Consider the following 50,495-nt stretch of genomic DNA (forward strand, 5'->3'; position numbering starts at 1 on the left):
ATTGCCCTTTCTATCGTAAAGTCTGGTGCGGAATACATTAGTCGTTTAGCGAAGCGTTTACTTGAACTAAACCCGCCTAGACTCTCTATGATCGGCGGATTATCAGAGCCGCTACAACCTTGGCTCGACCCAGAAGTTGCAAAGCAAGTCCAATTACCGAAACAACCTCCTGAAATGGGGGCAATTTACTTTGCAATTCAAAGTGCAGGTCAAGAATTAAAAAAGGCGAACTAATGACGACTCAATGTTATTTTGCTCCAGAATTTTTTGATGGTGAAAGTTTTAGAAAAGACGTTTACTTCGAAGTAAACAACGGCCAAATTGGTTATATCTACGAGTCGCAAGCGACCAATGTATCTAAGTTATCGGGACTAGTTGCACCAGGTTTTATTGACGTACAAGTTAATGGTGGTGGCGGTGCATTTTTTAACGCCGATCAATCGACGGCATGCTTGGCGACTATGGTTAAAGCACATGGCCAATTTGGTTCAACGGGATTAATGCCAACCCTTATCACTGACAAAATTGAAGTAATGCAACAAGCGGCAGATGCAACAGCAGAAGCGATTGCTACTAATCAGCCCGGAGTGCTTGGGATCCATTTTGAGGGCCCACACTTATCTCATCCTAAAAAGGGTACGCATAGCGAAAAGTTCATCAGGCCAATCTCAGAGCAAGAGTTTGCGGTATACGCGCGTCAAGATTTAGGCATCAAAATGGTGACTTTAGCACCTGAAACTGTGCCGCTTAGCGATATAGAGCGCTTGATTTCATTGGGTGTGAAAGTGTGTATCGGTCATTCAAACGCGGACTATGACACCGCCAGCGCCGCACTAAACGTTGGCGTGGATGGCTTTACGCACCTATTTAATGCAATGTCTGCGTTTACTTCCCGTGAGCCGGGCGTTGTCGGCGCGGCGCTTTGGAATGACAATAGTTGGTGTGGTTTGATTGTTGATGGCCATCACGTTCATCCATTGTCGGCGCAGCTTGCGATTCGTACTAAGCAGCGCGGCAAAATGATGCTAGTGACGGATGCCATGCCTCCGGTTGGGACTGATGATACGGAGTTTGACTTTTTTGATGGCAGAAAAGTTATTCGTACCGGTGATCGGTTAAATTCAACGACTGGTGAGCTTGCTGGCAGTGTATTGGATATGGCAAGTGCGGTGCGGAACACCGTTAATACGCTTAACGTGAGTCTAGCGGAGAGTTTACGCATGGCTTCTTTGTACCCTGCGCAATATCTTGGCCTGTCTCAAAAGGGGCATCTAAGATCGGGGGCTGATGCTGATTTCGTGGTGCTCGATAGCGATTTGATTGTGAAGCAAACCTATATTGGTGGTCAGTTGTTATAACTGATTTGCAATTGAATAGTGGACGGAAACGGCCGCTTAAGTTTCCCTGATAAAACCCCGCAGCAGTACCGCGGGGCTTTGTTTTTTAAGCTTAGCCGGTATTTGGTTAAGCATGGGTGGATCGACAACTCAGGAAGTTATTGTCGTGTGCGTAATGATAGAGTCATGATTGCAACGCGCATCAAAACTAACCTTGAGGCAAATGGATTTGCTTGATTGAGCGATCCATAGTTAATGTTTTCACGCGGATAAATAACAATGACAACGAATAATAAGCCAAAGCGACTTGCGTCTTTAGATGCCTTACGCGGCATGGATATGTTCTGGATCTTAGGTGGCCAGTCTATTTTTGCGGCACTGTTTGTATTGACCGGATGGCAAGGGTGGAAGGCTTTTGAAGCGCACACGCTGCACAGTCCTTGGCATGGTTTTACTTTTTACGATCTTATTTTTCCACTGTTTATCTTTTTATCGGGTGTGGCGATGGGCTTGTCGCCTAAACGTATCGACCATCTGCCCTTTAATGAACGTAAACCGTTTTATCTCAAAGCACTGAAGCGCCTTTTGTTACTGTGTGCTTTTGGCGTGTTATACAACCATGGTTGGGGAACTGGGATCCCAATGGATCCTGACGGTATTCGCTACGCCAGTGTATTAGGTCGCATCGCGTTTGCTTGGTTCTTTTGTGCTTTACTGGTTTGGCATACGAGTTTGCGAACCTTGGCCCATGTGGGTGTAGGCATATTGTTATTTTATTGGTTACTGCTTTGCTTTATCCCGGTTCCTGGTGGGCAAGCGGGGGACTTAAGTGCAAATGGTGTTGGTAGTTGGAATGCGTTCATTGATACGTATTTACTACCTGGGATCAGTTATCAAAACCGTCCGGTTGACCCAGAAGGTGTGCTGTCAAGCTTACCTGCCATTGTAAATGCTATCGCAGGTGTATTTGCTGGTCGTGCGATTGCCAATGCCCAAACGCAAGGAGAGTGGAAAACCGTTGGTATTTTGGCAGGCTCTGGTGTACTTGTCCTAGCACTAGGTTGGCTTTGGGACATGCAATTTCCAGTTAATAAAGAATTGTGGACAAGCTCATTTGTGCTAGTAACCGTCGGCTGGAGCGCAATTCTACTTGCGGTATTTTACGCGATAGTAGATGTACTCAGCTTTCAACGTTGGGCGTATTCATTTGTTATTATAGGAGCCAATTCCATTATCATTTATTTGGCGTCAAGCTTAGTGAATTGGACCTTTATTAGTAAAAGCGTATTCGGTGGCGTGATTGCCGCTGTGCCAACTGCGTGGCAACCATTAATTGCTGTTTTTGCGCTACTGGCGGTACAGCTTTTAGTGCTGCATTGGATGTATAAACGCCGTATTTTTGTAAGTGTATAATATTCGCAAGCCTCCTTTCAAAAAGCCCACCGTTGTGGGCTTTTTAACACCTTTCGATTGCATAGAGTAAAAAATATCCATATTTTTTTTCACTTTTGCTTTACAAGCGAATTATTTCTGATAATAATGACAGCGTTGTCATAATGGTAATAACCTAATGTTGTGTATCCCAATTAGGTTCGATCTGACCTTGCTTTGATTGCACGCGAGGCAAGGCTCAGATCCCATTTTATTCTAATCATCTCAACATTTGGTTAATCGTATGCAAGTAGTCATTTTAAAAGACGCTGCCGAAGTGGCAGCATATGGTGCAGACATTTTTACAACGCAATTAAAGCGTAAAGCTAACTCTGTGTTGGGATTAGCGACGGGTTCAACACCGGTTGCTTTGTATCAAGAATTAATTAAGCGTAACCAAGCGAACGATATCAGTTTTGCTGAAGTTACCAGCTTTAACCTAGATGAATATTTAGGTTTAGATGGCTCGCACCCACAAAGTTATCGTTACTTTATGCAGCAGCAGCTGTTTGACCATATCAACATTGATAAAAGTAACACGCACGTACCGCCGGGTGATGCAAAAAATCCAATTACGGCGTGCGGCGAGTATGAAGCGCGTATTAAATCTGCTGGTGGTATAGATGTACAACTGTTAGGCATTGGCAGAAATGGCCATATTGGCTTTAACGAGCCATCTTCTGGCTTAACGTCACGTACTCGGGTTAAAACCCTAACGAAGGCGACGATTGATGATAATGCTCGTTTTTTTAAAGCTGATGAGTACCAACCTCACTTGTCTATTACTATGGGTATTGGCACGATTTTAGATGCTAAAAAAGTTGTGTTATTAGCGACTGGTGAAAATAAAGCTGATGCCGTTGTTGCTATGGTAGAAGGCCCTTTAACTGCGGCGTGTCCGGCTTCGGCACTACAAATGCATCGTGATGCTGTAATCGTCATCGATGAAGCTGCGGCATCTAAGCTAAAAGATATTGAATTCTATAAGCATATTGAAAACGAAAATCAAAAGCTGTTGGACTATCTTGCCTCTCTGTAGTGTGAAATCACACTGTAGTTTTCAAAAGCCCATTTATGGGCTTTTTTTTTGCCTGTACCTTTGTGCTATGGTAGTTTTAAGGTCTCGCCGAGGTGGATAAAATGTTCCAGAACACGAAGGAATAGGGGCTTGCTGTATTACACTCAAATGACGTTAGACAGAGCGTCTAACGAAAGAAAAGATCAAAACTGGTTATTATCTCAAATGGGTGACAATAGTCGCTGGTTATTAATTCAAGACGACGCTAATCTAGTGCGTGCCCGAGATAATGAATTACATTATCTTTCTCGCACAGAAGTCGCTGATTTAGCGCTCCAAGACGCGATATTCTTAGGTCGTGACGAAGCGCACAGCTATTTTGCGCTTGATGTCTCCAAACAACGAGACAAGCTTTCTTTTATTGACTCTGAGTCAGAATTCATCGATATGCGCCAAGTGGGTCGTAACTTACCAAAGCAACAGGGCTCAATTGGTGTGCTTGCACGAGGATTATGTTACTGGCATAAAACCCATTGTTTTTGCGGACGTTGTGGGCAACCCAATAAAATGGTTGAAGCAGGCCATGCAAGACGTTGTGTAAACCCAGAATGCCGCCATATGACGTTTCCACGTACAGATCCAGCCGTTATCATGCTTGTCACTCATGTTTTCCCTGATGGCGTTGAACGCTGTTTGTTGGGCCGTCAGGCTGTTTGGCCAGAAGGTGTATTTTCGACGCTGGCTGGATTTGTTGACCCCGGCGAGTCGCTAGAGCAAGCCGTGATAAGGGAAGTGATGGAAGAGGCGGGTGTTGAAGCATACGACGCCACTTATATTGCCTCACAGCCTTGGCCGTTCCCGTCTTCACTTATGCTTGGATTTATCGCGAAGGCAAAAACCACAGAGATTTTTGTTGAGCAAGATGAGCTTGAGCAAGCTAAATGGTTTTCACGGGCGGAGCTTAATACATTTTCAGAGTGGGGTGATACAAAGCCCGGCTATAAACTCACCAGAGAAGACTCTATTTCCAGGTATTTAGTTGAATACTGGCGTGCACAATCAGAAGAGTAATTATGAAAAAGCATACTAAAATCGTTGCTGCTGGAAGAAAAGCAGAATATACCAAAGGGGTAGTAAACCCAGTTGTTCAGCGCGCCTCTACTGTAGTTTTTGAGAGCGTTGCCGAAATGCAAGAAGCGATAAAAGGCCGTGGACATCGCACACTGTTTTACGGCCGCCGTGGTACCAATACCCATTTCGCCTTGCAAGATGCCATTACTGAGCTTGAAAATGGTGCGGGTTGTGCCTTATATCCGTCTGGTGCAGCTGCTATCGCACAGTCACTACTGTCATTTTTAAAAGCAGGTGATCACTTGCTGATGGTGGATACTGCGTATGAACCAACCAGAGATTTGTGCGATAAGCTGTTAAAAGGCTACGGTATCGAAACCACTTATTATGACCCTATGGTCGGCGCCGGGATTGACGCGTTAATTCAAGACAATACCAAGGTGTTGTTCTTAGAGTCTCCAGGTTCAATCACCATGGAAGTTCAAGATGTGCCAGCGATGGTTGAAGTTGCAAAGCGCCGTGGCGTTATCACTATGCTTGATAATACGTGGGGCAATGGCTGGCAGTTTCGTCCGCTCGATCATGGTGTTGATATCAGCATTCAAGCGGCAACCAAGTATATTGTTGGGCATTCGGATGTCATGATGGGGGTTGCCGTTGCAAATGAGCGTTATTGGCCTGAGCTTAGAGAGCACTCGTATTTACTTGGTCAATGTACCTCTGCAGATGATGCTTATTTAGCACTACGTGGGTTACGTACTATGCCTGCGAGGTTAAAACAGCACGAGCAGTCGGCAATGACGGTGGCGAAATGGCTCGAAGCGCATCCACTCGTAGATCACGTTAGACATCCCGCTTTTGAGACTTGTCCTGGTCATGAATTCTTCAAGCGCGACTTTGATGGCTGTAATGGTTTGTTTTCAATCGTAATGAAAGAAGGTAGCCAAAAGGCGATTAACCGTTTCTTAGATGCCTTATCCCATTTTAAAATGGGTTTCTCATGGGGCGGCTATGAAAGTTTAGTTACAGCCAATAAAACCATGGAGCATTTGCGATCAACCACAGGTTGGGCACTTGGCCCCGTGATCCGCCTTCACATCGGTCTTGAAGACGTAGAAGACTTGATAGAAGATTTAGAACACGCACTTAAGGTCTACGAACAAAACCTCGGCAAATCTTAAAATTTCGGTTCGACTTATTGGTATGGGGTGCTTCATTTTTAATGAGGTACCTCGGACTTGTTTATACCATTATGAAGGTCGCATGTTTTTCATCACCTTAACCCAAGTAGTGCCATTACCTAATACTTCCATTTCATAATTCTCCAAAATCTGTAGACACAGATCATATAAAGCTAGTTTTATGGCGTTGAAAGGAGTAACTTTATTTACGTATTTTTGCCAGCTTTACATAAAATAATACATAGGAAGTTTCAAGGAGAATTATATGATGGAAGTAATGTGGAGTAGTATCAGCGTCATAAGTGCGCTTGTTTACATCGGTTTTATTTTTTTGTGTATACCAATTCCCCTCTTTATTTACCTTATTTCAAAACGAGTCAAAGAAATGAGAGATTTAGCGGTGGAATCAAGAATGGAAATTAAAGAGATCAATGCCAGTTTGAAGTACTTTAAACGTAAGTACAGGGAATCTATTGAGGAAGGTAATATTTAAGACTTACGTCACAAGAATATTACAACCCAAATTCAAGGAAAAGTGATGAAATTAAGTTTATTGATTATGTTACCGATAGTCTCACTCAGCGCTTGTGTGGTAATGCCCGTTAAGGATACTGCCCACATCAACAAGTGTGAGATTTCATCGGATAGAAAAACCCTAAAAATAGTCGATGTTGCAGACGAAACCAATACGTATTATTCCGTGAGTGGAATTATATTAACGCCGATACTCGTTCCTACTACTGCTATTATTTCGGGAACTTATGTGTTGGCAAATAATGCCTATCGTCTTGGGGAAGAGACGGTAAAATGCGAAAACAAATCTTAAAACCAACTACAAACTTGTTTAATTGTTGCGTCGTGTTTTGGTTTAAGCACAGCGCAACGCTCCAAAACCACTTGTGCTAGCTCCTGGAGGGATTCGGCACATCAGTTTTAAACAACAAGATGGCAGTTGGGGACGTGCTATCAACATGGGGGACAAGGTAAATTCAGACAAATGGGATGCTTACGCTACGGTTACTTCGGATGGTAAATACATATTGTTTAATCGGGGGATGGATAACGAGAATTCCAATGTGGATATCTACTTGGTGGAAGCAAAGATAATTAATGAGTTAAAAACGAAAAATGGCTATTCTAAACCAAAAAGCCAAGGTGACTTGCCAAGAGAGCAAGTGCACGGTATTTCGCTTTCCGCACCATTTGTAGAGTTCTTTCGGCCTATGACGAACGGTATGTTAGCATGCTCTGCGCGACCATAGTCTATCTTTAGATGTCTGTCATCTAGGTAGCGAACGAGTTTTGACCATTATCTGAGTGTGTTGTAGACGGCTTTGCCCTCGCTTCGATTTTGGTAGCATCGTTTGCGCTAATTTATCTAACCGGTAAGTACTTGTTATTTATTAATTTTAATTAGGCAACTTCGTGATCTAAAAACCTTGTTATAACCATAACTGAATGGCTTAAGAGTAATGACGGACTAGCCAGACAATAACGACTGCTATTGTTCAGTGCTTAGGGTAGTGAAGTCATCGCCTTCTTTGTCGGGCCATTTAGACTTAACTTTTTTCAAGCCTCTTTTACCACAAAGCGAAGCCGGTGTTATCCCAATACAACACCTTCAGCTTGTTCTTATTTTTATTATAAAACGCAAACATTAGGCCGCTCATTGCAGACTCAGTCAGTATTCTATGGCCTTGTGTTTAGGTGAAGTTTACTCTGCTCCTAGCCTTTTTAGCGGAAATTTCGTCAGGTGCTATTGCAAGTCAGTTAAAATTTTTATCCAGCGACTCCTCGTTCAGCATCGTGTACAGAGAGCCCACACCATCAAGTAATAATCAACACATTTTAAATTTGAGTAAATATTTAAACGCGAGTGTTGATTTTAGGTAATGTTATTGTTAATTTTGATTGGTGTTTAGCATTATAAAAGCAGTAATAACATTAAATTAAAGGAATAACGATTATGACAGCCGTCATTAGAGGGATCGGTGTATGTGTCCCACCAAATATTGTTACTAACGATGATATTTCAAAAACACTTGATACCAGCGACCTGTGGATTCGTGAACGGACGGGAATAGAGCGCCGGTACATGGTAGATGGCGAGATATCCACTATGGATCTCGCGATTAAAGCCGGGCTTAGGGCAATCGAATCGGCACAAACCAATAAAATAGACATGGTTATCGTTGCAACAACCTCTCCCGAAAGACTTTGCCCGGCAGTTGCTCCAGAAGTGGCTGACAAACTGGGGCTTAAAGGAGTCGCGGCCTACGATATCACGTCTGCTTGCGCCGGATTTGTTTATGGCATGGCAACCGCAAAGGGCTTTGTGGAAAGCGGCATTGCCGATACTGTTTTGCTTATTGGCGCGGAAGCATTTACAAAATTTGTTAATAAAGATGATAGAACCACTTGGCCAATTTTTGGCGATGGCGCAGGTGCTATGGTTATCGGCAAAGGAGAGCCAGATGAACTAGGTGCGATTGGTCAATTTGATCTTGGTGCTGATGGTTCTCTCAGCGATGCATTATGCACACATGCAGGGGGGGCAAGGCAAAGGGTTAAGGACTCCTTAGGGCAACACGCGCAAAGCCAAGCCTACTATCTCAGTATGAATGGCCGGGTCGTATATGAAAATGCAGTTTCACAAATGACCCAGTCTTCGCTCAAAGCGGTCAGACAGAACGATTTGACCATCGAAGAGTTAGACTGGATGATCGGGCATCAAGCCAATATCAGAATTCTTCAAACAGTAGCGTATGAGTTAGACCTACCGGAATGTAAAGTAGCCAGCAACATTGCTGATCATGGCAATACGCTTACGGCTTCAATTCCATTGCTACTAAACGATTATGCACATAGCAACCAGCTAAAACCAGGTCAGAAACTTCTCATCACAGCATTTGGCGCAGGTTTCTCCTGGGGGTCAACGGTTGTGACCTGGCCAGATCTCAGAACCTATCCAAAAGAATGGAATTAATTTTCCAATCATTTTTTCATCAACAAAAAAACAAGCGAGGCAATTATGTTTTCACTAAACGAACTTAAAACGATCATTGAAACTAGATTCAAAATGGATGTATCTAAAACTTCCGGAGATACTTCTCTCGAAGACATCGGTTTTGATTCTCTTTCTCAGCTGGATCTTGCTCAGGCAATCCATAAACAACACGGCATTAAAATTAGCGATGATGATATGGAGTCAATTTCAACGCTAGATGATGTTGTTAATTATGTCAGCGGGAAACTGTCATGAGCAATCAACCTGTGGTGATTACCGGTATGGGGATGATCACCCCTGCAGGTAACTCTGTTTCAGAAAACTGGGACAATATCATCAAAGGCGAAACCAAAGCGGCTTTAGACCCAAGTCTCGAAGATTGTCCGGTTAAATTAAGTTGCAGAGTCAACAATATCGATGAACTGGATATGGAAGTAGCCAAACCTTGGTTTTGGGACGACTATGCAAAGTTCGCCCAACTTGCCACTCTTGAAGCTCTGAGATCGGCGGGATTGGATCACAAAAATTGGGAAGACCCGACACGCGTAGCTGTTTTAATCGGCTCTGGCGCCGGCGGTACACAGACATTGGAGGCGCAACATCGCGCTATGTTAGAAGGTGATTATGAAGATTTATCTCCTCTGACATTGCCAATGGGGTTATTAAATATGGCTGCCGGGCAAGTTGCTATTGAGGTAAATGCGCTCGGACCGTGCTTTTCTCCCTGCAGTGCCTGCGCGTCAGGTGCTATGGCAATTGGACTAGCTAAATATCTAATTAACAACGACATTGCCGATGTGGTCATTGCGGGAGGAGCGGAAGCCGCCATTACTCCTTTCTATGTCTCGTCGTTTGCAAAAATGCGGACGTTGAGTTTAAACCCCGATCCTGCTACGGCTTCGCGCCCCTTTGACAAAGAGCGAAACGGGTTTGTTATTGGAGAGGGAGCCGGTGTTCTAATCTTAGAATCTCAGGCACATGCGAGCAAAAGAAATGCCCCTGTAGCTGGTCATTTATTAGGATATGGCTTTTCGGCCGATGCTCATCACGTAACAACGCCTCACCCTGAAGGCGAAGGCGCATTTTTGGCGATGCAAGCGGCACTAAAAGATGGGCAATGTCACCCCTCTGATGTTGGTTACGTTAATGCGCACGGGACATCAACTAAAGGCAATGATGTTATTGAAAGTGAAGCGATAAAAAGGCTATTTGGCTCACAAGTACCAGTTAGCTCAACAAAAGGAGTCACTGGTCACTTACTAGGCGCAGGTGGTGCTATTGAGGCTATTTATTGTCTCAAAGGGCTTCAAAGCGGCGTTATCCCCGCCAGTGCGAACTTGAAAGAGTTGGACCCAAATATCAATGTAAATGTAATTGCAGGTAACTCCATTGAGCGACAGTATCGCATAGCGCTATCAAATTCATTTGGTTTCGGAGGCCAAAACGCGGCGCTGTTGTTATCAAATTAATAAGGAAAATTATATGGAACTACAGACAAAAAAGGACTTGCTAGGCTTTATCTACAACCGAGCTTATGACTTGGATCATAAAGATCTGCAGGTTTTATTACGAGACAATATTTTCAAATACCAAAGTGGTCTTAATATGGCCGAGTTGGGTAAGCTATCTTATAAAAGAAGTGAATTTATACACTCTAAGATTGAATCTCCTCTAGAGGTACTGGCAAATCCCTCTAGGCTATTTGCCCTTGCTGAGTGGGCAGGTTTGCTTGATGTATCTTGTTTCTCAATCATCATGGTTCACTATAACCTAACTATGGGCACATTTTATGACCATGCATTACATAACCAAGCGACCGCTGCAGAATTAGAAGAATTAAATAACCTAAAATCTTTCGGGCCTTATATGGCCACTGAACTAGGGTATGGAAATAATGTTGCCGCATTAAAAACGGAAGCAATCTATGACCATGATGAAAAGTGCTTCTTTCTGAATACACCTGACTGCCTGGCACAAAAATACATGTCTTACAGCGGCTTTTCAGACATACCTAAAATAGCCGTTGTAATGGCAAGACTAAAAATTAAAGAGAAAGACCATGGTGTGTTTCCCTTTGTTGTTCGTCTTTGCGATGAAAACGGGTTACGTGACGGTATTCAGGCGATACCTTGCCCAGAAAAACCAGTGCAGGGTCTGGACAATGGCCTCACTTCGTTCCACAACCTGAGAGTTGAGCGAGATCACGCTTTAATGGGTGAGATCGCAGCTATCTCAGAAGATGGAGAATTTGTAGCCAATATTAAGAATGTACGAGCAAGATTTTTAAAATCTATGTCGCGCATCATGCCCGGTCGCCTTTGTGTTTCGAGTGCTGCGCTTGGAGCTGGCAAAGCGAGCTGTTACATTGCCTTGAAATTTGCTCAATATCGTTTATCTAATGCGCCAGGTGCTAGCGATACTGCAATTATACATTTCCGACCATTCCAGCGAGCGTTGTTTGTTAACTTGAGTAAAGTGTATGCGATGTCTGCATTAACAAACGATGGCAAGACTAAATTCCTCGATGGCGATGGCAAAGTAGATAACGACTTAACAACTCAAATTAATATCACTAAAGCCATTGTAACCTGGGAAATGGCTGATGTTGTCTCAAACTGCCGAGAACGAGTTGGCGCTCAGGGGATATTCTCTATAAATAAAATCACTGAATATATTTCCTTGCTGCAAGGCCTAGTAACGGCTGAAGGTGATAACCAAGTCCTAATTGCCACTGCGGCTGGGCAACTTGTCAATCAGTCTCCTGCGGCTCTTATCCATACAGGTGATGAGTGCCTGAGTGAACTGTCTGTAGAGAATATCATTACACTGTTAAACGCGAGAGAAAGCCACTTACATAAGAGCATCTCAGAGAATAAGATAAACTCAGCAGGTAGTTTCTTTGATGAGTGGAATGACAACGCAAATGATTCTATTAAGTTAGCCCGTCTGAGAGGCCATCGATTAGCGCTGCAAGCTCAGGCGAAATGGCAATGTGAGTCTTCTGTAGCCCAATCACATTTGGAAACTTTAGGTCGCTTGTTTGGGTTATCACTTCTAAAAGAAGATTCAGCCTGGTATTGCAGTTGTGATCTAGTCGAGCGCGATCTGATTCATGGCTTGGACAGGGAAATCGACAGGCTTTGCCTGCTCCTCGAGCCTCATATCAACACACTCATTGACGCGTTTGGCTATGACGAAGCACTTTTTGATGCTCCCATTTGCTTCCCTGATTATGGCGAACAGTTTACGGCTAGATCCGAATGCATGAATAGCGAAGGAAAGCGTTATGAATAAGCACTTATATAAATGCCCCGTGAGATGGTCTGATATGGATGTCTATGGTGTAGTAAATAATGTATCAATCATGCGTTTGCTCGAAGAGGCTAGAGTTGATTTTATTTGGGGGATTTCAAAAAAAAATGGCGATGCATTTTTCGATCAAGGCTCGGTAGTTGTGTCCCATTCTGTTAGATATCATGCTCCATTGGTTCACAAGCATGAGCCCGTGAACATTACAATGTGGGTAAGTGACATATCCGCAGCAACAGTAACCATTGCATATACCGTGCATGATGGCGATCGGCTTTGCACTTCAGCTGAAACAACTATGGCACCTTATTGCTATAAAAAGTCACGGCCCCGGTCTTTAAGTGCAGCAGAAAGTGCATTTTTCGAGACCTACCTTCATCAGGAAAGTGGTGTTACTTTATGAAATTAGCAACCATTTTAAGCAAGGGTAGTCGCTACCCTTGCTTAGTTGACTGCAATGGTGATTTAAGAGATGTGTCGAGCATTATCGGTTCTTGGTATGATACAGCGCTGTCACTTAGCGCACTCAACACCTTAATTTCCGATGTTAACTTAACCTTATTACCTAAGTTTAATAACCAGGAAGTTCAGTTTCTAGCGCCAATACAGCCAAAACAGATCATTTCTATAGGGCTAAATTATAGAAAGCATGCTCAGGTAGCGGGCCTTTCTTTACCAAAGGAGCCCATTATTTCTTGCAAATCAATTGGCTCTGTATGTGGGCCGACAGACCCAGTGTTAATCCCTACGCACGCCAACCACGTCGACTGGGAAGTTGAACTCGGCGTTGTCATCGGCGAAACCTGCCAATTATTGGAGTCAGAGCAACAAGCACACAACTCGATATTAGGGTACTGTGTCGCCAATGACTTCTCAGATAGACATTGGCTACTTGAACGTGAAGGTGAATGGGTAAAAGGCAAATCTTTTCAAAGTTTTTGTCCTCTAGGACCATACGTTGTGACTGCTGATTCCTTCTCTTACCCTCTGGACCTAACGTTAACTTGTTACGTTAATGGGGTCTTGAGACAAAATGGAAGTACGACAGACATGGTCTTTACACCTGCCTTTTTAGTGCATTATGTCAGCCAGTTTATGACCTTGTACCCAGGTGATGTAATACTGACGGGAAGCCCTGATGGTATATCCCTCGGAAATGACAACATACCCTACCTCAAGCCCGGAGACCGCGTTACAACACACATCAGTCAGCTAGGTTATCAAGAGCAACTTTGTCAACGTTACCCACAAAGTGAGGACATTCTAAATGAAGAATACACCATCTGACTTTGGTCTGACGATGACGCCCCATATGGTCACAATAGATTGGCATGAAGCTAACGGCTGGGGCGATATTCATCTTCAGAAATATCATGACCTGTCTCTGGCGCCACATTCTCAGTGCTTTCATTATGCTCAAGGTGTATTTGAAGGGTTAAAAGCATTTAGGCAAGCAAACAACGATGCGGCATTGTTTAGAGCTTATGATCATGCTCGTCGCTTTCAATCTTCATGTGAGCGCTTAGCCATCCCTGTGTTAGGTGAAGATGTGTTTGTTGATGCGTTGCTTACGCTGCTTAAAGCAGATCTTCAATACCTTCCTGATATAAGGGAGGGTACGCTCTATTTCAGGCCTTTCATAATCGCAACTGAGCCTTCATTAGGCTTCTATGGTCGAGCTAAAAGCTTCAAGTTTATTGTTATCGCGTGTCCTATGAGCAACTATTTTAGCTCAACCAACGCCATTAACATTATGGTTGAGTCCAATTACAGTCGTTCAGCTAAAGGTGGAACTGGTGCTGTTAAAGCGATTGGTAATTATGCCGGAACCATCCTCTCTCAGCAGCAGGCCAAAGAACAGAACTATCACCAAGTTCTGTGGTTAGATGCCAACCACAACAAGTATATAGAGGAGTTAAGCTCCTCAAATATTTTCTTTGTTTATAAAGACAAAGTTATAACACCTCGCCTAAGTGGCTCGATTCTACCGGGGATTACCAGAGATACCACCATCAGTCTTATACAGCAAAATAACTTTACCGTTGAAGAGTCAAGCATTGAGCTGCAACAACTTATTAATGATTGGTATAACGGCGATCTGTTAGAGGTATTTGTTACAGGTACCACCGCGGGTATCACCTCAGTTAAAAAAATTGATTATTTACAGCACAGCCTTAATTTTGAACAGTATTTGACCGCGCAAACACTCGCTCAGAAGTTATCAGATATTCAAATATCAAAAACACAAAATAATCAATCATGGCTAACCAATCTGAATTGTCATAAAAAATAAAACAATTAATTTCAAGGAATTAGATATGCATAACAACATTGAAAAAAAAGCGGCTTTCGTATCGGGAGGCGCCAGAGGTATAGGACGAGAAATCGTTCGTCACCTTATCGCACATAATTATAATGTCACATTCACCTATCGAAATAACCGCGAAGCCGCAGAGTCACTAATTCAAGAATGTGATGGTTCTGTGCTCGGTGTACTTAGTAATGCAGCAGATAAAGATAGCATTTGTCTGGCAATTGAGAAGCACATTACGCAATTTGGAAGATTAGATTATTTGATAAACAATGCGGGGATAAACAGAGATAAGGCTTTTAAATCCCTATCTTACGAAGACTGGCAACAAGTTATAGATACTAACCTATCAGGTACCTTTTTACACTGCCAGCAGGCAATCAAATACCTTATAGAAACACAAGGAAGCATTATTAACATTGCGTCTGTATCTGGCTTAATAGGCGTAGCAGGCCAGGCAAATTATGCTGCTAGTAAAGCTGGTATATTGGGTCTCACTCGTTCACTTGCCAAAGAGTATGCAAGCAGAGGTGTTAATGTTAATGCTCTAGCCCCTGGTTTTATCGTAACGGATATGACAGATAAACTGCACGAGCGAGTAAAGGAGCAAGTACTGGACTCGATCCCGATGAAGCGATTTGGCAGTGCAAAAGATATTGCAGAAATTGTCACTTTCTTAGGCTCAAACTCTTGTAACTATATGACAGGGCAAGTTATTCCTGTTGACGGTGGACTTTCAGTTTAAAAAGGAAAGATGATGGTAAGTCAAAATGCATTAACGGTATTTGAAGCACTAAAAAATCTTGGTGTCGACTGTTCAATGGACGAGGATCAATGCGTCAAGCATGGACAAGATCAGTCACCTATTTCTACCGTGATTTCTCCTGATATAGTCGTGTACCCGAAGCATACTCAGCATGTGATGGATATTGTATCTATCGCTAATCAAATGAAAATGCCGATTGTACCTTTCGGAGCTGGTACCTCTGTTGAGGGTCATGTGCTACCAATTCATGGGGGGATTGCCATGAATATGACACATATGAACCAGATTCTCGAAATTTCTCCTGAGTCTCTTACAGCAAAAGTGCAACCAGGCGTTACCAGAAAGCAGCTTGATCAGGCACTTGCTGCATATAATTTATGTTTTCCAATTGGTCCAGGAGTGAATGCGACGCTAGGTGGGATGTGCTCAACTGGTGCCAGTGGTACCAATGCTGTTAAGTATGGAACTATGAAAGAAAACGTACTCGGGCTTGAAGTTATTACAAGCGAAGGAAAGCTTGCTAAAACAGGCACCAAAGCGAGAAAAACAAGTGCAGGTTATGACTTGACTAGATTGATGATCGGCAGTGAGGGAACATTGGGTGTATTCACCGAAATTACTTTGAAGCTTTACCCGGTACCAGAGCAAATATCAGTGGCCATTTGTTCTTTTGAAAGTATCTCTGACGCAGTCAACTCTGTTATTAGTATAATTCAGAATAGTATTCCTATTGCGCGAGTAGAGCTGATGGATGGCCATACTGTTTCTTTAGTGAATGACTATAGCCAACTTGAACTATCTGAAATTCCAAAGTTAATCTTGGAGTTTCATGGATCGTCGCAGTATATCAGTGAACAAGTTGAGAGAGTAAATTCAATCGTATCTCAGTTTGGTGGTTCCGAGTTTAATTGGGCAACAGAAAAAGAAGAAAGAAACAAACTATGGCAGGCAAGACACGATACCTATTATGCCGCTATCGCCTCAAAAGAGAACGCTCGTTCGATTAGCACTGATACATGTGTTCCAATAGATAAATTGGCCGATTGCTTACTTGAATCGATTAATGAGGTTAACGACTCAGGTCTCCCTTATTTCCTTGTGGGGCATGTTGGAGATGGTAACTTTCATTTCGGATACTTGATTGACCCAGATATTGAAGCAGAGAGGCAAACTGCTGAAGCATTAAATTCCAGACTCATCGAACGTGCGATTAAGTTTGAAGGGACTTGTACAGGTGAGCATGGTGTTGGAATGAGAAAAATGCACTATCTGGAACAGGAATTGGGGTCCGAGTCCATTAGCCTTATGCAAAAAATTAAACAAGCGCTAGACCCTAATAATATCCTCAACCCGGGAAAAGTGGTGCTGCTGAATTCAGTACAGGAAGACATAGAAGGTTAAGTATGCACACATTAATAAGTACACCATTTGATGAATTACACCTAGGTAAAAAGGTCACTTTATATAAAAAAGTTACTGAATCTGATGTCGAACTGTTTGCACAAGTATCTGGCGATTGTAACCCGCTTCATCTTGATGAAGTGTTCGCTCAACAAAGCGTTTTTAAAACTAGAGTTGCTCATGGCATGCTAAGTGGCGCGTTGATAAGTGCCGCGCTAGCGATGGCAATGCCCGGACCTGGGAGTATTTATCTTGGTCAGGATCTAGCATTTTTGGGCGCGGTAAAGATTGATGAAGTTATACGTATAGAGCTTACAGTGCGAGAGAAAATAGGGATCAACAAAGTTCGTATCGAAACTAACATTTTCAATAGTGACAACAGGAAAGTGGTTGCAGGAAATGCTCAGTCTTATGTCAGTTCAGATCAACACTCTATTGAAGTGAAAGCCTTTCCATTTTCTTATATTGGTATAGTCTAATAGAAATGTCTTAAACGCAGGTTCAATAACACTGAAAAAGGAGTGAATTAGAATGCAAAAACAGGAAGGTTTTAGAGGAAACCTCGAAATGATTGCTTCAATGACCATTGCAGGGACCATAGGCTGGTTCGTTGTGATGTCAGAACAATCACCGGAAACGGCAGTTTTCTGGCGTTGTTTATTTGGGGCCACTTTCATGCTTTTAGTTTGTTTGTATAAGGGCATTTTTAAACAAGTTAAACTCAATAAACCGTCACTCATATTACTAACAGTTGGCGGTGTGGCTTTATCACTCAACTGGCTGTTTTTATTCAAATCCTTTTCGCTATCATCCATTGCAATTGCTACGATTACTTATCATATTGAACCGTTTATACTTGTCTTGCTTGGCGCTATCTTTTTTAAAGAGCATATTTCTACGGACAAAGTGTTGTGGCTAATATGTGCTTTCTTAGGAACCATATTTATTATTGTGGGAAAACAAGAAGGAGGGGCGGCGTTCACTGATAAAGACACTTACTTACAAGGTGTATTTTATGCGGTAATAGCCGCGTCCTTCTATGCAATTGCGGCTATCACGGCCAAAAAGCTGAAGCATATCCCACCTCATATTATTGTGGCATTTCAACTTTTTATTGGTATTTTTGTGCTTCTTCCATTTACTCCTTTGGGAGATATTTCTGCCATTTCAGCTGTATCTTGGTCTTTTTTAGTTACGATAGGGATTATTCATACCGGGCTGATGTGTTTACTATTATATAGTGCCATTCAGAAAATACCGACCGCTTTGGTGGGAGCGTTGTCTTTCATCTATCCGGTCGTTGCGGTTATCGTTGACTGGGCGGCATTCGATACACGCTTGACGTTACTACAATTCGCTGGTGCCAGTGCAATTTTGATAGGGGCGGCTGGTGTCAATCTAAACTGGCGGATCACAAAGAAAAAGTTAAAAGAAAATCGGAATGAGCTTGTAACTCCCCCAAAAAATGAAACAGTTCATAAGTAGAATTTTCCATTAACTAAAATAGGAAAATTTACGATGAGAAAAAGCAAGTTCACCGAAACCCAAATTGTCAGCATGATCAAAGAAGCTGAGGCGGGTATTCCTGTGCCTGAAATCTGCCGTAAACATAGTATCGGCCAAAGTACATTTTACAAATGGCGCTCAAAGTATGGTGGTATGGAAGCGTCTGATGTTAAACGCCTCAAAGAGCTTGAAGAAGAAAACCGTAAGCTAAAAGATATGTTTGCAACGCTTAGCCTAAAGCACTCGATGCTTGAGGATATCATCGCAAAAAAGCTGTAAAAACAAGCAGGCGCAGAGCTTGGGTAGAGCATTTAAGAGCTCAATTTAACGTCAGCGTCGCATTTGTTTGTGAAGTGGCAGGGCTAAGCCGCTCAGTTTTTTATTACAAACATAAACGGCCGTTAGATGATGAAGTTATCGACGCATTACTTGCGCTGGTAGAGCGCCATCCTAGGTGGGAGTTGCCTAAGCTATTCAAAAGGCTTCGTAATAAAGGTAAGCCGTGGAATAAAAAGCGTGTTGAACGCGTTTACAGCATGCTAAAACTAAACTTGAGACGTAAAGGAAAGCGCCGTGTTCCAACAAGAACACCTGAACCATTAAGTGCACCGACACAACATAATGAATCGTGGTCAATGGACTTTATGAGTGACGCATTAAGCTATGGACATCGTTTTAGAACACTGAATGTGCTGGATGATTTCAACCGACAAGCACTGGCGATTGAGGTCGATACAAGCTTAACTTCTGAACGAGTTATTAGAACGCTACAACAAATTATTGCTTGGCGAGGAAAACCAAAGCAGATTAGAGTGGATAATGGTCCAGAATTTACTTCAACGGTACTCGAAGATTGGGCAATGAAAAAGGACATCAAGTTGGAACTTATAGAGCCTGGCAGTCCTTACCAAAATGGTTTTGTGGAAAGGTTTAACCGAAGTTATCGTGAAGAAGTGCTCGATTTATACTTGTTTGAGTCACTGCAAGAAGTACGTGAAGTCACTGATGAGTGGTTAGATATTTATAATTATGAGCGACCTCATGATTCACTTGGCGATATGACACCAATTGGTTATCTTGAGGCTGCATAAAATTCTACGAAATAGCTGTACTAAATTGGGTGGAGTTACAAGAGCTTGTCTTGATTTTTGCACCGAAGCGAGATGTATCTATCATCGTGGATGATATTGGGATAACTAGTTCTATATAGCCCATCAGCTTTCTTTTAAAGAAGCTAGTCATTATAGCGCATTAGGAAAGTTAGTTTGCCTTAAGGTGAGGCATAAAATCGTTCTTAGCGGCGGCTATTGGCAATGGGTCGACATTCGGTTCTAGATTGTTTTTGTCCCAATACAAGTTGAGTGAGCATCTGTTATCGCAATTGGGTTTAAGATATGGAGTTGTTGTTGGACGGCTGAGTTTGGCACTTACATTTGCTTAAGCCCTAACAATCAAGCTTGACAGATAAAGTTAAGGCTTATGCATCTTAAGACTGTTCACCTTCAAAAGAAAGATGAAGAATTCGGATCAAGCCAAGGCTTGATCCGGTTTTTGCTTAGTGTTGTGGCTGTGGTGGGAAGTTAGCCAGCAACTCTGAAATGGTTTTGTTAATTGACGCTGTTCTTTGGTCTGGTGATTGGTTGCTACGTAAGCGACCTTCTTTTGCACCGCGCCAAACTAGCTGGTTAGACGCTTTGTCTATCATATCGAGTACAAGCGTGCCTACTTCATATTCACGTGTTGTGGTCTGTGTTTGCCAACCAATACCCCAGTAGTTCCAACGCGCACCATACGTGGTGTGAAGCGAGTCAGATTCAATTTTTGTATCAACTGAAGCGTGATAGTTAACCAGTAAGTCAGCCGATTGCGGATCGGTGAGGGTGAAACCTTGTTTGCTCATTTCGTTTTGAATTGCACTGCGGATCCGCTTTTCCATTAAGTCATTGACTTGGTATTCACGACCATTATTTTTTAGGTCCGCTTCAGGTGACCAAGCATAGGTTTTGTAGTTAGCGAATTGTACAGACTTATCATAATCCCAATCAGGGGTTTTGGCGCAGGCCGCTAACATCAGCACCAAAGTGGCGATAACAATATTCTTAAACATGTGTCTTTACTCCTTAGTCGGATGTTTGCTCTACCTTAACGTGTTAAGGCGTTAAATGGTAGAGACAAGCATCCTTTAATAATTGTGTCTAAGACATTAACTTGGGATTAATGTTCCACTTCTATCCAGTCTTTTTCATCCACCCAGTTTTGGCTACCTTGTGCAACACTACGGATCGGCACCAAGTAGTCACAGCTGATCTGTGGTTTCACCGATGCAAAAATTGGCACAAACCCAAAGCTTAGTGCGGTTTCGATAATAGCCTTTTGGTTTTGTGGGTCGATATCCGCGGCTTCATCGATGTAAATTGGGATACGATACATTGCTTGCTCTTGATCAGATAGCAGATAGCGAATAAATAGCATGCCACATAAAAGCTTGATGGTGATCCGCGTACCGTTTGAACCGGCCGAGTCAATTTTATCAAAGTGCTCAGTGTCACCTGCGCGGTTGACCACTTCAAAGCGAATATCAAAGAGATCGGTTAACGTCAATCCCGCTTTGTCACTTGCTAGTTTGATGATGTGATCTTTCGCCTCATTAACAGATTTCTCTGAGCTAGGCTGCTCGCTGAGTAGGTCTAAACTTTCGCCTTTTTCATATAAATCTGAAGTGCTAATAATGGTATCTATGCTGTCAACTAGCATCTTACGAGGGATGACATTGATTTTGAATGCCTGCAAGTTAGAGATACGATGCTGGCTTATGCCTTTGTTAAAGCTGTTCATCTCTCGGCGTAAGCGGTCTAAGTCTTGACGCAGTCCTTTAATGGTTGCGGCCACTTCAGTGAGCGCCACTCGTGCTTGTTTATCGACGGCATCTCGTTCGTTATCTAAGTTATGATACGCGCTGATCAGCTTTTGGTACTTAATAGTAACGTCTGACTCGTTTTCAAACTTAGTGATCCCAGCATTATAGATATGCAAGTAGGTATTACGCACATTAACGTCTAAGTTTCTTAGCTCATTACAATCTTTATTAAACTGGTGGATCACTTCCGAGAGGTTATCAAAATCTAGGTTAATTTCGATTTCGTACGGTGCCAGCTTACCTGAGTATAGTTCTAGTGTGTGGTCTATACGTTCTGACTTCACTTGCTTTAGGCGGTCGGCTTGGCGCACCAACAAGTCTTGCTTGCTTTTAATGATAGAGCGGCGGTCTGAAATCGAACCAGCATTACGTTGAATATCATGTAAATATTCATCAACTTGCTCTCGTTCCATCTCTAGTTGCTCTTTTAGTGCTTGTTGAGCATCAACAGATTGCAACATAGTTTGATATTGCTCAAAGCGTTTCATGGCCGCTTCTGTTGCCATTAGTTCATCATAAAGCGCATCACGCTTTTTTTGCTTTTCAGCGACGTTAGCTGCTACTTCACGCTGCTGCTTTAAGTCGCTAAGTGATTGTTGTAGTGACTCCAGCTGTGCTTGCAGTTGGGCTTTGTTCTCACCGCTTTGCATTTGCACGGGACTTAGTTTTTTCAACTTAACGGTAGCGCCTGGTACTTTAAGCTCACCACCTTGAACTGACTTAGATAACGACTCCAAAAATGCGCCAAAGGTATCTTCGTCGGTGATATCAATTTCACCTTGAGAAGTGGTTGAAAACGATAACAAATCTGGATTCAAGATCCGTGAGATCTCTTCCACTTCTTTTAAAGAAAGATCTTCACGCATACGAGTAAACAGGTTGAACTCAAGGTTCTTGAGTTGCAGTTTTAAACTCTTAATCTGCTTTTGTGTTTCGTTGATGCGAAAATCAAGGGTATGGAGACTTTGCCCCTGTGCACTATTAATAGAGAAGGAAAGTTGCTCATATTCCTTTTTCAATAGCGTTAAATTGGTTTTTAGCGTTGCATGATTAGTCAGTTCAAATTCACGTTTTAACGCGTGGAAATCAGTAAACCATTGCTCGATTTGGGTTTGCTTACGCTCGATATCGCGAGACTGTTGGACGTACAGCTGCTGCTTAGACTCAAATTCGCGCTTTTCGGCTTCTATGTCTTCTAGCTGTGTTGCTAATTCCGCAATTTGCTCGTTGTGATAGTTATCATATTCAACCAAAGCTAAATCGAGTTTCGGGGCGTAAGCCGCTAATTTACCTTTTAATACTGCCTCATTTTCAAGCATTTTCTCAAGGGCTGAAATTGGCTCTTGCATCGATTCCAGCGCATTCAGCTCACGGCGCGCACGGTTTACCTTATCAAAAGCGCGACGCCAGACTTCATAAAAGTCGACTTTCGAGTTCGACATATGGCGTTCGAACACCTTGAGCATAAAGCGCTTTACGTCTTGCGCGCCGAGTTTATGCAGATTCAGAATACGGCGGAATATTTCTTTGTATACAGGCGCATCTTGGACATTATTCAGTGGGATCATCTTCAGGTTGATATCACCATCAAATGGTGTTGCGCCGCCTGTGAGTAGGGCATTAAGCTCTTGTGCTTTTAGCTCTACAGGTTTGAGTTGCTTTTCCTGTAAGTGATTAAATAGCTTAGTGTACTTGATGATACTTTTACCTTGGGTGTAATCATCAAGATTCAGTTTGCCTTGATAGCAAAAAAACTGGTGTGCGTAACCGGCGATTTTACCCAGTCCTGCAACGCCAATGACCACATCGCCGTGGGGGAGGTTGGCTTCAAGCAAAATATAGGATTGATCAGAAGAGAAGTAGAACTTACGCGTTTCTTCTAAATCGTGACCATCCCATTCAGTCAGTCTTAAATCGTTGATAAGTGGAAATTGCAGCGCATTGATCACCGAGCTTTTACCAGTGTTATTTGGAGCGCAGATAGACGCGCTTTTATCCAGAGGAATGACACACTTAGCGTATCCGGCGGTGTTTAATAATGCTAGTTTACTTAAGCCGTACAACTGCTCGCTCATAGCTCGTCCTCAATATCATATTGTTCTTCGTTTACTTCCATTAGCGCGTCAATGTAGCGATAAATCGGTGCAAGTAGCATAAAGCCTTGCTCAACCTCTCGGGCTAGACCCAGTCTCACCATACGTAAAAACACGTCTTTTCTGAGATCTGAGCCCGAAAAAATCTCTAGCTGGTCAAAAAGATGCTTATTGAGCTGCACTATGGTTTGCATTAGCTCTAGATCGCAGCTTTCATCAAATAGTACGCGAAGCGGATCTTTACCTTGGTTGGCATAGTGTTCAATCAAAATATAAATGGTTAGGGCAATCGCACGGGAAATTTTCCCCATATTTGGCGTGCTTTCATCGCTTGCCAAATAATAAAAGCCACGGGCATCGTGCTGTAAATCATGGCCTAAGGCTGAAAATAGTGCTTGATAGCTATCAATTTGCTGATCTAATTCTTGCCAAAGGGTAGTGTCTTGCTCACTGATATGATACCCGCTCACCAATTTTTTATTAATGGCTTGGAGTTCATTGAGCATGTCTAAGTTAATTGTCGTCATAATGCTAATCTTGTTTTGCTTTGGCACTAAATGGATATAAAGAGAAGGTATGCGATGCGATAGTGATCTTACTCTTTTGTTGTTCTTGGCTAAGTGCCAAGTCAGATTCGTTGATCAGCTTTTGATAAAGAAACAGCATTTCGTCTGCTTCAAGATCTGGGTAGCTATCGCTTAAAAAGCCCAATAGTGCCTGGCGCTTTTTACCGGTTTGTTGAAATCTCGTTTTTACCGAGTTGTAATCTGGAATGTTAGGACTTTGATAAGCTGGCACATCGTCGTGATCGGGCAGCTGATATTCTTCATGCTCAAACTCAACAAGACTTGCCATATAAGCGACCATGTGACGCTTTTGTCCGAGGTTAAAACGTTGAATGTCTGACACAAATTCTGGTTGAACTGGTGAGAGTAAGCGGTCAACGCCGCGCTTTCTAATTTGTCCAAGGACTTTGGAGGCTTGGCGTGTAATGAGTGTATTACGGCGTAGCTCTTCTCTTAACGGCATTAGGAGATCGGCACTGCGGCTTAAACTTTCTCTACCAATGAGGTGCATATCTAAAATGCGTGTTCTGAGTTGCTCCAACATGCGTTTGTCTGCAGCGCCACGACCTAATTGTTCAATCTCGTCAATTTGTTCACTGACCTGAAGCTCTATTTGATCAAAGCAGCGTTGGAAAGGGCCATGAATATCGACCATTTCCAGCATCGGTTCGATATATTCGTCAAAAGCTTCCAATACGGCTTTATATCTCATGCCAAGAGAAAGCGTTGAGGTGTCAGATTTGGCTTGTTCAACCAAGTTCATGATAGCGCTTTCGTTATGTTCGAACAGCTTAACAATTTTACGAACGCGTTCGTCCATAATGCGGCTAAAACGGCGTAGCTCAGAGTAGTCAGCCTCTTCACCAGCTTGTGCGATGCGATTACCTAATCTTTCTAAGTCTTTTACCAGCACCGTGATCTCTGCTGCTAAACCAAGGCTCTCTTCTTGTAAAAGAAAGCTGGCGAAGTCAGCGATTGCACGGTTGATTTCTAACTGTGAAGATTTAGCTAAAGGGATAATAATTTCTTGTTGGAGTAATCGATTGGTTTCTTTATAAATTCGTTCACTCGACCAGCTAGGGTTTTTCTGTTTTAGGATGTTTTGTACATCTTTTAGACTGAAATCTGCGAGCTTAAATCGTTTAAAAAGTAGCTCGAGTACGCTCCAGTGTTCATTTATCGTATTTAATAATTTTTTTGCTGGGATCATAACTTTCCAGTGTGTAGTAGTTAAGTTACATCACTACTTCATCAATTTGTCACAAAATGTTTATCGTACGTAGCATGGGGACTGTGATGGTGCTAGAATCCGCCGCGAAAACGAACCCACCCCTTGTTACATTTAATTACAGGTTGTTTACGCATTATGGTCACGCCCATTATTCTAACCCTGATCGCCATCGCTTTTATACTCATCGTTATAGAAGATATTATTCACGTAAACAAGGCCAAAACAACGCTTTTTTTTGGTACTTTATGTTGGATTATCGCCTTTATCTCTCCAATTCATGGTCAAAGCCCAGAAATTGTACAAATTGAGCTAGACCATAACATTTTGGAAATCGCGACACTTTGGCTGTTCTTAATGGCTGCAATGACATTTGTTGCCTACTTGAACTCAAAAGGGTTTATCCAAAATATTGTTCACCGGATCATGCCAACCCATATTAGCGAACGCAAGCTAATGTTTTTGGTCGGTGCGTTTGCATTCGTATTTTCGTCAATATCGGATAACATCACTGCGACGCTTATTTCATTAGCTGTAGTCATGTCTTTGAAATTAGACCCGAAAAAGCTAATTAGATATGCGACGTTAATCATCTTTAGTGTTAACTCCGGTGGGGTATCATTGATCACCGGTGATGTAACCACCTTGATGATATTTCTAGCCGATAAAGTGACTATCCCTGATCTGCTTTTACTAATCGCTCCCTCTATTTTTAGCGTATTTATCTTAGCTGCGATGCTGTCAATCGGCATGAATGATAAGATCACCTTTGAAAAGGCTGAATTACGCAGAATTGAAAAGACCGATATCACGATTGCGCTCATCTTCTTATCAACCATTTTTGCCACGTTATTCTTAAGCGTGCAATACCATGTACCGCCGATGTTAACCTTCTTATTTGGCTTGTCTTTGATGTTCTTAATGGCGCAATTCTTGATGCGCAAGAAGGACGTAAATAAGAAAATCATCGACTATATCCGTGAAATTGAATACGACACTTTATTGTTCTTTGTGGGTGTGCTGTTATTAGTTGGTGCGTTGAAAGAAGTCGGTGTATTGTCTAAGTTTACCGATTTATATCTGCATCTTGCGCCGGAATACGCAAACTACTTGGTCGGTTTAATGAGTGCGGCGGTAGATAACGTGCCTTTGACGGCTGCGCTATTAAAAGCAGACATTACGATGACTCCAGCGCAATGGCTAACCTTTACTTATGCGACTGGCGTTGGTGGCTCTATGCTCATTATTGGCTCTGCAGCGGGGATCATTGCAATGAGTAAGGTTAAAGCTTTAACCTTCTCAAGCTATCTTAAAATGAGTATCTACCTGCTTATCGCATATACCATTGGATATAGTGGCGCGTATTTCGCGGGTCAGCTTATTTAAGACCAATGGATTTAATTTTTTACCGCTTTGGGATAAGTTTTTCATAAATAACTTGACACCTAGACGGCTAAAAGATAATTTTCTCACATCGCCCGCATTTATTGCGGGCTTTTATTTTGCTTTTATTCAGATTAACAAAGGCAAAATAAACAGAAGAGGCGCGATGCTTAGGTAGTTAGTGTGAGGTGACGAGACCAATGACCACTAGTGAGGGAAGTATTCGCCGAGGAGAAAAGTTGCTCGTCGCAACGATTCTTCGGTTTACGAGGCTGAATCCTCGGAACTGTCACCGTATTGGTGGAGAGCTTCTGGCAAAGGTCATTTCAAGCGTTCGTCTTTCTAGAAATCCCATGCCGAGTTCTCCTTATAAAATTTGACTGTGCCAACAGTCGAGAGGAGAGAAAATGAATTCGCAGTATGTTGTAGCCAAATTTGGCGGTACCAGTGTCGCTGACTTTGAAGCTATGTCTCGTTGTGCTCACATTGTTCGTGACAACCCAAATGTTCGAGTGGTCGTTGTTAGTGCATGTGCTGGCGTAACCAATCACCTTGTAACGCTAACCCAACAAAAGGAAGATGAAGCCGGGCGCAAAGCAGTTGTTGCAGCGGTTGAAAACATACAGCAAGCGATTATCGATCAAGTGTCTTTGGATGCTGACCTTGCTGAGGGTTACAAGCAAACTTTCAGTGAATTTGAAAGCCTTGCGAGTTTACCTGCACTTAGCAGACAGCAATGCGATGAAATGCTGAGCTTTGGCGAACGTTTTTCTTCTTATTTGTTTACCCAAATACTACGTAATAACCAGGTTCAGGCGTCGCGCTTTGATGTACGTAAAGTGCTTAAAACAGATAATCAATTTGGTAAAGCGAATCCAAATGTCGCAGCTACGCGTGAAGCTGCGCAAACTAATTTGGTCGCGCTACTTGGCGACACAGTACAGGTGACACAAGGGTTTATTGGTAGTGACCAATACGGCCAGACGACTACGCTTGGTCGTGGTGGTTCTGACTATAGTGCTGCATTGTTAGCTGAGGCAATTGACGCGTCAAGTGTGCATATTTGGACCGATGTCGTTGGTATTTTCAGTACCGATCCGCGTTTGTGTGTAAAGGCTAGACCAATTCCTCGTTTGAGTTTTGATGAAGCGGCAGAAATGGCGACATTTGGTGCTAAGGTGCTACATCCCGCAACTATATTGCCAGCGAGTCGTAAAGGTATTTCAGTATTTGTTGGTTCAAGTCGTGATCCGCAAGCGGGTGGCACTTGGATTGAAAAAGAGAAAACGGCGCAAGCAGGCATTCGTGCAGTGACACAACGCAAAAACCAAATACTATTGACGCTAAAGAGCCCTGAAATGCTCCTTGCTAGCGGCTTTTTGGCTCGTATCTTCACCATTTTAAGTAATTACAATATATCGGTTGACTTGGTAACGACTTCGGAAATTAGTGTCGCGCTCACACTAGACAATGCGCCGAATGCTTCTCGACCAGAGTTAGAACAAGCTTGTTTGGATGAACTTGGCGAGTTTTGTCATGTGACCGTTGAAAATAATCTTACTTTGGTGGCCATGATAGGTTCTGAGATCCAGTTGAAGAAGTGCCAACTTAACCTGATGGATGTGTTGTCAGAGTTTAATATTCGACTAATTTGCCATGGTGCGAGCAAGCACAATCTGTGCTTTTTAGTTGAGCAACAGGAGTCAGATCAGGTGGTGCAGTCAATTCATGCCAAATTACTAGAGGTTGCTTAAGTAAATTTATTGTAATTAGTCAACTAATAAAAAAGTTGCATTATTGAATAATGGGTGGCACTTTGTTTATAACGGTTAGGGTCTGCTGACCTTCAAGTTTGTTTTTCCCTAGGAGTGCCATCATGAATTATAAAGACGTCTACGAATTCTGGTTTGTTGAATGCACTGAATCAGACTGGTGGAAGAAGTCTGCGGACTTTGATCGCATTATAAAAAATCGCTTCGGTATTTTGCACCAAATGGCGTACCAAGGTGAGCTTTCGAGTTGGAGAGCAACACCACTTGGCGCGCTGTGCGAAATCATTATATTAGATCAGTTTTCACGCAATATATTCAGAGACACTCCAGAGGCGTTTGCCTGTGATCCTTTGGCGCTAAGCCTCACCCAACACGCTATCGAAAAAGGCTATCACCGCCAGCTCAATGATACTGAATTGATGTTTTTATACCTACCCATGATGCATAGCGAAAGTCGCATCATCCACCGTGCCGCTGACCATTATTTTCGCGACCTGCCTAATTATGATTTTGAAGTCGCGCATAAAAAAATTATCGATAGATTTGGCCGTTATCCCCATCGAAACGAAATACTCAATCGCGATTCAACAGAAGAGGAAATGGACTTTCTAGAGACGCCCAACTCGAGTTTCTGAGGCGCGGCTAGAACCTCTCGCATTTTCAGCGGAAGTACGTATAATCGGCCGTCTACAAAAATAATGATTGATTACAGACATGGCTCATACGCGCGATGGATTTCAAAGCCGACTTGGCTTTGTGTTAGCAGCAGCTGGTGCGGCTGTTGGACTTGGTAACATTTGGGGATTTCCCACACAAGCCGCAAACCACGGTGGCGGTGCATTTTTACTGGTTTATTTTGCGGTGATTTTTTTACTCGCATTACCTGCACTTTACACAGAATTGTATTTAGGCCATCAGGCACAAGCAAACCCAGTTAAAGCACTCAAGACAGCTTGGCGTGAAGGTAATCCGAAAATAGGAGCCGCGGCGGGGTATATCGGCCTTGCTGGTGCTATCGTGATGCTCAGCTTTTACTCCATTGTGGCTGGGTGGATGCTGTCTCATGCACTTGATCCTCTTGCGCAAATGGCTGAATTAGATACCGCACACCAGTTTCTTAGCGGTGACTCGATGCTGAGAAACTTTATCTTTACGCCACTGATGTTAATTTTGACTGCGAGCATTATTCTCAAAGGCGTAAAATCAGGCATAGAAGCTTGGTCGCGCAGACTTATGCCTTTGTTACTGGTATTGCTGCTTTGCCTTATTGGTTATATGGCGACATTAGATGGCGCAGCAGAAGGATTTAGAACGTATTTAGTTCCAGACTTTTCAAAAATTAGCGATCCTGATTTGATCATCGCGGCGATGGGGCAGGCGTTCTTTTCGTTGTCGTTGGGTGTGGGCTGCATGATGATTTATGGCTCGTACTTAAAACCGAACGAAAACCTACCTAAGCTTACGTTTAGTGTTGCAATGTTAGACACCAGTGTCGCATTTTTGGCCGGTTTACTTATTATCCCTGCAATATTCGTTGCGCAGCAAAATGGTGTTCAAGTATTTCAAGACGGCAAATTAATCGGTGAAGGCCGTTTGATTTTTGCCATTTTACCCGAGCTATTTGCCAATATGGGGGAAATGGGGTTATTAGTTAGCCTGACTTTCTTTGTGCTTATGTCTATTGCGTCGGTAACTTCTACCATTTCTTCAACAGAAATTCCGGTATCGTTCTTGGTGGAAAACCATGGCTTTAAACGTAAACAAGCGACTTGGTTGGTTACGCTAGTTATCTTTTTAGCATCGAGCACGATTATTCTAAACTTTGATTGGCTGTTCGAATTGGTGATCAGTCTATTCACGCAATATCAGCTACCATTGATGGGGCTGTTCTACTTTATTACTGTTGGTTGGGTTTGGAAGCGCGGTAATCAGCTCCACTTAGAATCCCGTGGTGCACATTACTGGTTTGCTCAGTACGTTAGATTTGTTTGCCCAATCTTAATGACCGCGGTATTTATTAACGTTGCACTGGCAAAATAGTGATCATTTATTTTCAAAAACGGGAAGCATAGGCTTCCCGTTTTTATTTTGATAACAAGGCTCAGAAATCACGAGGGGAAACGAACTCCCCAGCTTGAATGCTCTCATAAGTTCGTTGCGCCAATGAATCTAGGTTGGCTAAATCTTTTCCCATTGCAGCCAGTTGGTTTGTCACTGGCATAATATCGATATCTTCAACCCCAGAAAGTTGAGCCACTCGGGCAAACGTATATGCGTGCTTATATTTTTCGTGTTTGTAGAAAATACTGACTAAAGATGAATAGACTTCTGGGTTAGGGGTATGGCCGCTTTTATTCAGCTCTAATACGCGGTAGAGAATATCAACGGTTTTATCATCATCTACTTTGGCGTAAAACTCTGCAAGGAAAAGCTGAATTTCGGGATCGTTTTGAACTCTAGGGTCATCCTGCATGTTCAAAAGCTTGTTCATTGCTGTGCGATCATTGTTACGAGACCAATGATAATAAAGTAGGCCTGGGTGGTTACTGCCTTTTGTTTCATTATAAATACGTGTCATTTCTTTTAGTGCAGTGAGATGACCTTCCACTCGTGAAGTGGTTTTTTCTTTTAACTTGATGTGCTCAATTTTGGCAGCGCGAGAAACACATAGGTTGTAGCTTTCTAAATTTTGCAACAAGTCATATTTGTTTTCGTCCGTCGGTGACTTGTATTCGTGATAGCGCGCGTAGATTAGCGACGCGCGTTCGTCTTTACAGTGACTGTCTTTATTTAAGTCTTCACAAAAACCAGGCGTTTCGCTACACACTTGGTTCAAGGTTAGAGTGTCGTCGCAACCAGCAAGTAGTAACGCTGCAAAAACTAGCGACTTTTTAAACGCCATAGTTTGACCTCAATGATTTTTTATAATTATAGGGGGTTACGCCCGAATAAACAGGGTAGAGCTAATAGTTTACTAGTTTAACGCAATGAATTGTTCGGTAACAGTGGAGAATCACGGCAGTTTAAATTAGAATAGCCGTGCCCATTCGGGCTATCCGTTCAAAGAAAATTGTTTATTAGGCAGAAAAAATGACCTTATCTCACGAGCAAGAATATCAAAACAGCTGGCAAGAGCGTCAAGATTATGCAGAAAGCATGCAACCCCTAATCGGTCGTCTATACCGTAACAAAGGCGTTGAAATCTCTGTATACGGTCGTCCTCTTGTGAGCGCAAGCACCATTGATGTTATCAAAGCACACAAAACAGTAGCACGTTTTGAAGAGCGTAAACTACGTCTTCGTGAAAGCTTTCCATTCTTAGAAGTGATCAGCAAAATGGAATTAGCACCAGGTCGTGTTGACCTTGGTAAGCTAGCTTATGCCTACATTTATAAAAATGCAGGTGAAGGCCGCTCAATCGAAGAGTTTTTAAATGCAGAACTTGCAGAATTACTAAACCAAGGCGCACGTCCAGAACCACGTGACGTTGTTCTTTATGGCTTTGGTCGCATTGGCCGTTTATTAGCACGCCTACTTATCGAACGTGGCGGCTCTCACGCTGATTTACGCCTACGTGCAATCGTTGTTCGCGGTGGCCGCGATGGTGATCTTGAGAAACGTGCAAGTTTATTGCGCCGTGACTCAATTCATGGTCCTTTCAACGGTTCAATCACAGTAGACCATGAAAAAGGTGCTATTAAAGCAAACGGTAACTACATTCAAGTTATCTACGCAAACTCACCTGAAGAAGTGGATTACACAAAATACGGTATTGAAAACGCACTTATCGTAGATAATACAGGTGTTTGGAAAGACGAAGATGGCTTAGGTAAACACCTTAAGTCAATTGGTGCGTCTAAAGTGCTACTTACAGCACCTGCTAAAGGCGACATCAAAAACATCGTTTATGGTGTTAACAACTCAGACATTCAATCTGAAGACAAGATTGTTTCTGCAGCAAGCTGTACAACTAACGCAATCACCCCAGTATTAAAAGCACTTAACGACAAGTTTGGTATTAAAAACGGTCACGTTGAAACGGTTCACTCTTACACCAATGACCAAAACTTGATCGACAACTACCACAAAGCTGAGCGTCGTGGTCGTAGTGCAGCATTGAACATGGTTATTACTTCAACAGGTGCTGCGAAAGCGGTTGCTAAAGCACTGCCAGAGCTTGCTGGTAAACTAACTGGTAACGCAATCCGTGTACCAACACCAAACGTATCAATGGCAATTCTTAACCTAAATCTAGGTAAAGAAACAACTGCTGAAGAGCTAAATGAATTCCTTCGTGAGTCTTCACTTTACTCTGAACTGCGTGACCAGATTGACTACACCGCATCAACAGAAATCGTGTCTACTGACCTTGTTGGTAGCCGTTATGCAGGTGTGGTTGACTCAAAAGCAACCATCGTTGATGGCGACCGCGTAGTACTTTACGTATGGTACGATAACGAGTTTGGTTACAGCTGTCAGGTTGTACGTGTGATGCAAGACATGGCGGAAGTAAAATTCCCGAGCCTACCTCGCTAACACGAAATTTACGATAAAAAGCCAGCGCCAGCTGGCTTTTTTAGTTTTTGAAACAAGTTCGTTGTGGTAGGCTTGCTAAGATAGGTCAGCTACAATTAGCTAACAAAAAGTTACACCTCAACTTTGTGCAAAGGCAGGCACAGTATTACCTCTCTTTGAGGTTTAATATAATTCTTGACTGAAGCATAGTTGAGTATGGTAACAGTGTATTTACACAGCAGTTTTTAACTTATTTAGGGAAACCTATGCGCATTACGAGTAATTTCGATAGTGGTAATATCAAGGTGGTAAAAGCAGAATCACCTGCAGATATTCAACTAGAAATCAATAAAGACAATGAGTCTGACTTTTTTCAATGGTTTCACTTTAGACTTGAGTCTACGCCTTTTTTAGAGCACAAAATTCATATCAATCAACTATTAAACTCGGCCTACCCAGAAGGTTGGGATGATTATCATGCGGTTGCATCTTATGATCGTCAAACTTGGTTCCGTGTGCCAACCCGTTATGAGAATGGCACATTAACCATCGATTTTGAGCCTGAATGTGCGCACACTTACTTTGCTTATTTTGCGCCTTATAGTTATGAGCGCCATTTAGACCTAGTCTATTGGGCTCAAGCCCACGACGCGTGTGTTGTAGAGACGCTAGGTCAAACGCTTGACGGCCGTGATATGAGCTTACTTACTATTGGTGAGCCGTCAGATGAGAAGAAAAAGATTTGGATCACGGCGCGTCAGCACCCGGGTGAAACGATGGCTGAATGGTTTGTTGAAGGTCTACTTCACAAACTATTGGATGACGAAGATCCACATGCCGCAGCACTGTTATCGAAAGCGGTATTTTATGTCGTGCCAAATATGAATCCGGACGGCAGCGTGCGTGGTCATCTGCGTACAAATGCAAAAGGCGTAAACCTTAATCGAGAATGGCAAACGCCAACACTAGAGAACTCGCCTGAAGTTTATTATGTATTAAACAAAATGCATGAAACTGGGCTGGATATGTACCTCGATATTCATGGTGACGAAGCACTACCTTATAACTTCGTTGCGGGCAGTGAAGGTATTCCGAGTTATGATGAGCGGCTACAGCGTTTGGAAGAATCTTTCAAGGCGGCATTGTTAACTATCACACCTGAGTTCCAAGATGAATTTGGTTACGATAAAGATGCACCGGGTGAAGCAAATCTTACTGTAGCATCATGTGCTGTTGGTGAAGCGTTCAAAGCGTTGGCCTATACCGTTGAAATGCCGTTTAAAGATAATGCAAATCTACCGGATCCTTACTTCGGCTGGTCAGACCGACGTTCATATCAGTTTGGTCAAGACACCTTAGCTGCAATCTTAAATGTGGTTGACGACTTAAGATAAGCTTAAAGACGGGTAATCACCATGTTGATTACCCGTTTATTTTTGTGCGTTTAAAAGAACAACAAAATAATATTTAAAGCAAATTAATATTAAAAAATAAGGTAGAACACCTCAACAGGGTGTAATAACAACAATAAAGGGGAATATTCGTGGATGCGTTAGGCAGCTTATTAGATAGCTTAGATGGAATGTTAGGTGGTTCACCTTGGTTCCCGTATGTTCTGTTAGGGGTAGGTTTGTTTTTTACAATCTACTTGAAATTTCCACAGATCAGATATTTCAAACATGCGTGTAAAGTCGTTACTGGTAAATATGATAAAAAAGGCCTAGAAGGCGATACCACACACTTCCAAGCACTCGCAACGGCACTCTCTGGTACAGTTGGTACTGGTAATATTGGTGGGGTGGCGCTGGCAATTTCAATCGGTGGGCCAGCAGCATTATTTTGGATGTGGATGACGGCATTTTTTGGTATGACAACCAAATTTGTGGAAGTCACGCTATCGCATAAATACCGTGTACAAACAGATGATGGCACCATGGCCGGTGGTCCTATGTATTATATGGATCGCCGTCTAAACATGAAATGGTTAGCGGTATTATTTGCAATTGCTACTGTGATTAGCTCATTTGGTACAGGTAGCTTGCCGCAGATCAACAACATTGCTCAAGGCATGGAAGCGACCTTTGGTTTTGCTCCGATGGCGACTGGCGCTGTGCTTTCTGTTTTACTTGCACTCGTTATACTTGGTGGTATCAAGCGCATTGCTGCTATCACTTCTCGCGTTGTGCCATTAATGGCTGCGATTTATATTCTTGGCTCTTTTGCCGTTATTTTCTACAACGTTGAGAATATCGTTCCTTCTTTCCTTTCTGTATTTACAGATGCTTTCACGGGTTCTGCGGCAGCGGGTGGTTTCCTAGGGGCGTCTTTTGCGTATGCGTTTAACCGTGGGGTCAACCGAGGTCTGTTTTCTAACGAAGCGGGTCAAGGTTCAGCACCAATCGCACACGCTTCGGCAAAAGCTGATGAGCCAGTGTCTGAAGGTATGGTTTCCATTCTTGAACCGTTTATTGATACAATCATTATCTGTACCTTGACGGGATTGGTTATTTTGTCATCGGGTGTGTGGACCGAAAAGTTCGAAACCCATTTTGAGCGCTCGTCTATGGTTATCTTAGACGGTAAATATGACGAATCAAATCAACAAGACCGAGATGCACTGTACGCCTACTTGAATGGTAAAAAAGAGCATACTGTCAAACCTTTCAATGGTGAGATTGAAGTCGTACAGGGTAAAGCGGTAACGGAAAACTTTACCGTGATCCACTCGCGTTCTATTGGTGAGCAAGTACGTTTTGGTATTACAGAGCGTCACAAGTACACGGGTACCGTCGAAGTGAAAGACGGCTTGCCAACAGACAATAGCATCAGCGTGATTGGTTACTCTTTAGTGCATTCGGCAGAGCTAACAACCAAAGCATTTACCCGAGGTTATTTGGGCGAAAATGGTAAATACATCGTTTCGATTGGTTTGTTGTTATTCGCGTTTTCTACGGCAATTGCATGGTCATACTATGGCGACCGCGCGATGATTTATCTTCTGGGTAGTCGTTCGGTCATGCCGTATCGCGTATTCTATGTTGCAGGCTTCTTCTGGGCGTCGTTCGCTGATACGACACTGGTGTGGAAGTTGGCTGCAGTGGCCATCGTGGTGATGACGTTACCTAACTTATTTGGTATTTTACTACTCAGAAAAGAAATGAAATCTTCGGTTAAAGAATACTGGGAAGATTTCAACAAAGAACACAAACAGTGAGCGAATTTTAATTAAAATTATCTTGTCATGTAAGGACAAGAGTTCGCAAAGGTAGTAGAATAGGGCGCCTCACAGGTGCCCTTTTTTGTATTATGGAGAAGTAACACGATGGCAATAGCACAGTGCCCAAGCTGCGGTAAATCTATTTCCTCCAAACATAAGTCCTGCCCGCATTGTGAAACCAATTTAGCAGACTTTTCTCAAGAAGACAGAGAGAGAGCGGCCTCTAGAAATCGTGTAAAACGTCAGCAATCTGTAATGAATTACTCGTTTATTGCACTGATCCTAGTACTAGGTGGATTCTTATATATCTATTGGCAGCAGCCTGATCCTAACTCGTTTGAAATGATCGCAAGCAAAAGCGCTATAGGCATTGGTGCGGTTTGGTACTTAATTAATCGAGTCATCCTCGTTATTTTGAAAAAGAAAAAGTAGTAATGAATGTAGATAGCTTAGTTCAAAATATTACCCCTGAAGTATTCGAGCGTTTGCAATACGGTGCGTCAACCGGAAAGTGGCCTGATGGTACGCCACTAAGTGATGCGCAAAAAGAGCAAACCGTGCAGTTGGTTATGCTATATCAAGCAAAGGTAGCTAAGTCCAATGAGCAGTTCACCATCAACGAAAAAGGTGAAATGGTGCAAAAATCCAAACGCGAATTACAACAAGAATTCAAAGCCGACAATGAAATAGCTAGGTTCAGTGAAAATGATCTTTAAACACCTTTTTACACCGAAATGGAAACACCCAAAGGTTGACGTTCGCTCACAAGCAGTGGACAAGTTAGACTTAAGCAAAGACGCAACTTTACTACATACGCTAGCACTTGAGGACGAGTCTGCGCAGATCAGAAAAAAGGTACTTACTAAGGTAAATGACCTTGGCCTTTGGTGGAAAGTTTATAAGCAAGATAACGAGTTAAAAGAGCTTGCTGAGCAGAAAATTTCGAGTGCGGTCATTAATCAAGACACCACACTGCAGAGCAACATTCGTGAAGAATACATTGAACGCTATGCGCCAGCTAAAACGCTTGAGAAAGTTGCGTTAATTGAAACCGATTTAACGAACAAAGTTAAACTGCTTAAGCGCCTTGCGAATGCCACGTTGATCGAAAAATCCTTCAAAGAAGGTGATGAAGCACTTCAGATCGCTATGTTGGAACTGATTGCACAGCATTCACTTGAAAAAAGTGTCCTAAAAGCAGCTAAAGGTGAAGCGCTGACTTCTCTTAGTGGATCACTGGAGCAGCAGCGATTAGCAAAAGAAATGCCTACTCAAGTTGCTGAGCAAACGCGAGTTGTGCTTGCCAAGTTAAACGCGCTAAGAGATAAGCAAAACTATGAAACTGTGAACGCGCAAGCACAGCAGTTATTTGCACAGTGGCAAAGCATTGAGCTTAAGTGGTTAGATACTGAAACGGTAACTGCACTAGATGCAAAGTATCAACAAGTAGCAGATAAATTAAGCCGTCATCTCAATGAGTTACAAGTTAAACATCAAGCGCAGCAAGCTGAGTTAATGCAAAAGCAAAATGAAGCCTTAGAGGTTGCTGAGTTAACTGCTGAACTTGAGGCCATTGAAAAATCGGTCGAAGTTGCATGTAAAACACTAGACTTAGCCCCACACGATGCATTGGTTCAGCGTTGTGAAGTATTAAAAGGCAAAGTGTCTGCACCGCAATATGTTACTGTTGAAGCGCTTGGCGAGTTCACTAGAAAACTGCAAAATATTGAGCGTGATCTTGCCGATTTACCGGCACTTATTGCTGCAAGTGAAACCTTCAATAATGCCTTAGCAGAGTTGAAGGCAGTTGAAGTACCAACTTCATTAGAAGCGCTTGATACCCAAGTGCAAGCACAAAAAGACCGCTATGTTACAGCGCGTAAAGCGTTAGATTCACTGCCTAAGGTATTGCATAAATCAGCAAAAGCTGAGCTATCAGATGCAAGCCAAGCGTTTATGACAGCTATCGAGCCGCTGAAAAATGAGCAAGAAAAAGCACTCAAAATCGCGAAGAAGAAAGCACGCGATGTTCAACGATTAATTGATCAGGGTCGATTTAACGTGGCATTTGGTGTTTTTAATGGCTTTATTGAGCAGTTTGAGTTGCTTACGCCAAGCTACAAAAAGCAGCTTGAAAACCAGCATGAAAGCTTGTCTCAAGCATTAAAAGATCTTAAAGATTGGCAAAAGTATGCAGCTACACCTAAACGTGAAGAATTGCTTACGGAGCTTGATATCAAACTGGCTGAGGAGTCGGTTGACCCAGTTAAGCGTGCTGAGGAAGTAAAATTGCTTAGAACACGTTGGAACGAACTTGGTCATGTTGAAACGGAACAGGAAAAGGCACAAGCAGCTCAATTTGATGAAAAAATTGAATTATTGTTTGTACCTTGTCGCGCTTACTTTGCGGAGCAAGAAGTACAGCGTGAGCAGGCAAAAATAGCGCGTGAAGCGGTGATTGAAGAAGTGAAAGCACTTGTTAGTACTTTGGATAACGATGGTATTGATTGGCGAGAAGTGGAAGCACAATTTAATCGCCTAGCCAAAGTGTGGAAAAACGCAGGCAATGTGGATGCCAAAGTCTATCAAAAGCTGAATTCGATTTACCGTGAGCACCATCAAGCGGTTTACGAGAAACTTAAAGCCTTCCATCAAGCCAACGCTGTTGAAAAGGCTAAGCTAGTTGAAACTGCACAGCAGCAGTTAGAGGCTGAAGATTTAGCAGCAGCTTGTGACTTGCTGAAATCATTGCAAAAACATTGGCAGCAAATTGGTTTTGCTGGTGCCAAGCAAGAGCATACTTTGTGGAAAGCATTTCGTGCCCATAATGACGCAGTGTTTGAAAAACGCAGTGCACAATATGCCGAGCAAAAAGCACAGGAAAAGTCGCAGGAAGCCGAACAGCGTCAGTTGCTAGCAGAGTTCGACAACAAGGTCATTGAAGCGGTCACTCAAAATGAACTGGTTGCCATTCGTGACGAACTCAATACGTTTATTGTAGTGCCAGGACTGAAGCAAGAAAAGAATCGTTTACTGTCACAAGTGAAGTCGAAATTAGATGATCTATTTTCTTCACAACGTCGTGAAAAGTTCAATGAACTTGTGGAAGCGGTAGACACTGACGGTGATATTCCTAGCTCTTGGCAAGGTAATAATAAAACCTCGCTAAACGCCGCCCAGTTGCTATTGAGACTTGAGATTTTGACGAATCAGTCATCACCGGAAGCATTGCAAAGCGAGAGAATGTCTGAGCAAGTTGCGATGCTAGATGCAAAACTGCAAGGTGAAGAAAGTAGTCTTGAGACTTACCTTATCAGTTATCTAGCTGAGGCTGACAAAGCCGATTTAGCGACGTCAAAAGGCAGGTTACTTGCGGTTTTGAACGCTTAGCCATGCACTTTGAGCCTACTCAGGATACTCTGAGTAGGCTTCTATCGATGTAAACTCTATCCGCCTCTAACATCTTGAGCTCGGTTTGAATGCTAAAGTTAAGTGAAATCTGCTTAGTGGCTCTAGGTAGTTACACCACTTTGTCTTAATACTTTGCTCTAGTAACCAATAATAAGAAGAAAAAATAATGACCAACAAACGTTATCAGTACCCACTCGCGCTTGCGTTTACTTTAAACTTAGTCGGATGCTCTGTGGGTAACCTCAACGCCACTCATGGTGAAGACTTAAGCCATTTTGCTGGAAATATTAATGTGGCAAGTGGTCAAAGAGCCGGGAACTTATCCCTACAAAATGGCAATATTACGCTAGCTGAAGGGGCCAAAGTTAAATCTGCAGAAGTGACTAACGGTAATGTTCAGCTTGATAGGCATAGTGAAGCGCAGTCGATTAATATTGATAATGGTAATATTATGCTGATGGAAAAAGCGCACGTATATGGGAGCATTCAAGTTACCAATGGTAATATTGAGGTTGGTGAGTCGGTGCTAATTGAAGGAAATGTCATCAACGCGAGCGGAGATATTACAGTTGCCAGCGGCGCTACCATTTTAGGTGATGTGATTTATCGTCAGGCAGGATATATTGCTTCTAAGCTTGAGAATGACATACCAACGCTTACAATTAGTGATGGTGCAAAGATTGTCGGCACTATCCAGCTTTATCGTCCTATTCATATTGAACCTAAACATCTACAAAGTCAGATCACTTATCACTATAAACAGTAAGCTGCATGAGAGTAGGGTGAGCGCAATACGCTCACTTATGCTCTTACTTAGCACTAAGAATTTGTGCTAGTTTGTGCACATCATCAATAGCATGTTGTTTTGAGTGCTTATGCCTGTCGTCGCTAAACTCTTGATACTCAGATGCGATTTCATAAAATGCTTCAGCACCTAAATATGGAGCCAACTGCTCGATATGGCTACTTAGGTGATTCAAATGATATTGTGACTCACCTTTTTTAAATGCAAATTCCCCCCAAGATGCCAGTAATACGAGAGTTTTACCCGATAAAATTGGCTCAAGTGGTTTATCACCTCGTGCCAAATCAAAGCTGAAGGTTTTGTTTACTCGGATCGCCAGATCAAACCAAGCCTTTAGCACAGCAGGCATACCGTAGTTATACATAGGGCTTGCGATCACGATAATATCCGCATTAGTCACTTCCTTGATAATGTCGTCAGACTCAGCGAGTACTAAGCGTTGCTCTTCGCTCAACACGCCTTTTGCAAATGCAGCCGCTATAAATGCTTCATCGATGAATGCAGGTTGTTTCACAGAGAGGTCGCGATGAGTGATTTCCACTTCATGTGTGCAGCTGCTAAATTTTGTCAAAAATTGCTCACCTAACATCCGGCTAATTGACTGATGTTGCGAACTCGTCTCACTATACTTTCTCGCACTGCTAGTTATATATAGAATGTTTTTCATGGCTTTTCTCCGGTTGTGTTCTGTGTTTTATTTTGTGCTTACGTAAGCAATGTGACAACTGAGAAGAATCCATTAATAGATGAGATAAACTAATTTATAGGTTTGCTATGTTCACACATTTACCGTCTTTGAATAACATAAAAACCTTTGCAGTTGCTGCGCACTACTTGAGCTTTAAAGATGCGGCGCGGGTACTTAATGTTACGCCTACGGCAGTGTCGCATCAGATAAAGTCGCTGGAATCACAGCTAAGGGTTCAGCTTTTTGAGCGCAAAACGCGAGCAGTGCAATTAACATTACAAGGACAGGCACTCGCAAAGGTGTGTATCGACTCCCTCAATATGCTCGATAATGCGTTTATTGAGTTTACTGAGCAAAAGAATGATTTGCTTATTTCATGTTGTAATTCATTTGCTGCACTTTGGCTTGCTCCAAATATGACTGCCATTAATCGCGCTTTTCCAAATCAAACCGTCACAATATGCGCGAGCGATCAACTCATTGATTTAAATAAAGAGAAGCATATTGATATCGCCCTGCGTTATGGCAAAGCGGATCCGAACTCTAATGAAACTCATCTTATTACCGAGAAAATTGGGCTTTATGCTAGCCCAAATTATCGGGTGCCAGACCAAGGTAAACCTGTACTATTTCTCACCCATTGGCAAGACGAAACGGGACTTGAAAATATTCCTTGGCGAGCACACATTGACGAAAGTTATTATGATTTGCGTTATTTTGAGCAAGAACATTTTGTCATGCAGGCGGCTGTGGCCGGGCAAGGGCTGGCACTACTGAGCGATGTATTGGCAGAGTCAGCAGTAATACAGGGGTGGTTAAGTAAAAGCACAACAATGGATGAATTTTCAGGCTATGGCTATTGGCTCAGGCAAACGACTTATCGCAAGAGTTCGGCGATTGTTCACCAGTTTACCATTTGGCTGGCAAGCGCGTTACAAAATATCAAGGCCAACAATAAGATAAAGGACAGGCACGTTTATCAATGAGCAAATAAGCCGTTTTTCAATATTGATCTATACTTTTGTGGAACTTAAGTCCTTATTCGAAAAGTGTTTAATGCTAGGTGGTGATGTGATGATAAAAGTCCTGCTGATGAGTCTCATTTTATTTCCCGCTTTATGTTTGAGTGGTGATTATACCTTCGCCTTTGTGCCGCAGCAGTCTGCAAATAAGTTAGCCAAAAATTGGCAGCCTATTCTCGATTATCTCAGTGATAAAACCGGAGATAACTACACGTTTAAAACCGCTAAAGATATACCGACCTTTGAAGCCCGCGTGCTGCAGCAAGAGTATGATGTGGCATACATGAATCCCTATCACTTTGTTGTATTTAATGAGCGGGCAGGTTATCAAGCTATCGCCAAGCAAAGAGATAAAATGATAAAAGGGATCATCGTGGTTAAAAAGGGAGCGGGTATTACTGACTTATTGCAGTTGCGAGGAGAGACACTTGCTTTTCCGGCTCCTGCTGCATTCGCTGCGAGCATTTTGCCCCGAGGTGAATTGGCGAAGCAAGGTATTGAATTTACGCCAAGATATGTATCTTCCCATGACTCCGTTTATCTCAACGTGTCGAGAGGATTTGTCAAAGCGGGGGGCGGTGTCATGCGTACTTTCAACAACGCCGATCCTAAAATTAAATCACAACTCGACATTCTCTGGACGACAAAAGGTTATACACCACATGCATTTGCTGTAAAAAGAGCAATGCCAGAAGATGCAAGGCAAAGATTAGTAGCGGCGTTGACCTCTCTTGAACTGAGTGAAGAGGGAATCAGGCTACTCGAAGCGGTGAATTTCAAAGGCATTATGGCAGCGTCGAACGAGGACTGGCAAGACGTAAAAGCATTAGAATTAGAAACCTTGGTTGGCAAATAGTACTCGGATGATTAAGAAGCGCCACGACTGAATGAAAAGGTTATCGATAAGACTCAAAACCATGATTGGCACCGCTATTATTGAAGCGGTGCTGTTGAGTGCACTCATATTTGTGGTGATTGATTTTATGATGGAGTCTGCAAATGACGCAATGAATAAACGCGCAACCACGACAGCTCGTTTGTTTGCTAGCGCGACCAAAGATGCTGTGCTGTCGTACGATTTAGCCACGCTAGATGCTTTTACCAATGAGTTATTAAGTAACCCAGATATCCTTTACGTTAAAGTGATCGATGGAGAAAACCAAACTCTTTCCTTTGCGGGAAACGAGCGCTTTAAGTCGCACATATTTGAAGATGATACGTTAGTTGCGAAAGTCACCGACGGAATTTTTGATATTCATGCTGATATTGTTGAGGGAGGGACACTGTTTGGCACCATTCAGATAGGCATTGATATTGGTACGATAAATCGAACGATGTCTGAAGTAAAACGCTGGACGGTTTCTATCGCGCTGTTTGAAATGGCGTTAGTTGCTATTTTCTCTTATTTTTTGGGGATATATCTCACAACCAACCTGTATATATTGAAAAGCCAAGCTAAATTTATCGCTCGTAATGTCAAAAACGGCGTGTTTGATTTCAAATGGAAACCAATACAAAGTAAAGATGAGTTACAAGAACTCTCCTTAGCGTTTGATGAACTATCACAAACTTTAGCTGAAGAACATGAGCGTCGAGAGCGATATAAGTATGATTTGATTGAGCTAAATAAACATCTAGAAGAACTGGTGGCGCAAAGAACTGAAAAGCTGAATCAGAAAAATCAGCAGCTTGAGGCCACTAACAAAGAGCTTGAAGCCGCGCAGCAACAACTTGTTCACTCAGAAAAAATGGCCTCTGTGGGTCAATTGGCCGCCGGTGTTGCCCATGAAATAAATAATCCGCTCGGTTTTGTGATGAGTAACCTCGATGTGATGCGTCACTATCATGGCGATTATGCCGAACTTGCAAAGCGTGCGGTTCAGCTTGGGCTTGAACCCAGTACACTCGCAGTGTTTAATGAGTTTGTTCAAGACAAAGACTTTGCTTTTATTAATAGCGATTGTACTGAACTGATTGATGAGTCGATGACAGGGCTACAAAGAGTTTCTGCGATTGTGAACGATCTCAAGCAGTTTTCAAGAGCTGATACTATTCAATTGCAACCTTGCGATATTAATGCCTGTATAAAGACAACGTTAAACCTGGTTGAGAGTAAGCTCAAATATCATGCTAACGTGATCACACAGTTAAGTGAAGTCCCTCAAGTGCTGGGGAACCAAGGCAAGCTAATTCAAGTAATGACAAACTTACTCATCAATGCAGCGCAGGCGTTGGAGAGTGAAGGAGAGATTAAGGTAACAACGTATTTGGAAAATGGCAGTGTTGCGATCAGTGTACAAGACAGTGGCGTAGGGATCCCCAAGGAGATTATTGATAAGATATTTGACCCCTTTTTTACTACTAAGCCTGTCGGTAAAGGCACAGGACTTGGGCTCTCCATTAGCTACGATATAATCAAAGAGCATGGTGGAGAGTTATTGGTTGAGAGTGACGAGGGCATTGGGACATGTTTTACTATTTTATTGCCGCCATGCAAGTAATTACGACCCTGATACGAAAAGTTTTAATCCACGGTTAATAAGTCCTTTGTGGTTAAAAGCAATCAATGGACACCAAGCTTTACGGAATAACGGTCGCTGTGAACGACCGTTTTGCAAATTGTTTTTTACTGTAACTCAACCGTCAAGGTGCGACCGTAACTGGGGGTGCCGATATGCAGACGAGAAGGTTCGTCAACTTGAAAGTCCATTGTACTGATGTCAAATCTTAGTTGTACATCGATGAGCGCTTTACATGGATCATATTCACTCATATCTACTAAGTTAAACATATATTGAGGAGGAAAGCTTTCTAATGAAGTGCCATCCCACTCTAGTGCAAATATGTGTTGAAAACAACCACCACCATACCTTGCATCAATGACTAACTGGCTTGCAGAACGGTCATAGTGAGCGCCTTTCAGCCAAAGCATATTTGCCTGTTTTTGCGTTAGTGTCTTGACCGTTTTACCTTTAAGATGAACGGTCTCTTTATCCTGTGTGTTAGGGTCATTGCTTGGCTGAATGATTCTCGCACCATTTGCTTCTGAATTACCTATCCAAGGGGCATCAACTACAAATGGGACGAGCATATCTGCGCCAATCATAGAGGTAGGTGTAACAGTCAATTCGTAGTTCCAAATCCCGTCTGCGGGAGGAACTACAGGGATCATTTCATTCAGTGAAACATTTAAGTTCGTACTAGAGAGTTGTCCGCTAACTTGAACTCTTCCGTTCTCAGTGATGTCGATCGATTGAATATATGCAACAGCCATTGTTATCTCCTATTTCAGCTATTCCCTGAAACTTCTAAACTGGGCTGGGAGGTCCCGGTTCAACTACATAACAATAGAGAGCGACAGAACGATTCTATCGCAATTTTCGCTGATGTTAATTCTTCAAGTGATGGTGTTGCTATAGCCTCACACTAAATGAAGAATTCACAAATGAGTAAACAAGTATAGACAAAATTACAAATCTGGTGGCGAAACAACTCATGCTTAAGATGATGAGCTAATATGGAACATGTTTTTTGGTTGCTTTCTTTAATTGGTTTACTCGTTATTTTTATTAATAAAGACGCGAATACGATGTTTATCTGGGTCTAATATGACAAAACTAGCGCCATATACCTCAGCTTGCGGGACCTGAGCAAACTTAATATCTAGTAACTTCCATGTATCGTATAAAGCAAAAAACGCCTCTTGGCTTGGTTGCACAATAGAGATTTCAGTACCGCCCCCGGTAATGCGACTTGGTGGTGTAAGGGCTGTGTTTTGTTTAAGTGCAATGGAGATGTTGTTTGCACACTTCATAGAAACAAAAGTTGGAGAAAGCTTTACAGTCTCACATTGGAATAGCTGTCTATAGAACGCTTCGCTAAGCTTGATATCGCTTACATATAACACCAAAGAATCAACGGTGACCATCATGGAATTCCATCATTTTTAAAAAGTTGCAGCTACGATACTCTCTCAGTGTGTCAGTTACTGTCAGTAGCTTTAGCCTAGAGGAAGAGGCTCTAGTTATGGTGAGTAGATAGCTTGTTTAAAAATAACCGGTGATCGTGTGAAAACGGATCACTCAGTTGTTGGTATCTGCGATCCGAAAGTTGCTCGGATGCCATTGCGAATTGACACTGACACCCTCAGGATTTGGTATTTATTTGTTGTTTGTAGTAAAGCTCATCAGCCAATTAATATCCCATGTTTCACCGTCATCTACCGAGAAAGCTTGTTCCCACTGTGGCTTGTCTGGGGTGGTAGCATCCCATCTAAACCTGACTTTTGTCGGTCTGCCACCAAGTAGCTCTTCTGCGTAAAAGAGACCGATGTTATTTTGAAAGAACCCCACGACTGGAACACTGATTTGATCCGCAAAGCGGCCATCAAGCCACCAAATAGACCATAGCTTACTGTTGGGATTGAATGAGCGGATAGCCGCTGCTCGAAATGAGGCGTCAGGAAAGTGCAGCAGGTTATCTTCTATATTCCCATGTCCGCCGAGGATTTTGCGAGTTGTTGACTCCGCTGGAAATTCGACCCAAGGTGAGTTGCTATCCAGTAGATTGTGACGTCGTCGATGGACGACTTTCCAGCAACCAATTGCAAAATCAAAATCATTTATTCCCGCAGAGCCGGACTTAATGAGGTCGTTACTTTGTTTCGTCGTTATGGTCATTATGTATCTCCTATTTGTGGAAAATTTGATCTGAAAGTTTCGTTCACTTAATTGCTAGTCATGTTAGTCTACTTATATAGCTGCCATTTTGTGTCACATTTAGAATATGAAAAGAACCACCTCATCAGGTCATTTAGCAAGGCTTGATAAACTCGAGAGCATGTTAAAGTCGGAAGATTTTTTAACGGTGCGTGCCCTGTCTCATGCATTGCACGTATCAACACGAACTTTATATCGAGATATTAATATCTTGAGAGACAGAGGGCTTCCCATCGATGCTGATAAGGGTAAGGGAGGTGGTGTTAGATTACATCGTAGTTGGGGAGTGGGGAAACTCAGCTTAACAGAAGAAGAGTCGGTGGATTTATTACTGAGCCTTGCAATGTCAGATAGACTAAATTCGCCGCTGTTTTTGGAGAGTTTGCAATCTATAAAATATAAATTGTTGGCGCTGTTAAGTACTGATCAAAAGCGAAAGATAGAGAGTCTGCGTAGTCGGATACTCATAGGCAGCTCTGCATCGCCCTCGGTACATGCGTCCTATGAGCAATCAGACGTGCTAATTTGCAGCGCACTGAAGCAGGCCTTCATCTCTAAGTTATGTTTGGAAGTAAGCTATGAAGATGAAAATAAAAGACAGACCCATAGAGTCATAGAACCCCATTATTTGTATTTTAATACGCCTGTTTGGTACATATTTGCTTGGGATCATTTACGAATGGACTTTCGCGTATTTCGTGTGGATAGAATTAAGCGGTCATTCGCGTTGTCAGCGCGTTTTGAGCTCAGACCAAAACAGGTGTTTGAGCATTTAATCGAGACCGATAGTCCCATATCACTGTAACTTCATGCTATTAACGCTTAAAGTAATCTCACACACAGTCTATCGCTGTGTAGAGCAATGTGAAACTGGTGTTTTTAACAAAAAGGAAAGGTTGTATGGTTACTTGCTACTTAAAATATGTTGTTGATCCGGCAAAAATTGCTGACTTTGAGGAGTATGCCAAAATGTGGATCCCACTCGTCAATCGCTTTGGTGGGCAGCATAATGGCTACTTTTTACCATCGGAAGGTGCAAGTAATATTGCCTTGGCATTATTCACCTTTCCCAGTTTGGCGGCCTATGAAACGTATCGTAATGAGTCGTTTCAAGATACACAGTGTCAGGCTGCAATTAAATTTGCAGAAGATACCGGTTGCATAATCAGCTATGAACGCAGCTTCTTTAGACCTGTATTTGAATAGAGGTGAGTAAATGGAGCTGAACATCTCGTGGAACTAGATATTTCTGCCAATCTCAAACTACAAAACCTTGCTTTGACGCATGCAAAACCATTATTTGATTGCGTACAAAGCAGTCGTGCAAGTTTACAAAATGTGCTGCCGTGGGTTGCGACATTACATACCGAGGCTGATGCAGAGCGATATATCGACACACGTATAAACAACCAAGTCGGCGGACTTTGGTCTGCTATTGAATTTAATTGCGAGTTTTGTGGTGTGTTTGGGATCAAATATATGGACGCGCAAACGCAAACCGCTGAAATCGGCTATTGGCTTGGCGAAAAGGCAAGAGGTCACGGCTTAATCGGTCTAGTGCTTGAACAAGTTATTGCCAAGCTTCGAGAGGTAAGTGATATTAAAACTGTGGAGTTTCAATGTTTACAGTCAAATATTGCGAGCCAGCGGATCATTGAAAAAATAGGCGGTCAGTTTGTTGAGTCCTGTGTCAATGATTTGGGCGTAGCAAGTGACGAGTCGCTATATATCTATCGACTCACACTTTAATTTCGCCTATTTGAGGAAATGAGCGCATAGTTGCTATGCGCTCAACTGATTAGTTTACCTCACACTTAGCAGGCACAGCTCGGCTTCGTAGGGTAGTGACGATAATTTGCGGTAATAGCGGCATTACAATCATGCCAACCATCAAACTATATTGAAGCGGCGTGAACGTCTCGCCCAGTAGCACCAACCCCGTCAAAATACCCGCTATCGGATTTGCAATACCACCAAAGGTAAAGTCCACCACAGACATACGCTGTAGTAACCACACGTACAAGCTATAACCCAGCGCGGTATTCAGGAGCACAACCCATAATATGCCGCTGAGATTGGTTGTCGAGAAATTGTAAAAAGCCGCAATATACTTAGCTGGTGCGATTACACCGTGAACGCTTGATGCGAGGGTGAGAATAACGCCACCAATAATGAGCTGCCAAGTTAACACCGTCCACCAATGCATGCGATCACCAAGAGACTTAGTGATTGAGCTGCCGATCACGATACAGGTTATTGCCGCAAGTATTGCCGCTAAACCAAGAGGGTTTAAATTCAGTGAACTCGGATCAAATAGCAACCAGGCCAACGCAATAAGCGCTGCGCCGCAGAACGCTTGCACCAATCCCGGGCGTTGCTTATTGACTAACCAATGATAAAGCATGGCGAACACTGGCACAGACACCATGCCCACGCTAGATATGGCAGATGGTAGCGTTAACGACATCACGAAGATCATGCTAAAAAACGCCGCGATATTAATCGTCCCTAGGGCGCATAGTATTTTCCATTCTGCTTTTTTTGGCAAACTCGGCTTAACTGCCAGCAAAATAAGCCCAGCCGGCAGCGCTCTAATAGCGCCAAGTAAAAGAGGCGGCCAGTCCGCAAGGGTGTATTGTGTCACCGCATATGTGGTACCCCATAAAAATGCAGGGATCATCGCGAGGAGTATATTCACATTAACTATCTTTATGTTGAGATACTTTGCGCTAAGGTATTACTAAAAACACTTTTTGTAAAGTATCTTTATGTTAAGATATTTCTTTACAAAGTTTGTTGTCGGGGCAAATATTGATGGATGCGATTGATAGAGTACAAGAGCAGTGGGCTCGCGAAAAACCACAGTTAGAAACAACGCCCATGGCGATAATGGGTCGCTTAGTGCGCATAGCTAAACACATGGAAGCCGAAGTTGAAAAGCTGCACAAGCAATACGGATTAAATTTGGGCGAATTTGATGTGTTAGCTACCTTGCGCCGCAGCGGCAAGCCGTTTCGTTTAACTCCATCAGAACTGTTTAAAACCATGCTACTCACTTCTGGCGCGATGACCAACCGTTTAGACAAGCTAGCGGCAAAAGGCCTTATTAAGCGTGAACATTGTAAAGAAGACCGCCGCAGTGTAACGGTGGAGTTGACAGCCGAAGGCCTCGCCTTAATTGAAAAGTTGATAGAACCACATATAGCTATTCAAGCCCAATTGGTTGAAGGAATGAGTAGAGAGCAGCAAACCTTGTTAAATGGTGTGTTAAAAGAGTGGTTAACGCAATTTGAGTGAGGGTGTAAACAGTTTTGTAGGCGGTTCACCTGCCGAGAAGTTATTTTTTCGAGCTATTGTTGATGATGAGTTTGCGGGTGACCACTTCGAGTTGACTGATGAGTAGAGCCCTCCTTGGCTAATATCAAAGCGCATCCATGCGCTTCTCGTTCATTCTTTTGAAACGACGCAAAAGAACGAACCAAGAAAACGTCGCCCCGACATCACACTTAATCCTCAAATCCTAAGCCGATATAGTGCAACCGTCTTGTAAGGCACGTCCCTGTACCAGACAAGACTTGGCCGACATCCTGTCGGCACATTGCATATCAGCTTATACTTTTCGGGTGTGATGGAGGGGGAATAAGTCGCCTGTTAGCTGTTCACAAAGCCATTAGCAACATAGTTGTTTGCAAGCACCACAAGAATCTATCAGCACCTTGTATCTCCCTCATCACACCCGAAAGTAAATTGCCAATGAGTCATTTCAGCGCATGGATGCGTGAAAAGCTGTGACAGGGCCAAGGATGGCCCTTACACAGCGGT

General features: G+C 42.7%; 50 protein-coding genes and 1 riboswitch (1 of these 51 only partly in view). Of the genes, 38 read left to right on the top strand and 12 right to left on the bottom strand.

Annotated elements, in window-relative coordinates:
* The 8 genes from nagK to A587_RS0121655 form a co-directional block, all read left to right on the top strand.
* Positions 1–234: the 3' portion of an N-acetylglucosamine kinase gene (gene nagK / locus A587_RS0121615; protein ID WP_010378041.1), read on the top strand. It extends 678 nt beyond the left edge of the window; 234 of the gene's 912 nt are visible here — the last part of the coding sequence; the start codon falls outside the window, past its left edge; the stop codon is at positions 232–234.
* Positions 234–1,358: an N-acetylglucosamine-6-phosphate deacetylase gene (gene nagA, locus A587_RS0121620; RefSeq protein WP_017219252.1), complete on the top strand. Its 1,125-nt coding sequence runs from the start codon at positions 234–236 to the stop codon at positions 1,356–1,358. The genes nagK and nagA overlap by 1 nt, the downstream gene beginning before the upstream one ends.
* A gap of 258 nt (positions 1,359–1,616) precedes the next feature.
* Positions 1,617–2,750 carry a transmembrane glucosamine N-acetyltransferase NagX gene (gene nagX / locus A587_RS0121630; protein WP_010378044.1) on the top strand — a complete coding sequence of 378 codons (1,134 nt, stop codon included), beginning with the start codon at positions 1,617–1,619 and terminating at the stop codon, positions 2,748–2,750.
* 262 nt (positions 2,751–3,012) lie between these two features.
* The gene (nagB, locus tag A587_RS0121635; protein ID WP_010378045.1) at positions 3,013–3,807 is read left to right on the top strand and encodes a glucosamine-6-phosphate deaminase; all 795 of its coding nucleotides are present in this window, start codon (positions 3,013–3,015) and stop codon (positions 3,805–3,807) included.
* Positions 3,808–3,954: 147 nt separating this feature from the next.
* A complete protein-coding gene (nudC, locus tag A587_RS0121640; protein ID WP_017219254.1) occupies positions 3,955–4,857 on the top strand; it encodes an NAD(+) diphosphatase in 903 nt (300 codons plus the stop codon).
* Between the two features lie 2 nt (positions 4,858–4,859).
* Positions 4,860–6,038, top strand: a complete 1,179-nt coding sequence (locus A587_RS0121645; protein ID WP_017219255.1) for a cystathionine beta-lyase — start codon at positions 4,860–4,862, stop codon at positions 6,036–6,038.
* Between the two features lie 265 nt (positions 6,039–6,303).
* Complete coding sequence (locus tag A587_RS0121650; protein WP_010378049.1) at positions 6,304–6,531, top strand: hypothetical protein; 228 nt, start codon at positions 6,304–6,306, stop codon at positions 6,529–6,531.
* A gap of 45 nt (positions 6,532–6,576) precedes the next feature.
* Positions 6,577–6,864 (top strand): hypothetical protein, encoded by a 288-nt coding sequence (locus tag A587_RS0121655; RefSeq protein WP_017219256.1) that lies wholly within the window; start codon positions 6,577–6,579, stop codon positions 6,862–6,864.
* Positions 6,865–7,170: 306 nt separating this feature from the next.
* Here A587_RS0121655 and A587_RS25460 read toward each other — a convergent pair whose 3' ends face one another.
* Together A587_RS25460 and tnpB are read right to left on the bottom strand one after the other, a co-directional pair.
* A complete protein-coding gene (locus A587_RS25460; RefSeq protein WP_370626406.1) occupies positions 7,171–7,305 on the bottom strand; it encodes a hypothetical protein in 135 nt (44 codons plus the stop codon).
* 313 nt (positions 7,306–7,618) lie between these two features.
* Positions 7,619–7,726, bottom strand: a complete 108-nt coding sequence (tnpB, locus tag A587_RS25465; protein ID WP_369605588.1) for an IS66 family insertion sequence element accessory protein TnpB — start codon at positions 7,724–7,726, stop codon at positions 7,619–7,621.
* Between the two features lie 278 nt (positions 7,727–8,004).
* On the opposite strand from tnpB, the gene A587_RS0121665 reads away from it, so the two are divergent.
* The 12 genes from A587_RS0121665 to A587_RS0121725 all read left to right on the top strand — a co-directional run bounded on the left by A587_RS0121665 (position 8,005) and on the right by A587_RS0121725 (position 19,429).
* Positions 8,005–9,024, top strand: a complete 1,020-nt coding sequence (locus tag A587_RS0121665; protein ID WP_017219258.1) for a beta-ketoacyl-ACP synthase III — start codon at positions 8,005–8,007, stop codon at positions 9,022–9,024.
* 45 nt (positions 9,025–9,069) lie between these two features.
* Positions 9,070–9,300, top strand: coding sequence for an acyl carrier protein (locus A587_RS0121670; protein ID WP_017219259.1), 231 nt, complete (start codon positions 9,070–9,072; stop codon positions 9,298–9,300).
* On the top strand, positions 9,297–10,514 hold the full coding sequence (locus tag A587_RS0121675; protein WP_017219260.1) for a beta-ketoacyl-[acyl-carrier-protein] synthase family protein: 1,218 nt from the start codon (positions 9,297–9,299) through the stop codon (positions 10,512–10,514). The genes A587_RS0121670 and A587_RS0121675 overlap by 4 nt, the downstream gene beginning before the upstream one ends.
* A gap of 13 nt (positions 10,515–10,527) precedes the next feature.
* The gene (locus A587_RS24260; RefSeq protein ID WP_017219261.1) at positions 10,528–12,339 is read left to right on the top strand and encodes an acyl-CoA dehydrogenase family protein; all 1,812 of its coding nucleotides are present in this window, start codon (positions 10,528–10,530) and stop codon (positions 12,337–12,339) included.
* Complete coding sequence (locus A587_RS0121685) at positions 12,332–12,757, top strand: acyl-CoA thioesterase (protein ID WP_017219262.1); 426 nt, start codon at positions 12,332–12,334, stop codon at positions 12,755–12,757. The genes A587_RS24260 and A587_RS0121685 overlap by 8 nt, the downstream gene beginning before the upstream one ends.
* Positions 12,754–13,641, top strand: a complete 888-nt coding sequence (locus A587_RS24265) for a fumarylacetoacetate hydrolase family protein (protein WP_017219263.1) — start codon at positions 12,754–12,756, stop codon at positions 13,639–13,641. The genes A587_RS0121685 and A587_RS24265 overlap by 4 nt, the downstream gene beginning before the upstream one ends.
* The gene (locus tag A587_RS24270) at positions 13,622–14,647 is read left to right on the top strand and encodes a branched-chain amino acid aminotransferase (protein ID WP_017219264.1); all 1,026 of its coding nucleotides are present in this window, start codon (positions 13,622–13,624) and stop codon (positions 14,645–14,647) included. Before A587_RS24265 ends, A587_RS24270 begins: the two co-directional genes overlap by 20 nt.
* Positions 14,648–14,672: 25 nt before the next feature.
* Positions 14,673–15,410: a 3-oxoacyl-ACP reductase FabG gene (gene fabG, locus A587_RS0121700; RefSeq protein ID WP_017219265.1), complete on the top strand. Its 738-nt coding sequence runs from the start codon at positions 14,673–14,675 to the stop codon at positions 15,408–15,410.
* A 9-nt stretch (positions 15,411–15,419) separates the two neighbouring features.
* Positions 15,420–16,832, top strand: coding sequence for an FAD-binding oxidoreductase (locus A587_RS0121705; protein WP_026001087.1), 1,413 nt, complete (start codon positions 15,420–15,422; stop codon positions 16,830–16,832).
* Positions 16,833–16,834: 2 nt separating this feature from the next.
* Positions 16,835–17,311: a MaoC family dehydratase gene (locus tag A587_RS0121710; RefSeq protein ID WP_017219267.1), complete on the top strand. Its 477-nt coding sequence runs from the start codon at positions 16,835–16,837 to the stop codon at positions 17,309–17,311.
* A gap of 52 nt (positions 17,312–17,363) precedes the next feature.
* Positions 17,364–18,317: a DMT family transporter gene (locus tag A587_RS0121715; RefSeq protein ID WP_017219268.1), complete on the top strand. Its 954-nt coding sequence runs from the start codon at positions 17,364–17,366 to the stop codon at positions 18,315–18,317.
* Positions 18,318–18,350: 33 nt separating this feature from the next.
* A protein-coding gene (locus A587_RS0121725; protein ID WP_086009257.1) for an IS3 family transposase occupies positions 18,351–19,429 on the top strand; the annotation gives its coding sequence in 2 pieces (ribosomal slippage) (positions 18,351–18,603 and positions 18,603–19,429; 1,080 coding nt in all).
* A gap of 464 nt (positions 19,430–19,893) precedes the next feature.
* On the opposite strand, the gene A587_RS0121730 is transcribed toward A587_RS0121725, so the two are convergent.
* From A587_RS0121730 to A587_RS0121745, 4 genes are all read right to left on the bottom strand, one after another.
* Positions 19,894–20,445, bottom strand: coding sequence for a DUF4136 domain-containing protein (locus A587_RS0121730; RefSeq protein ID WP_010371911.1), 552 nt, complete (start codon positions 20,443–20,445; stop codon positions 19,894–19,896).
* A 107-nt stretch (positions 20,446–20,552) separates the two neighbouring features.
* A complete protein-coding gene (locus A587_RS0121735; protein WP_017219271.1) occupies positions 20,553–23,330 on the bottom strand; it encodes an ATPase in 2,778 nt (925 codons plus the stop codon).
* Positions 23,327–23,875, bottom strand: coding sequence for a condensin complex protein MksE (locus A587_RS0121740; protein WP_010371906.1), 549 nt, complete (start codon positions 23,873–23,875; stop codon positions 23,327–23,329). Before A587_RS0121740 ends, A587_RS0121735 begins: the two co-directional genes overlap by 4 nt.
* 4 nt (positions 23,876–23,879) lie before the next feature.
* Complete coding sequence (locus A587_RS0121745) at positions 23,880–25,124, bottom strand: hypothetical protein (protein ID WP_017219272.1); 1,245 nt, start codon at positions 25,122–25,124, stop codon at positions 23,880–23,882.
* A gap of 156 nt (positions 25,125–25,280) precedes the next feature.
* Here A587_RS0121745 and nhaD point away from each other — a divergent pair, with 156 nt between their 5' ends.
* The 4 genes from nhaD (at position 25,281) to A587_RS0121765 (ending at position 30,337) form a co-directional block, all read left to right on the top strand.
* Positions 25,281–26,528, top strand: a complete 1,248-nt coding sequence (nhaD, locus tag A587_RS0121750; RefSeq protein WP_010371900.1) for a sodium:proton antiporter NhaD — start codon at positions 25,281–25,283, stop codon at positions 26,526–26,528.
* 145 nt (positions 26,529–26,673) lie between these two features.
* A riboswitch (Lysine riboswitch) is annotated at positions 26,674–26,844 on the top strand.
* Between the two features lie 88 nt (positions 26,845–26,932).
* Positions 26,933–28,279 (top strand): lysine-sensitive aspartokinase 3, encoded by a 1,347-nt coding sequence (gene lysC / locus A587_RS0121755; RefSeq protein WP_017219273.1) that lies wholly within the window; start codon positions 26,933–26,935, stop codon positions 28,277–28,279.
* A 122-nt stretch (positions 28,280–28,401) separates the two neighbouring features.
* Positions 28,402–28,932 (top strand): DUF924 family protein, encoded by a 531-nt coding sequence (locus A587_RS0121760; protein WP_017219274.1) that lies wholly within the window; start codon positions 28,402–28,404, stop codon positions 28,930–28,932.
* Positions 28,933–29,011: 79 nt separating this feature from the next.
* Positions 29,012–30,337 (top strand): sodium-dependent transporter, encoded by a 1,326-nt coding sequence (locus tag A587_RS0121765; protein ID WP_017219275.1) that lies wholly within the window; start codon positions 29,012–29,014, stop codon positions 30,335–30,337.
* Positions 30,338–30,398: 61 nt separating this feature from the next.
* Here A587_RS0121765 and A587_RS0121770 read toward each other — a convergent pair whose 3' ends face one another.
* A complete protein-coding gene (locus tag A587_RS0121770) occupies positions 30,399–31,199 on the bottom strand; it encodes a DUF2989 domain-containing protein (protein WP_017219276.1) in 801 nt (266 codons plus the stop codon).
* Positions 31,200–31,387: 188 nt separating this feature from the next.
* Here A587_RS0121770 and A587_RS0121775 point away from each other — a divergent pair, with 188 nt between their 5' ends.
* The 7 genes from A587_RS0121775 to A587_RS0121805 all read left to right on the top strand — a co-directional run bounded on the left by A587_RS0121775 (position 31,388) and on the right by A587_RS0121805 (position 40,206).
* Positions 31,388–32,833, top strand: a complete 1,446-nt coding sequence (locus tag A587_RS0121775; protein WP_017219277.1) for a glyceraldehyde-3-phosphate dehydrogenase — start codon at positions 31,388–31,390, stop codon at positions 32,831–32,833.
* A 245-nt stretch (positions 32,834–33,078) separates the two neighbouring features.
* Positions 33,079–34,206, top strand: a complete 1,128-nt coding sequence (locus tag A587_RS0121780; protein WP_017219278.1) for a M14 family metallopeptidase — start codon at positions 33,079–33,081, stop codon at positions 34,204–34,206.
* 149 nt (positions 34,207–34,355) lie between these two features.
* On the top strand, positions 34,356–36,026 hold the full coding sequence (locus A587_RS0121785) for an alanine/glycine:cation symporter family protein (protein WP_017219279.1): 1,671 nt from the start codon (positions 34,356–34,358) through the stop codon (positions 36,024–36,026).
* A 108-nt stretch (positions 36,027–36,134) separates the two neighbouring features.
* Positions 36,135–36,461, top strand: a complete 327-nt coding sequence (locus tag A587_RS0121790; protein ID WP_017219280.1) for a hypothetical protein — start codon at positions 36,135–36,137, stop codon at positions 36,459–36,461.
* A gap of 2 nt (positions 36,462–36,463) precedes the next feature.
* Positions 36,464–36,745, top strand: a complete 282-nt coding sequence (locus A587_RS0121795; RefSeq protein ID WP_010371878.1) for a YeaC family protein — start codon at positions 36,464–36,466, stop codon at positions 36,743–36,745.
* Positions 36,735–39,419, top strand: coding sequence for a DUF349 domain-containing protein (locus A587_RS0121800; protein ID WP_017219281.1), 2,685 nt, complete (start codon positions 36,735–36,737; stop codon positions 39,417–39,419). Before A587_RS0121795 ends, A587_RS0121800 begins: the two co-directional genes overlap by 11 nt.
* 187 nt (positions 39,420–39,606) lie before the next feature.
* Positions 39,607–40,206 carry a polymer-forming cytoskeletal protein gene (locus tag A587_RS0121805; RefSeq protein ID WP_017219282.1) on the top strand — a complete coding sequence of 200 codons (600 nt, stop codon included), beginning with the start codon at positions 39,607–39,609 and terminating at the stop codon, positions 40,204–40,206.
* Positions 40,207–40,249: 43 nt separating this feature from the next.
* Here A587_RS0121805 and A587_RS0121810 read toward each other — a convergent pair whose 3' ends face one another.
* Positions 40,250–40,912 carry an FMN-dependent NADH-azoreductase gene (locus tag A587_RS0121810; protein WP_026001088.1) on the bottom strand — a complete coding sequence of 221 codons (663 nt, stop codon included), beginning with the start codon at positions 40,910–40,912 and terminating at the stop codon, positions 40,250–40,252.
* A 107-nt stretch (positions 40,913–41,019) separates the two neighbouring features.
* Between A587_RS0121810 and A587_RS0121815 the strand changes: the two genes are divergently transcribed.
* The 3 genes from A587_RS0121815 to A587_RS0121825 all read left to right on the top strand — a co-directional run bounded on the left by A587_RS0121815 (position 41,020) and on the right by A587_RS0121825 (position 44,456).
* Positions 41,020–41,919 carry a LysR family transcriptional regulator gene (locus A587_RS0121815; protein ID WP_017219284.1) on the top strand — a complete coding sequence of 300 codons (900 nt, stop codon included), beginning with the start codon at positions 41,020–41,022 and terminating at the stop codon, positions 41,917–41,919.
* Positions 41,920–42,007: 88 nt separating this feature from the next.
* Entirely contained in the window at positions 42,008–42,811 is an 804-nt protein-coding gene (locus tag A587_RS0121820) for a PhnD/SsuA/transferrin family substrate-binding protein (RefSeq protein ID WP_026001089.1), read from the top strand.
* Between the two features lie 31 nt (positions 42,812–42,842).
* A complete protein-coding gene (locus A587_RS0121825) occupies positions 42,843–44,456 on the top strand; it encodes a sensor histidine kinase (protein WP_232288101.1) in 1,614 nt (537 codons plus the stop codon).
* A 125-nt stretch (positions 44,457–44,581) separates the two neighbouring features.
* Here the strand turns inward: A587_RS0121825 and A587_RS0121830 are convergent, their stop codons facing one another.
* From A587_RS0121830 to A587_RS0121840, 3 genes are all read right to left on the bottom strand, one after another.
* Complete coding sequence (locus tag A587_RS0121830) at positions 44,582–45,229, bottom strand: hypothetical protein (protein WP_017219287.1); 648 nt, start codon at positions 45,227–45,229, stop codon at positions 44,582–44,584.
* A 279-nt stretch (positions 45,230–45,508) separates the two neighbouring features.
* Positions 45,509–45,886: a VOC family protein gene (locus tag A587_RS0121835; protein WP_232288102.1), complete on the bottom strand. Its 378-nt coding sequence runs from the start codon at positions 45,884–45,886 to the stop codon at positions 45,509–45,511.
* Positions 45,887–46,115: 229 nt separating this feature from the next.
* Positions 46,116–46,634: a hypothetical protein gene (locus A587_RS0121840; protein WP_010371864.1), complete on the bottom strand. Its 519-nt coding sequence runs from the start codon at positions 46,632–46,634 to the stop codon at positions 46,116–46,118.
* A gap of 106 nt (positions 46,635–46,740) precedes the next feature.
* Between A587_RS0121840 and A587_RS0121845 the strand changes: the two genes are divergently transcribed.
* The 3 genes from A587_RS0121845 (at position 46,741) to A587_RS0121855 (ending at position 48,422) form a co-directional block, all read left to right on the top strand.
* Positions 46,741–47,478: a helix-turn-helix transcriptional regulator gene (locus A587_RS0121845; protein ID WP_026001090.1), complete on the top strand. Its 738-nt coding sequence runs from the start codon at positions 46,741–46,743 to the stop codon at positions 47,476–47,478.
* 95 nt (positions 47,479–47,573) lie between these two features.
* Positions 47,574–47,879: an NIPSNAP family protein gene (locus A587_RS0121850; RefSeq protein WP_010371858.1), complete on the top strand. Its 306-nt coding sequence runs from the start codon at positions 47,574–47,576 to the stop codon at positions 47,877–47,879.
* A gap of 27 nt (positions 47,880–47,906) precedes the next feature.
* Positions 47,907–48,422 (top strand): GNAT family N-acetyltransferase, encoded by a 516-nt coding sequence (locus tag A587_RS0121855; RefSeq protein ID WP_017219289.1) that lies wholly within the window; start codon positions 47,907–47,909, stop codon positions 48,420–48,422.
* A gap of 49 nt (positions 48,423–48,471) precedes the next feature.
* On the opposite strand, the gene A587_RS0121860 is transcribed toward A587_RS0121855, so the two are convergent.
* Positions 48,472–49,371 (bottom strand): DMT family transporter, encoded by a 900-nt coding sequence (locus tag A587_RS0121860; RefSeq protein WP_026001091.1) that lies wholly within the window; start codon positions 49,369–49,371, stop codon positions 48,472–48,474.
* A 116-nt stretch (positions 49,372–49,487) separates the two neighbouring features.
* On the opposite strand from A587_RS0121860, the gene A587_RS0121865 reads away from it, so the two are divergent.
* Entirely contained in the window at positions 49,488–49,970 is a 483-nt protein-coding gene (locus A587_RS0121865; protein ID WP_017219291.1) for a MarR family winged helix-turn-helix transcriptional regulator, read from the top strand.
* Positions 49,971–50,495: the final 525 nt, after the last annotated feature.

It is taken from the genome of Pseudoalteromonas sp. NJ631, assembly GCF_000276645.1.
GTDB lineage: Bacteria > Pseudomonadota > Gammaproteobacteria > Enterobacterales > Alteromonadaceae > Pseudoalteromonas > Pseudoalteromonas piscicida.

What these genes read in the sequence shown, in the direction of transcription:
- A587_RS0121745 (WP_017219272.1), bottom strand. Translation starts at nt 25,124, where the DNA reads ATGATCCCAGCAAAAAAATTATTAAATACGATAAATGAACACTGGAGC.
- A587_RS0121675 (WP_017219260.1), top strand. Translation starts at nt 9,297, where the DNA reads ATGAGCAATCAACCTGTGGTGATTACCGGTATGGGGATGATCACCCCT.
- A587_RS0121850 (WP_010371858.1), top strand. Translation starts at nt 47,574, where the DNA reads ATGGTTACTTGCTACTTAAAATATGTTGTTGATCCGGCAAAAATTGCT.
- A587_RS0121840 (WP_010371864.1), bottom strand. Translation starts at nt 46,634, where the DNA reads ATGACCATAACGACGAAACAAAGTAACGACCTCATTAAGTCCGGCTCT.
- A587_RS0121770 (WP_017219276.1), bottom strand. Translation starts at nt 31,199, where the DNA reads ATGGCGTTTAAAAAGTCGCTAGTTTTTGCAGCGTTACTACTTGCTGGT.
- nagX (WP_010378044.1), top strand. Translation starts at nt 1,617, where the DNA reads ATGACAACGAATAATAAGCCAAAGCGACTTGCGTCTTTAGATGCCTTA.
- nagA (WP_017219252.1), top strand. Translation starts at nt 234, where the DNA reads ATGACGACTCAATGTTATTTTGCTCCAGAATTTTTTGATGGTGAAAGT.
- A587_RS0121665 (WP_017219258.1), top strand. Translation starts at nt 8,005, where the DNA reads ATGACAGCCGTCATTAGAGGGATCGGTGTATGTGTCCCACCAAATATT.
- A587_RS0121795 (WP_010371878.1), top strand. Translation starts at nt 36,464, where the DNA reads ATGAATGTAGATAGCTTAGTTCAAAATATTACCCCTGAAGTATTCGAG.
- A587_RS24270 (WP_017219264.1), top strand. Translation starts at nt 13,622, where the DNA reads ATGAAGAATACACCATCTGACTTTGGTCTGACGATGACGCCCCATATG.
- A587_RS0121835 (WP_232288102.1), bottom strand. Translation starts at nt 45,886, where the DNA reads ATGATGGTCACCGTTGATTCTTTGGTGTTATATGTAAGCGATATCAAG.
- A587_RS0121710 (WP_017219267.1), top strand. Translation starts at nt 16,835, where the DNA reads ATGCACACATTAATAAGTACACCATTTGATGAATTACACCTAGGTAAA.
- A587_RS0121830 (WP_017219287.1), bottom strand. Translation starts at nt 45,229, where the DNA reads ATGGCTGTTGCATATATTCAATCGATCGACATCACTGAGAACGGAAGA.
- A587_RS0121815 (WP_017219284.1), top strand. Translation starts at nt 41,020, where the DNA reads ATGTTCACACATTTACCGTCTTTGAATAACATAAAAACCTTTGCAGTT.
- A587_RS0121810 (WP_026001088.1), bottom strand. Translation starts at nt 40,912, where the DNA reads ATGAAAAACATTCTATATATAACTAGCAGTGCGAGAAAGTATAGTGAG.
- A587_RS0121865 (WP_017219291.1), top strand. Translation starts at nt 49,488, where the DNA reads ATGGATGCGATTGATAGAGTACAAGAGCAGTGGGCTCGCGAAAAACCA.
- A587_RS0121780 (WP_017219278.1), top strand. Translation starts at nt 33,079, where the DNA reads ATGCGCATTACGAGTAATTTCGATAGTGGTAATATCAAGGTGGTAAAA.
- A587_RS0121730 (WP_010371911.1), bottom strand. Translation starts at nt 20,445, where the DNA reads ATGTTTAAGAATATTGTTATCGCCACTTTGGTGCTGATGTTAGCGGCC.
- A587_RS0121645 (WP_017219255.1), top strand. Translation starts at nt 4,860, where the DNA reads ATGAAAAAGCATACTAAAATCGTTGCTGCTGGAAGAAAAGCAGAATAT.
- nhaD (WP_010371900.1), top strand. Translation starts at nt 25,281, where the DNA reads ATGGTCACGCCCATTATTCTAACCCTGATCGCCATCGCTTTTATACTC.
- A587_RS0121805 (WP_017219282.1), top strand. Translation starts at nt 39,607, where the DNA reads ATGACCAACAAACGTTATCAGTACCCACTCGCGCTTGCGTTTACTTTA.
- A587_RS0121650 (WP_010378049.1), top strand. Translation starts at nt 6,304, where the DNA reads ATGATGGAAGTAATGTGGAGTAGTATCAGCGTCATAAGTGCGCTTGTT.
- A587_RS0121845 (WP_026001090.1), top strand. Translation starts at nt 46,741, where the DNA reads ATGAAAAGAACCACCTCATCAGGTCATTTAGCAAGGCTTGATAAACTC.
- A587_RS0121705 (WP_026001087.1), top strand. Translation starts at nt 15,420, where the DNA reads ATGATGGTAAGTCAAAATGCATTAACGGTATTTGAAGCACTAAAAAAT.
- A587_RS0121685 (WP_017219262.1), top strand. Translation starts at nt 12,332, where the DNA reads ATGAATAAGCACTTATATAAATGCCCCGTGAGATGGTCTGATATGGAT.
- A587_RS0121740 (WP_010371906.1), bottom strand. Translation starts at nt 23,875, where the DNA reads ATGACGACAATTAACTTAGACATGCTCAATGAACTCCAAGCCATTAAT.
- A587_RS24260 (WP_017219261.1), top strand. Translation starts at nt 10,528, where the DNA reads ATGGAACTACAGACAAAAAAGGACTTGCTAGGCTTTATCTACAACCGA.
- A587_RS0121820 (WP_026001089.1), top strand. Translation starts at nt 42,008, where the DNA reads ATGATAAAAGTCCTGCTGATGAGTCTCATTTTATTTCCCGCTTTATGT.
- A587_RS0121760 (WP_017219274.1), top strand. Translation starts at nt 28,402, where the DNA reads ATGAATTATAAAGACGTCTACGAATTCTGGTTTGTTGAATGCACTGAA.
- A587_RS0121800 (WP_017219281.1), top strand. Translation starts at nt 36,735, where the DNA reads ATGATCTTTAAACACCTTTTTACACCGAAATGGAAACACCCAAAGGTT.
- A587_RS0121735 (WP_017219271.1), bottom strand. Translation starts at nt 23,330, where the DNA reads ATGAGCGAGCAGTTGTACGGCTTAAGTAAACTAGCATTATTAAACACC.
- nudC (WP_017219254.1), top strand. Translation starts at nt 3,955, where the DNA reads ATGACGTTAGACAGAGCGTCTAACGAAAGAAAAGATCAAAACTGGTTA.
- A587_RS24265 (WP_017219263.1), top strand. Translation starts at nt 12,754, where the DNA reads ATGAAATTAGCAACCATTTTAAGCAAGGGTAGTCGCTACCCTTGCTTA.
- A587_RS0121825 (WP_232288101.1), top strand. Translation starts at nt 42,843, where the DNA reads ATGAAAAGGTTATCGATAAGACTCAAAACCATGATTGGCACCGCTATT.
- fabG (WP_017219265.1), top strand. Translation starts at nt 14,673, where the DNA reads ATGCATAACAACATTGAAAAAAAAGCGGCTTTCGTATCGGGAGGCGCC.
- A587_RS0121790 (WP_017219280.1), top strand. Translation starts at nt 36,135, where the DNA reads ATGGCAATAGCACAGTGCCCAAGCTGCGGTAAATCTATTTCCTCCAAA.
- lysC (WP_017219273.1), top strand. Translation starts at nt 26,933, where the DNA reads ATGAATTCGCAGTATGTTGTAGCCAAATTTGGCGGTACCAGTGTCGCT.
- nagB (WP_010378045.1), top strand. Translation starts at nt 3,013, where the DNA reads ATGCAAGTAGTCATTTTAAAAGACGCTGCCGAAGTGGCAGCATATGGT.
- A587_RS0121670 (WP_017219259.1), top strand. Translation starts at nt 9,070, where the DNA reads ATGTTTTCACTAAACGAACTTAAAACGATCATTGAAACTAGATTCAAA.
- A587_RS0121715 (WP_017219268.1), top strand. Translation starts at nt 17,364, where the DNA reads ATGCAAAAACAGGAAGGTTTTAGAGGAAACCTCGAAATGATTGCTTCA.
- A587_RS0121765 (WP_017219275.1), top strand. Translation starts at nt 29,012, where the DNA reads ATGGCTCATACGCGCGATGGATTTCAAAGCCGACTTGGCTTTGTGTTA.
- A587_RS0121655 (WP_017219256.1), top strand. Translation starts at nt 6,577, where the DNA reads ATGAAATTAAGTTTATTGATTATGTTACCGATAGTCTCACTCAGCGCT.
- A587_RS0121775 (WP_017219277.1), top strand. Translation starts at nt 31,388, where the DNA reads ATGACCTTATCTCACGAGCAAGAATATCAAAACAGCTGGCAAGAGCGT.